A 55,420-nucleotide genomic window follows, 5' to 3' on the forward strand; every position below is an offset into this window, starting at 1 on the left:
GCGGTCGCCGGATGGCGAACAGCAACGCCACGGACAGCGCGGCCAGCAGCAGGGCTCCGGTCACCCCGCCTGGCAACCGGTCTGGGCGGCGGGCGCCGGGTTCGCCGCCTGGTGGCGAGCTGGCCGGCCTGGTGGCTGGTGCTGGTGACACCACGGCGGCGGCCACCCCGAGCACGGTGACGGGCACGACGGCCGGCACGGCCAGCAGGCCCACCGTCCCGGAGATCCCGGCGATCACCGGGCCGCAGGCGAGCTGCGCGGCCGCCCGCACCGCCAGCGCCTCGGCCAGCCCGGGCGGTACGCCCCGCCGGCGCAGCGCGTCCCGCCAGCCGGGGGCGAGCAGCAGCAGTCCGCCGGTGGCGCACACCGAGAGCGCGAACCCGGGGTCCCCGGCCAGCTCCGGGTCGACCAGCACCAGCACGGTGACCGCGGCGGCCAGGGCGGGCAGCGCGGCCCGGGACCGCCCGGTGGCGAGCGCGGCCAACCCGATCGCCCCCATCGCCGCGGCCCGCACCACGCTCGGCGAGGGCCGGACCAGGATCACGAACCCGACCAGGGCCAGTACGCACAGCGCGGCGGCCGTCCGCGGACCGGCCCGGGCCCAGCGGGCGAGCAGCAGCACCGCCCCGACGACGATGGCCACGTTGAACCCCCCAAACGTCGGTCCGACCCATGACTACTTTCCGTCACTTCGGCTGATCATGCTTACAAGCCCCTGACCTGCGGCTTTGCATGATCCTCTGCCTTGCTAATCATGATCAGCAAAAGCTCTCGCTCGGAGCATCACTGCCGTTTGACTGCGGCCCACCCGAGGTGCTGGCACCGGAAGATCAAACCCGGCAACGCAAGATCACCAGACCGGACACGGCCGAGTGATCTTGGGCAAGCAGCGAAGGTCTTAACTATATTAAAGATCATGTCCAAAGTAGAACAGGAGCGGTAGGTCCCTCCCGCACCAGAGGGCTGAAACCTATGTTGATCTTGGGGGACGCCGACGTTCCTCGGAAGGTGATTTTCCACCCGGAAACAGGCTAGCGACCAGAGAACCTCCTGAGACATCATGTTCGCTGGCACGGGAGGGACCGGGATGACAGAACAAGAAGTTCGTTTCGTTAGCGACGAAGTCGAGGCGTACAGGCAGAGCGGCGGTTTGTCGTTTCGGCCACCCCTCATCGAACGGTCCCCCGACCCCGCTGGATTTGAGTACTGGTGGCGGTTGCTAACCTTCCTCTTCCCATTCAAGGATCCCGCGAGCTTTCCCGCACTTCCCAAGCAGTTGCTCGCGCCCCATCGGGACATTCTCGACCGCTACTGCGACGAAGCCGTACACCTGGCCGAAAGTCAGTATTTGAATGGAAATTCGGAAGTTCGGATAACAGTCAAGAACCAAGGTGCTGTAGAAAATATCGAATCCTCTTTTCCTCCGAAGGAGATTGCGCGGGGTTTTCAAGTCACCTTCAGGCAGTTCTACTCCAACAAGGAGCGGGCCGCGTTCGTCAACGTGCGCAACGCGATTGCAGGCGTAGCGAAGACGCAGTGGGATAGCAGCAGCGAGGAGTGGGAGCAGCTTGCACTCTGGGGCAAGGCGCACATACAAGCTGCTCGGCAAGCCCCTCAAGCTGCTGGTTAACAGAAAGATGTTTCCGCAGTCGGACATGATCGCGGGCGATTATCCGCCTTACCCGCAACAGCTCATTTCCGCATACTTCTACGGGGACGGCATCCACTACGACCGCACTCACGCACAGGACTTGTCGGCACTGCGGAAGACCCCATTCGACTACACATGGTCTGAGTACCGGCTAGGTGAGGCGATGTTGGGACTAGCTCATTTGTATATTGGCTTCTCCGGAGTTGTCCGCGCGATCCTCGGAGACGACTAATTACCCCAGGTCAGCCGAGAAGCTGATTACGGGGGTCGGCAAGTACCCGCTTCGCCCAATCAAGCTGAGGGCAACCATCCTTAGTGCATTGTCGACACGTGCCAGGTTGCCACGGCTTCTCAGTGCGACTGTGCATGTCCATGGTTCGGCTTGCCGCCCACACAAGCTCGGAGAAGGTCACCGGTTCGTCCATCGGCATGATCTACGCCTTCCGGGTGGTCATGGTTGGTCCCGCCCAAGAGGGCGGAGTCCATGCGTCGCGCTCCCCCTGGGCGGCTTCCATGGCGAACCTGCGTTTGCCGAACAAGGAACCTCGCCACACCAGCAACCTTAGAGACCTTTAGTACCTAGGGCAATGTTGGTCTTGAAGGGGGGTAGTCAGCATGATCCGATGGAAGGTGCCGAACGAAGGAACCTCCACATGCCCATACCAACCGGCGGCTACCGCGAGGTAGCCGAAGACTTGGCCACGCGCATCAAGAGCGGGGAGTACCCGCGAGGTGAGCGTCTGCCGACCTATAAAGAGCTTGCCGACATTTACAGCGTCAGCGTCACTACGGTCCAGAGGGCAATCATCATCCTTCAGGACCGCGGTTTGGTTGTGGGTCTACAGGGTCGCGGCCTGTGGGTTGCTGAGGAGCTACCGAGCTAACCTCATTTTTGAACAGCTTCTCTTGAGGGTTCTTCAGCTCCAGCGGGTGAGAAAGAAACTCTCTGTATGGAAGAGGCTTACGTGTAGCCTGTCGAAGAACCGCCTTCCATACCGGCGTGAACGTAGAATAGATGAGTGCGTTGAAGTTCTCTGCCTCATTGTTTACTTCAGTAGCGTACGCCTGATACTGCTGCTCGTAGAACGCAAATGCTGCCATGGCCTTTTCTATGTCGAAAACCGCAGCACTGTTGAAGCACCTACTTAAAGCCTCCATGCAGTTCCGGGCGGCGATTTGGATTTCAACAGGGGCGAACGACTCAAGCTCTGCGAAAGTATCCCGGACAACCTCTTGCCGCTTTAGCGTTTCCGGTAGGTCAAATTGGATGCTCGGCTTCTCACCGGTCGCCGCCTTTCGCTCAACCGCCTCTTTGGCCAGGTTGAGCATCTTTAGCACTCTGGAAGAGTATGCCCAAACGGCTTTCTTGAATGCCGCAGTCACTTCCCGCCTCTTCGCCATCTCGGCGAAGATACGCTCCCGTAGAAAGGAATCACGAGAAGAGCGGCGACCAAGGGTCGCGCCCAAGTAGACACCGACGAGCGGCCCAATCGCGGCCAGAATGCTTGGCAGGTGCTTCAGAAAGGCAGCCATCTAGTCATCCTCGTCCGGGTCAGTATCCGCGTCCGGCTCCGTCTCGTCCGGCTCAGTCTCCGCCTTGGCCGGTGGAACCGAACGATCCCTTTTTAGGATGTCCCAACCCTCTTGGTCAGTGGGAAGGACTTCGTAGCCGTCAGGCCATTTGAACGCCTTAGTTGCTGGCCGCTCGACCGCGACGGCGTCAGTTAGGATGAGCTTAATAGGTAAGACATCAGTGAAGTCGGCACCATCACTAAACGTCGCAGCCATGAAGTAGCCCAGGCCGCGGAACTCTGCCTGCGTAAAGTCGGACAATTTCACAAAATGCGCCTGCCGAAAGTTCGCAAACAAGTCAGCCTTGAACCGAGAGAACTCCGCGTTTCCGTCAAACGTGGCTCGCGGCGCATTGAACGAGGCGGTTACGTGACATGATTGGAAATCTGATTCACCGACCAGGATCGCGCCAGATAGGTTTAAGGTCCCTATACGACACCCGCCAAGGTCGAATTCAACGAGGGTCGCACCTCTCAAGTTGAGGTCCATCGCCCCCCAATAGACATCGTTCAAAAAGACATTCTCGGCGATTGTTGAGTAGTACCAGAAATGCCGGTTCAGCAAGTCTTGCGCAGCCCTCCTGACCTCCAATTCCTCAACCAAGGTAGAGTCCTGCGGAAAGACCACGCCGAGCAGCACGGCGACGGCGATCCAGCCGTAGCGGCGGACCGGGGCGGCCGGGCGGCCGAGCAGGCCGCACAGGTGCAGGCCGGTGAGGAGGGCCAGGCCGGCGGCGACGGCGGCCAGCGTGGCGCTCGCCGCCACGGTCGTGTGCAGGCCGGCCAGGGCGGCGAGCCAGGCGGCCACGGCCAGCCCGGCCAGTCTCAGGTCGGGCACGTCGCCGGCCGTCGCGCCGCCGCCTCCGGCCTCCGGTCCGCCTGGACTGCCGAGGTCCCGCGCCGGTCTGGAGATGTGCCGGTCGCTCACACCGTCACCAGGTCCTTGAGCTGCTCGTACCGGGCATCGCCGATGCCGTCGACCTGGCGCAGGTCCGAGACCGAGCGGAACCCGCCGTGCTGGTCGCGGTGGTCGAGGATCCGCTGGGCGAGCACCGGGCCCACGCCGGGCAGCGCGTCGAGCTGGGCGAGGGTGGCGGTGTTCAGGTTCACCGGGCCGCTTCCCGGCGCCGCGCCGCCGGCCGCCGGTCCGCCCCCACCGGCCGCCGGGGCGGCCTGGCCCGGTGGGGCGGTGACGCCGACCAGGATCAGCTCGCCATCGGTGACCTTGCGGGCCGGGTTGAGCAGGGCGACGTCGACGCCGGGCAGCGCGCCGCCGGCCGCCTCGATGGCGTCGGCCACCCGCGCGCCGGCCGGGAGGCGGACGAGGCCGGGGCGGCGGACCTTGCCGGCCAGCGCGACCACCACCTGACCGGCGGAGGCGGTGGGCGCGGGCGCGGAGGTCTCCGGTGTGCCGACCGCGGCGACCGGACGGACCGGCTCTGCCTGTGGCCGGGAGCGCCAGGCCCAGACTCCGGCGACCAGGACCACCACGGCGGCCACGACCGCGAGGGCCCGGACACCCCGCCGGCCGGGGTCGAAAGCGCCCGGGCCGGGCAGCCTGGACGCCAGGGAAGGCCGCCGGCCATCGGCCTCGTCGGCCGCGACCGGCGGGACCTCGTCACCGGGGCCTGACCGTAGCTGACCGATGTCGACCGGCCTCGCCACCGGCCACCGCTCGCCGGCTTCGGGGTCCGGCTCAAAGCGATCAGACTCAGGCGCGAGGCGGGATGCACGCTCGGGAACCGGTCCCCGGACCGCTCCGAGTGGCTGAGGATCAGCGGAGGAGGAGCTTCGCCCGGGCCACGGCGGGTCTGGCTCGACGTCCGGACCGGGCCGGGAGCCGGCTTCCGGCATGGCGCCACCGCGCGGCGGGGCGAGACCGTCCACCGGCTCGAACAGCCGGGACAGCCGCCGCCGTACCGTCGTCTCCTCGTCTTCTGGCACGGCTGGAAGCTACGGCGGTACCCGGCAGCCGAGCCCGGCACCAGCGCTCGCCTGTGGACGACGAGCTGCCCTGTGGACGAACCGCCTGATCATTCCGGACTGTGCTAGCGGGCCGGTGACAGCTCCCGGTCGGAGCGGCGGACAGCACCGGTGACCACAGCGGGCCGTCGAAGTCGCGGTGCAGGTCGCGGGTAACGCGGTCAAGGCGGCCCGGGTAGAGCCGCGAGAACTCGGCTGAGCGCCAGCCTCGCTGAAGCGGCATGCGGCATCGGTATGCGGCCAAGGCGAGCAGAACTGAGGCTCAGACCGCCTGAACGGCTACGGGAACGCCCGGCCCCCGGCACGTCGGGGCGCTGTCAGCACTCGTCCGGTTCCGCATCCCGCGCTTGGTGCGGCCGGTGGACGCTGATCCACGCTTCCACGTCCTCGACCAACCACACGGCTCCCCCGGCCAGCCGATCGAAGGGCTCGGGAAAATCTGCCCGGCTGGTGATCTGCACGACTCGGGCGCGGGACACCTGGAGGCGTTCCTGTAGCTCGGCGCTGCCGTACAGCCTGCGGACCATGCATCGACGCTATGCAACCCGAAACTGTCATACATGACAGCTGTCATACTTGACACTGATGGGTGCGACAGGGAAGGTCTTACTTGAGCCCGCAGGGAAAGCAGTCGGGCGGGGCTCCCAGTAAGCGGTCCGGCTACCCGATCAGGGATCGGTGGCCGGACCTGCCCGTCTCTGGAGGTGGTCATGATCGAGCGGGAAGCACCCCGGTCCGAGTGGGTCCCCGAACTGGCGAAGCGGATCATCCGGCGGCATTGGATCCTGGGCCACTGCGAGCGGTGCCAGGGGCAGGCCGGAACGTGCGGGTCGCTGCGGTGGGCTCGGGACCGGATCAAGGCGCGCCGAATGGCCGGCGACCTGCCCGGCTCACCGCCGTGAGCGACCTGCTAGCGGGCCGGGGACAGCTCCCGGGCGAAGCGGCGTACGGCGTCGGTGACCGCCGCCGGGTTGTCGAAGTTGGCCAGGTGAGCGGCGCCCGGGATCAGCTCGATCCGGGTTCCGGGACGGGCCCGGGCGAACTCCCGCTCCCCGGAGCGGAACAACCGGTCCCGCTCCCCGTTGAGGATGAGCACCGGTGCGCGCACCGCCGCCAGGCTCGACGCGTCGAACCGGCCATGACGTCGCGCCAGGCGACCGGGAGGGTGTGGAAGGCGTACCCGTCGGCGATGGTGGCGTCGACGACCTCGGGCGGGTAAAGGCGGCGCAGCAGCCGGTCGTTCCAGCGGGTGAGCCGGGCGGCCGGCAGCCGGGCGACCAGCGACGCCACCAGCCGGTACGGGACGGCCAGCGGCCCGGTGGTGGCCACGCTCGCGCCCATCAGCACCAGCCCGGCCAGCAGGTCGGGGTGCCGGCGGGCGAAGTGCAGCGAGACGTAACCGCCGAGGGAGTGCCCCACCACCAGGGCCGGGCCGGCGTCGAGGTCGCGTACCGCCTCCGCCACGATGTCGGCGGCCCGGTCGAGGTTCCAGGGTTCGGCCGCGCGGCGGCCGTGCCCGGGCAGGTCGACGGCCGCGACCGGGAACTCGGCGGCGAGGGCGGGCAGTTGCGGCTGCCACTGGCCGCGGGCGAAGCGGGTCCCGTGCACCAGGACGATCGCGGGATGATCCACAATGCTCAGTCTGCCTCCGGGTCCAGCCCGAGCGCCGCCCGGCCTCCGTCCACCGGCAGGGTGACCCCGTTGACGAAGGCCGCCCCCGCCGACAGCAGGAAGGCGACCACCTCGGCGACCTCTCCGGTACACCCGATCCGGCCCACCGGGTGCAGTCGGACCAGTTCCGCCTCGACCCGGTCCGCCTCGACCGGGTCCAAGCCGGCCAGGAAGGCGGCGTGCCGCTCGGTGTGGATCGAGCCGAGCGCGACCGCGTTGGTGCGGATCCCCCGGCCGCCGTAGTCCACAGCGAGGGCCCGGGTCAGCCCCTCGACGGCGGCCTTGGCGGTGGCGTACGGCAGGGCGCCCGGCACCGCCCGGCGGGCCTGGTGGGAGGAGACGTTGACGATGGCACCACCGGCGCCGGCGGTCAGGAACCGGCGTACGGCGGTGCCGGCGCCGACCACGGCGGGGCGCAGGTTGGCGGCGATCAGGTCGAACACCTCCCCCGCCGGTGCGCGGTGCAGGGCGGCGTCCTGGAACACGGCGGCGTTGTTGACCCAGCCGGCCAGCGGAGCGGCCGCCTCGGCGGCATCGGCGGCCCGCCCGGTGACCTGCTCGTCGGCGGCGTCGCCGGCCACGGGGCGCAGCCGGTCGGCGGCCGGGTGCCCGGCCAGCCAGTCCAGCGCGGCCTCGTCCCGCTCGACGACGACCACCGTGCCACCGTCGGCCGCGAGCCGCTCGACGATGGCCCGCCCGACACCGCGGCCGCCCCCGGTGACGACGTAGGACCGGGCGATCATCCGACCACCCGAGGCCCGGCAATCTTGGCGAGTTGTCGTTCGGCAGGAACGGAAGGTCCCCAAGATCGGACCAGCCGGGTCCCGCCGACCATGACACCGGCCACGGCAGCAAACGCGGTCATGGGCGTCGGTGGAGGACGACGCAGGCCAGGCCGGGGCCGGCGTGCGCGGCGATGACCGCGCCGGCCTCGGTGACGTACGTGTCGTGCAGCCGGTCGCCCAGCCGCTCGGTCAGCGCGGCCACCAACTGGTCGGCGCGTTGGGGCGCGGCGAGGTGGTGCACGGCGAGGTCGACCTCGGCGTCGCCGGCCGCCTCGACCGCCAGGTCGACCAGGCGCGCGACGCCCCGGCTGGCGGTGCGGACCTTGTCCCGCACCACGATCGAGCCGTCCGGCATGTGCATGATCGGCTTGACCGAGAGGGCGGTGCCGAGCAGCGCCTCGGCCGCGTTGATCCGGCCGCCCCGGCGCAGGAACTCCAGGGTGTCGACGTAGAAGAAGATGGTGGTGCGGTCGACGGCGTCGAGCGCCGCTTGGCGTACCCCGGACAGGTCCGCGTCCCCGGCGGCGGCCGAGGCGGCGGCGAGCACCGGGAAACCCAGGCCCATGCCGGCGGAGCGGCTGTCGACCACGGTGACCAGGTCGTCGCCGACCTCGGCGGCGGCCAGTCGGGCCGCCTCCACGGTGCCGGAGAGTTCGGCGGAGAGGTGCACCGAGACGACCCCGTCGGCGCCGCTGGCGAGCAGCTGCCGGTAGACCTGCGCGAACTGTTCCGGGGCCGGTCGGGAGGTGCTCACGGTGACCCGCCGTCCGCTCAGTACGCGGGTGGCGTCCGCCGGGAAGGTCTCGACGCCTTCCAGCCCTTCGGCGCCGTTGAGCACGACGGTCAGTGGGACGACGGTGAGCCGGTACGCGCGGACCAGCTCGGGTGGCAGGTAGGCGGTGGAGTCGGTGACGACCGCGACGGGCATGCCCGGCACGCTAGCCGATGTCACGGCGGCGCGCCGGGGCCGAACGGCTCAGACCGCGTCGGTCAGCGCGGGCTGGGTGATCAGCCCGACGTTGTGCGCCCGCAGGTGCCAGCCCCGGACGTCGTCGTGCCGCAGCTCGGTCCAGTGGCAGTTGGCCAGCGACCCGACGCTGCGCAGCACCGCGTGGTCCCAGCCGAGCAGATGGCCGACGCCCTGCCGGGCGCCGCCGCCGTGCGTGGTCACCACCACGGTGCCGCCGGCGGCGAGGTCGGCCGCCTCCTGGAACGCGGCGCCGAGCCGCTTGCCCAGGTCGTCGAGGCTCTCGATGCCCGCGCCGGGGTCGGGGTCACCGGCCCGCCAGCGGGCGTACTCGTCGGGGAAGCGCTCGGCGACCTCGGTGAGGGCGAGGCCCTGCCACTGGCCGAAGTGCCGCTCGCGCAGCCGGGCGTCGGAGCGGACCGGAAGGCCGGTCAGCGCGGCGAGCGCGGCGGCGGTGTCGGCGGCCCGGCGCAGGTCACTGGCGACGATCGCGTCCGGACGCAGCGCGGCCAGCACCGGCGCGGCGACCCGGGCCTGCTCCCGGCCGAGGTCGTTGAGCGGCACGTCGGTCTGCCCCTGGACCCGGCCGGCGGCGTTCCAGTCGGTGTTGCCGTGCCGCCAGATGATCAGGCGGGTCATTCGGCGGTGGCGCTGCCGGCGGCCGAGTCGGCGAGGTCCCGGTCCACGAACGGGATCTGCGGGCAGTCCTTCCAGAGCCGGTCGAGGGCGTAGAACTCGCGCTCCTCGGTGTGCTGCACGTGGACCACGATGTCGACGTAGTCGAGCAGCACCCAGCGGCCGCCCCGCTCGCCCTCGCGGCGAATCGGCTTGGCCTTCTCCGGCAGCTCCAGCAGGCGCTCCTCGATGGCGTCGACGATGGCGAGCACCTGACGCTCGTTCGGAGCCGCGGCCAGCACGAACGCGTCGGTGATCGCGAGCTGGTCGCCCACGTCGATGATGACGATGTCCTGCGCCTTCTTGTCGGCCGCGGCCTGGGCAGCGGCCATCGCCAGCTCGTGCGCGCGTTCGGAAACTGTCACCGTTCTCCTTCGATCAACCGTGCGACCCTCCAAGCCTCTCACACCCGGCGGGGCGACGACTTGTCAGTTCTGGTCGATTACGCGGACAAAGGCTCACCTTCCGGGCGGAATCACCGCAGGTAGAGCCGCCGTTTGGCGATGTACTGCACCACACCGTCCGGGATCAGGTACCAGACCGGCTCGCCCCGGGCCACCCGGGCCCGGCAGTCGGTCGAGGAGATCGCCATGGCCGGCACCTGCACCAGGCTGACCGAGTCGGCGGGCAGGTGCTTGTCGGAGAGCTCGAAGCCGGGACGGGTCACCCCGATGAAGTGGGCCAGCTCCAGGACCTCGTCCAGATCCTTCCAGGACAGGATGCGTTCCAGGGCGTCCGCGCCGGTGATGAAGAAGAGCTGCACCTTCGGGCCGTACTCGGCGTGCAGGTCGCGCAGCGTGTCGACCGTGTAGGTGGGGCCACCCCGGTCGATGTCGACCCGGCTGACCTGGAAGCGGGGGTTGGAGGCGGTCGCGATCACCGTCATGAGGTAGCGGTCCTCGGGCGAGCTGACCGGTTCGTCCGCCTTCTGCCACGGCTGCCCGGTCGGGACGAAGACCACCTCGTCCAGGCCGAACCGGTCCGCCACCTCGCTGGCCGCCACGAGGTGCCCGTGGTGGATCGGGTCGAAGGTGCCGCCCATGATGCCGATCCGCCGGATGTCTTCCTCCACCCCGCGATCGTAGGCCGGGGCCCGGCGAGCGTCCGCCGGGGCCGCCGGGCCGTCCCACGGACCGCGCCGGGCAGGGCACTCCCCGCCCGGCGCGGTCACCCGCGTCAGGCGCCCGCGGCGGCCACCGCCGTCCGGGCGACCAGGGCGCGGCGCAGGTCGTCGTCCAGGTCGACGACCCGCCGGCGCAGCCCCGGCGTGAGGTCGTCGCGGGCCAGCAGCGCCGCGGCCAGTTCCCGGGTGGGCTGGGCCACGGCGTAGCGGGGGAAGGCCAGGGTGGCGACCCGGTCCGCCGTCCAGGGGGTACGCAGCCGCGCAGCGGCCGGCATGTCGGCGAAGTACCGCTCGACGTAGCCGGCGGTCAGCTCGGGCTGCTCGGGCTGCCAGAAGCCCTCCGCGGTCGCCTCGACGAGGCGGTTGGAGAGCTCGGTGTTGCGGGTGACGATCTCCCAGGCGGCCCGCTTGGCGTCGGCGTCGGGCAGCGCGGCCCGGCAGCTCGCGGCCCGCTCCGCCCCGGTGGCGCTGCGGTCGGCCGCCGCCTCGGCGGCGATCTCGGGCTCCCCGGCCGCGCCGAGCACCACCAGCCGGTGCAGCAGCGCCCAGCGCAGGTCGGCGTCGACCGCGAGCCCCTCCGGCACGCTCTGGCCGGCCAGCCAGCCGGCGAGCAGCCCGGTGTCGGTGGTGGCGTTGATCAGCCCCCGGGCCGCGGCGAGTTGCAGCGAGCCACCGGCCGGGGCGCCGGCCAGCAGGGTGGCGCAGGCCCCGGCGACGCGGAGCAGGGCCGCGTCCCGGGACAGCGGGTCCAGGTAACGGTCGACCAGGTTGCGGCTGAGGCTGAGCACGTCCTCCGCGATGATCACCCCGGTCTCGGCCGGCAGCGCCGCCGCGATCAGTGCGACCACCGAGGTCACCGGCCGTTCGCCGTCGGTGGCGGCGTCCAGCGCCTCGCCCCAGAGCAGCGCCCGGGCCAGCGGGTCGGCCAGCCCCGGGAGCACCATCGGCACCGCGTCCGCCGAGGCGGGGTCGAGCCGGATCTTGGCGAACGTGAGGTCACCGGCGTTGGGCAGCAGCAGGCCGGTGGCCGGCTGCCCGACCAGCTCGGCCAGCACGGTGCGGCCCTGGTCGGCGGCCGGGTCGAGGTCGACCTCGAAGCGGTGCACCGGGGCGTCGGGCGTGTGGCGGGCCACGCCGACGCGGTGCGGGCGCAGCACCGGGTACGCCTCCGGCGCGGTCTGCACCAGCGCCGCCTCGGCCCAGCGGCCGTCGGCGTCCACCGCGGTCTCCATCCGCAGCGTGTTGACCTGGGGGCGGCGCAGCCAGCGCTCGGCCCAGTCGGCCAGGTCCCGCCCGCTGGCGGCGCTGAGGCTCTCCAGCAGGTCGGCGAGGGTGGCATTGCCGAACCGGTGCTTGGCGAAGTGCGCGTTCAGGCCGGCCAGGAAGGGCTCGTCGCCCACCCAGGCGACCAGCTGGCGCAGCACGCTGGCGCCCTTGGCGTAGGAGATGCCGTCGAAGTTGAGCAGCGCCCGGGCGGCGTCGGCCACCTCCTCGGGGGCCACCGGGTGGGTGGAGGGGCGCTGGTCGGCCGCGTAGCCCCAGGCCTTGCGGCGCATGGCGAAGGTGGTCCACGCCTGGGTGAAGCGGGTGGCCTCGGCGGTGACCCGGGTGCCCAGGTATTCCGCGAAGGACTCGTTCAGCCAGAGGTCGTCCCACCAGCGCATGGTGACCAGGTCGCCGAACCACATGTGCGCCATCTCGTGCGCGATCGTCGTGGCCCGCAGCTCCCGCTGGGTGTCGGTGACCGCGGAGCGGAAGACGTAGTCGTCGCGCAGGGTCACCAGGCCCGGGTTCTCCATGGCGCCGGCGTTGAACTCGGGGACGAACGCCTGGTCGTACTTGCCGAACGGGTAGCGCTCGGCGAAGAGCTGGTGGAACCGGTCGAAGCACTGCTTGGTGACGGTGAAGATCTCGTCGGCGTCGGCGTCCAGGTGCGCCGCGAGGGACTTCCGGCAGTAGAGGGCGAGCGGGATCCCGTCGTGCTCGTCCTGCCGGACGTGCCAGGGGCCGGCGATCAGCGTGACGAAGTAGGTCGCCAGCGGCGCGGTGGGCGCGAACTCCCAGCGCCCCGGCGCCGGCTGGTCGGCGACCTGGCCGTTGGCGGCCACCGTCCACTCCGGCGGTGCGGTGACCGAGAGGTTCACCGGGGCCTTGAGGTCGGGCTGGTCGAACGCGGCGAAGATGCGCTGCACGTCGTCGAGAAAGGACATTGCGTAGAGGTAGGTCTCGCCGTCGGCCGGGTCGACGAAGCGGTGCACCCCCTCCCCGGTGTTGGAGTAGGCCATCTCGGCGCTGACGGTCAGCGTGTTGGTCGCGGCCAGCCCGGTCAGCGGCAGGCGGTTGTCGGTCAGCAGGGCCGGGTCGAGGTCCTGGTCGTTGAGGCGCGCCCCGAGGAGTCGCAGGGGTTTGACCTCGGCGAAGGTGTCGGCGCCGGGGGTCGCCCGGAACCGGATGGTGACGGTGGAACGGAACCGCTCGGCGTCGCCGGTCAGGTCGAGGTCCACCTGGTAGGACTCGACGGTAATCAACGCGCCACGCGCGGTCGCCTCTACACGGGTCAGGCTCGGCATCCGCTTATCCTGCCCGATGGGGTCCGAGCGGGCTCCCCCCGTTACGCATGGCGATGGAGGAACAACGATGGGTCAGCACCCCAAGGGCGATTTCGACCTGTCTCGGGCGGTCTGGCAGCGGGCCGAGGGCGACACGTCCGACAGCGCGGTCGAGGTGGCCTTCGTCGGCGACCTGATTGGGATGCGCAACTCGGCCGAGCCGGACGGGCCGGTGCTGGTCTTCACCCAGGACGAGTGGGACGCCTTCGTGGCGGGCGCGCAGGACGGCGAGTTCGACCTGGACTGAGCCCGGGCGCTCAGTCACCGTCGCCCCAGCCGAGCCCGCCGGGCCCGGGCGCGTGGTGGAAGCCGGGATGGCCGGCCACGTCCGCGCACCGCTCGCCGTCGGGGCCGACCGCCCCGCAGAAGAGCCGCTCCGCGCGGTGCCAGGCGTCGGCCGGGGAGAGCGCCGCCGCACCCAGTGCCAGCTCCGGGCGGAGCAGGCCGAGCGCCTCGGCGTACGCGACGGCCAACTCGCGCGCGGTGGCCGGGTCGGCCGCCTCGAAGCCGAGGTGCACGGTGAAGTGCCGGGCCGGCCGGGCCCCGGGGCGCCGGGGCGGCGCGATCAGGGGCTCCTGCCGGTCGCTCCGCCGCAGCCCGGGCACCGCCCGCCGGTGCCGCCAGTGTGCCGCTCTGTTGTCGCGCATCCGTCCTCCCCGTCGCCGATGGCTCCGCCGGGATCGCGCCGGCGGGGCGGGACCGGCCGCCACCGGCCCCGTCCCGAAGACAACCAGCTTTTCCGCGCCCTGGGAGGGGCCAGCTTCCGCGCTCGACGCCGGCCCCCTCCCCTCGGCGCCCCGGCGCCGCGAGGCCGGGGGCCGGGTCACCGCCGAGGCGGGGGGCCGAGGATTCGCCAGCGCCGGCCCGGGTAGGTAGCGCAGCGACCGTCCAGGGCCGCCGAGCCGCGTCTAGGAGCAGCCGATGAGCACCATCCCCAGCGACCGCAGCCCGGAGAGCACGCTGGCGTTCCTCCGCGAGGGCTACCGGTTCTTCGGCGCGCGGTGCGAGCGCCTCGGCACCGACATCTTCCAGACCCGGCTGCTGCTGGAATCGACGATCTGCCTGCGCGGCCGCCCGGCCGCCGAGCTGTTCTACGACAACGAGCGCTTCGTCCGGCGCGGCGCCATGCCGATGCGCGCACAGCGCACCCTGACCGGGGTCGGCGGCGTCCAGGGCCTCGACGGCGCGGCGCACCGGCACCGCAAGGCGATGTTCATGTCGATCATGACGCCGGCGGCGATCCGCCACCTCGGGCAGCTCTTCGACGACGAGTGGCGGGCCCGGATCCCGGCCTGGGCGGAGTCCGGGCCGGTGGTGCTCTACGACGAGGTGGCCCGGATGCTCACCCGGGCGATCTGGGCCTGGGCCGGGGTGCCGCTGGCCGACGCCGACGTGCCCCGCCGGACGGCCGAGATGCACGCCATGATCGAGGCGCCGGCCGCGGTCGGACCCGGGCACTGGCGGGGCCTGTTCGGCCGCCGCCGGGCCGAACGGTGGGCGGGCGACCTGATCGAGCGGGTGCGCTCCGGCGCGCTGCCCGCGCCCGAGGGCAGCGCGCTGCGGGTCATCGCCGAGCACCGGGACGAACAGGGCACCCTGCTGCCCCGCCGGATCGCCGCGGTGGAACTGCTGAACGTGCTCCGCCCGACGGTCGCCGTGGACCGCTTCGTGGTCTTCGCCGCGCTGGCGCTGCACGACCACCCGCACTGGCGGGACCGGGTCCGCGGCGACGACGCCGCCGCCGAGAGCTTCGTGCAGGAGGTACGGCGCTACTACCCGTTCTTCCCGGCCGCCGCGGCGCGGGTCCGGCGCTCGTTCGAGTGGCAGGGGTACGCCTTCCCGCAGGGCCGGCGGGTGCTGCTCGACCTCTACGGCACCAACCACCACCCGGAGCTCTGGCCGGAGCCGGAGCAGTTCCGGCCGGAGCGGTTCGACGGCTGGCAGGGTGACCCGTTCCGCCTGATCCCGCAGGGCGGCGGCGATCATTACACCGGCCACCGCTGCCCGGGTGAGTGGATCGCGATCGAACTGATGAAGCGGGCGGTCGGCAACCTCACCGCGGCGATGAGCTACCGGGTGCCGCCGCAGGATCTGGCCGTGGATCTCGGCCGGATGCCCGCCCTGCCGCCCAGCGGTCTGGTCGTCGACGGCGTACGCCGGACCGCGTGATCACCGCACCATCTCGAACCCGAGGTCGGTGATCTGCCCCGAGTCGGCACAGCGGGTCTTCCGGAGCGCCACCGGACCGAGGTCGGGACTGTCGAAGAGGCGTACGCCGCCGCCGAGCAGCACCGGCACGAGGTGCACGACCAGCTCGTCGAGGAGCCCGGCCCGGATGCACTGCCGCGCCACATCCGCTCCGAACACGCCCACGTCCCGGTCGCCGGCCGCTTCCCGGGCGAGGTCGGCGGCCTTCCCGACGTCACCGGAGAGGAAGGTGACCCCGTCGACGGGCTCGGCCGGCCGGTGGGTCAGCACGAAGACCGGCCCGGACCAGGCCCCGCCGTAGATCGCGCGGGCCCCCGTGCCGGGTCGGTTGCCGAGTTCCAAGCCGCGCCGGCCGGAGAGGATCGCGCCGGTGCGGCGCATGGTCTCCGCCCCGAGCGGACCGGCGGGGCCGTAACCGAACATCCACTCCGCCGAGTCGTCCTGCGGGGCGATGAACCCGTCCAGCGACATGGTGACGTGCCAGATCATCCGCGCCATCGCGCCTCCTCGCGCCGCCTGCCCCTGACGGGCGGGGCCGGCGCCAGTCTCACCCGGGGGTGTGACAGGCGGTCACTCCGCGACCACGAGCGCCTGCGGGGCGGCCTGCTTCATCCGGGTGCGCAGCCACTTGAGCTGCATCGCGGTCTCCTGCTCGCAGGCCTTGACCACACCGAGCAGTTCCTCGTCCCGGGCCCCGTACGCGGCCTGCCCGACCACCGTCCAGCAGATGTCGCACTCGGCGGCCATCAGGTAGAGGTCCTGGAGGTCGCGGAGCAGCCCGATCGGCCCGGTCCGGGTGCCGGCGAACAGCTCGGAGTGCAGCCGGTCCGGCTCGGCCGGGGCCTCCTCGGCGTACCGGCGGGCGAAGGGGGCCAGCTTCTCCGCGTGTGCGCGGCACTGGGTGGCCAGCTTCTCGCAGGTGTGGAAGACGTCCGGCTCGTCCCCGTGCGCCTTCCCCACCTCGGTGAACGCGTCGCCGAGGCGCTCCTGGGCCTTGTGCAGCAGGCCGAGATAGTGGGCCAGGTGCATGTCATTCTCCCCTCGACGGCGCCTCGGCGGCCGGCCCGCCGACCGTGGCCGGGATTCCGGAGCCCTCGGGCGGGGCGGAGCCGCCCACCGTCGGCGCGGGCGAGGGCCGGCCGCCCGAGTCGGCCTCCTTCACCACCCGCACCGCCGCCACCTTGAAGATCGGCTGCTTGGAGACCGGGTCCCAGGCCGTGATGGTCAGCTCGTTGGCCGCCCGGTCGTGCCGCCCCGCGCCCGGTTCGGCCCCGTCGGCCGCGTCCCAGTAGCCGTAGTGGAAGGGGAGGAAGACCACGCCGGGGCGTACCCCGCAGATCCGGGCCCGGGCGCGGACGACACCGCGCGGCGACTCGATCCGCACCAGGTCCCCCTCGCCGACGCCGAGCCCCTCGGCGTCGGCCGGGTTGAGCTCCACCCACGACTCGGGGGCGGCGTGCACGAGCTGGGCGGCCCGGCCGGTCTTGGTCCGGGTGTGGAACTGGTAGACGGTCCGCCCGGTGGTGAGCAGCAGCGGGAACTCCCCGCTCGCCACCTCCGGCGACGGCTGGTACGGCGTGGCGAGCAGGAACGCGCGACCGCCGGGTTGCTTGGCCCGGTATTCCCCGGGAAGCATCTCGGCCCCGGTGGCCAGGTCGTGCCCGTACGACTCGCAGTAGTCCGGGTCGGTGTTGAACACCCCGTCGGTGTAGAGCCGCTCGGTGCCGTCCGGGTGCTCCTCGGTGCACGGCCACTGGATGCCGCCGGACCGCAGCTTCTCGTAGGTGATCCCGGTGTAGTCGCAGGGCCGGCCGCGCGAGCACTCCTTCCACGCCTCGAACACCTCCTCCGGCCCGGTCCAGGTGATCAGCTGCCCGCCGTCCTTGTTGCGGAAGTCCATCCGGCGCGCGTAGTCGAGGAAGATGTCGAGGTCGGGGCGGGCCTCGCCGGGCGGCTCGACCGCCTTCTCGGAGATGTGCACGGTCCGGTCCACGCTGGTGAACGTGCCGGTCTTCTCCCCCCAGGTGGCGGCCGGCAGCACCACGTCGGCCAGCTCGGCGGTCTCGGTCAGGAAGAGGTCCTGCACCACCACGAACAGCTCCGGCTTCGCCAGGATGCGGCGGATCCGGGCCAGGTCGGGCAGGGAGACCGCCGGGTTGGTGGCCGAGATCCAGAGCAGCTTGATCGAGCCCTGCTCGGCGTACCGGAAGATCTGCATGGCGTGGGTCGGCGGCGCCCAGTGCGGGATGGTGTCGACCTCGACGTTCCACAGCCGGGCCAGGTCGGCGATGTGCTCCTCATTGGCCCAGTTGCGCAGGCCGGGCAGGTCGCCGTCGGCGCCGCACTCGCGGTTGTTCTGCGCGGTGGGCTGCCCGTTCATCTGGTAGAGCCCGGCGCCGGGGCGCCCGAGCATGCCGCGGATCAGGTGCAGGTTGTTCACCTGGCAGGAGGCCGCGGTGGCCTGGTTGGACTGGTAGAAGCCCTGGAGCACGGTGGAGAGCAGCCGCTCCGAGTGCCCCAGCAGCTCGGCGGCGCGCTCGATGTCCGCGGCGCGCAGGTCACAGATCTCGGCCACCTTCGCCACCGGGTAGTCCTCCACCACCTGGCACAGCTCCGCGAAGCCGAGGGTGTGCGCCTCGACGTACGCCTCGTCGTACCAGCCGCGGTGGATCAGCTCCCGGAGCAGGCCGTTGAGCAGCGCCAGGTTGGTGCCGTTGCGCAGCGCCAGGTGCACGTCGGCCTCCCGGGCCACCGGGGTGGCGCGCGGGTCGACGGCGAGCATGGCCGGCGGGTTCGGCCCGCGCCGCCGGTCCAGCATCCGCATCCAGAGCACCGTCTGGGTCTCCGCGACGTTGTGCCCCCAGAGCGCGATCGCGTCGCAGTGGTCCACATCGGTGTACGACCCGGGCTGCCCGTCGGTGCCGAACGACGCCTTGAGCGCCGCCGCCGCGGTGGCGGTGCAGAGCCGGGTGTTGCCGTCCATGTGCGGAGTGCCCAGCCCGGCCTTCCCGATCACGCCGAGCGTGTAGTACTCCTCCAGGAAGAGCTGCCCGCTGGTGTAGAAGCCGAAGTGGCCCCAGCCGCCCGGGCCGTCCAGCAGCTCCTTCGACCGGGCCACGATCCGGCCCATGGCGGTGTCCCAGTCGGTCTCGACCAGCCGGTCCCCCTCCCGGACCAGCGGCCGGCGCAGCCGGTCCGGGCTGTGATTGGCCTGCCAGCCGTAGAGGTCCTTCGGGTCGACGCGGCCGTGGTTGATGCGGTCGCCGGAGCGGCCGCGGACACCGACGATCCGGTCGTCCATGACGGCGATGTCCATGGCGTCGCCGTTGGAGTGCAGGATCGAGGCGCTCGGCACCCACCGCTGCACGTCGGCCTCTTTGTGCCCGTCGGCCAAGAAGGTGTCCACTCGCACCGGCCAGCGGTCCCCCGGCCCGTACGGCGTGCGCGGCCCCCATGGGTCGGCGATCCGGTCCACCATCGCTCATCCCTCCTTCGGCGCCGCCCAGAGCGGCATCGGCCGGCCGGTCGCCCGGTTGAACAGCAGGTCCACCACGGTGACCAGCAACACCGCGGCGAACGCGACGACGAGCTGGCCCGGGGTGTGCAGCAGCCCGAGGCTCACGATCAGTGTGGTCGCGCCGGCCGGCGGGTGCGCGGCCTTCAGCAGCACCAGAACCGCGGCGGTGACGGCGAGCGAGCCGGCGGCCGCCACGATCCGCGCCCCGGACACCCCCTCCTGGAGCGCGGACGGATGGTCGGTGAGGCCGGTGGCCAGCAGGAGCGCGTACCCGGCGAGCAGCGCCACCAGGTGCCCGACGACGGTGCTGCGGGGCGAGGACTCCGGCCGGCCGGGCTGCTCGACGTGCAGCATGATCGCCGGCCCGAGGCTGGGGAACAGCCACGGCTGCCGGGTCAGCAGGGCGACCGCGCCGGCCACCACCACGGCGACCGCGCTGCCGGCGAAGGCTCGGGCGGCCGGCCGGGCCGGCGTCTCATCGATCTCGGCGGGCATGTGGGTGCTGTACCCCCGCCCCGCGATTTCGAATCGACGCGCGGCCCGGCGTTCCCGCGCCCGGTCAGGCCGCCTGTGGGTGCAGCACGGTCCGGAGGCAGCCGTCCTCCTTCTTGTGGAAGATCTCGTAGCCCCGGGCGCCTTCCTCCAGCGACATCGGGTGGGTGGCCAGGTAGCCCGGATCGATCTCGCCGATCGCGATCCGGTCCAGCAGCATCGGGATGTAGCGCTGGGCGTGCATCTGCCCCATCCGCAGCACCAGCGCCTTGTTCATGGCCGCGCCGAGCGGGAACTTGTCCACGAGGCCCCCGTACACCCCGACGATGCTCACCGTGCCGCCCTTGCGGCACGCCATGATCGCCTGCCGGACCGAGGTGGGCCGGTCGGTCTGCAGCCGGGCGCTCTGCTTCGCCTTGTCATACGCGTAGGTCGGCCCGACGTCGTGCGACTCCATGCCGACCGCCTCGATGCAGGCGTCCGGCCCGCGCCCGGCGGTCATCTCGCGCAGCGCCTCCAGCACGTCGGTCTCCGCGTAGTTGATCGTCTCGACGCCGAGTCGCTGCGTCGCGGCGGCCAGCCGCTCCGGCAGCCGGTCGATGACGACGACCCGCTCGGCGCCGAGGATCTGCGCGGACCGGGCGGCCATCTGCCCCACCCCGCCAGCGCCCCAGACGGCGACCACCTCGCCGCCCTTGAGGCCGCAGAAGTCGGCCGCCATCCAGCCGGTCGGCATGGCGTCGGAGGCGAACACCACCGAGTCGTCCGGCACCCCGTCGGGCACGGTGAACGCGCCGACGTCGCCGAACGGCACCCGGATGTACTCGGCGTGGCTGCCCGAGTAGCCGCCGGCCGCGTGCGAGTAGCCGAGGATGCCGGCCGGCGAGTGGCCCCACAGCTTCTCGGTGAAGACCGGCTGCGGGTTGGAGTTGTCGCAGAGCGAGTACTGCTCGGTGCGGCAGTACCAGCAGCCGCCGCAGGCCACCACCGAGCCGACGACCACCCGGTCGCCGACCTTGATCCGCCGCACGTCGGGGCCGGTCTGCACCACCTCGCCCATGAACTCGTGGCCGAGGATGTCCCCCTCGCGCATCGCCGGCAGGTAGCCGTTGATCAGGTGCAGGTCGGAGCCGCAGACGCTGCTGGCCCGCACCTTGACGATGATGTCCCCGCCCGACCGGATGGTCGGCAACGGCACGTCGCGTACGGCCAGCCGGCCGACGCCCTCCCAGCACAGCGCCCTCACGGCCGGCCTCCCGCCATCAGCTTCTCCCGGATCCGGTCGGTCGCCTGCTCCTGCTTCGGGTTGCGCCCCGACGGGTCGTGCCGGGTGTCCAGCACCTGACCGGTCTCGATCAGCGACTTGATCCGGCGCAGGGCGCTGCGCAGCGCGACGTCCGGGTCGTGGCCGCCGGCCAGGCCGAGCGCCCGGCGGATCGGGCCGGACCGCCAGCGCAGCTCGGCGCGGATCTCGGTGCCCCGGTCCTGCGGTGCGGGCGCCAGCTCGACCCGCCCCTGCTCGGTCACCGGCCCGTCGGTGACCCGCCAGCTCAGCCGGCCCGGGCCGTCGACGGTGACCTCGGCCCGCCACTCGGTGCCGCCGCCGGCCGGGTCTCTCGCCACGCAGCGCCACCGGTTGTCGTCGAGCTGTTCCAGGGTCGCCCACTCGGCGAGCCCCCGGTCCAGCCGTTCCCGGTCGGTCCAGAACCCGATGACCGCCTCCATGGGCCGGTCCACGGTGATTCCCCGGTGGACGACGTACCAGCCGTCCGCCCGGTCGGGTTGATGCCGGCGCCGGCGCCGAGCCACCACCCGGCCGATCCCGAGCGCGGTCACCGTGGCTGCGCCGGCCAGCGCCCACCTTGTCGCGTTGCTGCTCATCACGTCTCCTCCACCGGGGCGTCTCGGACCGCCCGCATCCCGGAGCGCTACCCGGCCCGGCGGCGTCGAAACGGCGAAACGGTTTGATCACCGAAATTTCGGGCACGCTGCCGGCCACCCTGCCAGACCGGAGAGGGGCACGCGGTGGACTTTGACCCGACCGAACCCGGCCGGTACCTTCCGGCCGGCGACCACGAGGCCTTCGCGCGCCTCGACCCCGCCGCGGCGTCCGCGCCGGACCGGCTCCCGCTGGCGTACGTCCTGCCGCTGCGCGCGGCCGACGACGCCGGCCTCAGCGAGCTGACCGGATACCTGCGCGAGCTGAGCCGGTGGGTGGACGTGACCGTCGTCGACGGGTCGCCGCCGGACCTGTTCGCCCGGCACGCCGCCGCCTGGCGGGGCCTGGCCCGGCACGTCCCGCCCGATCCCGCGCTGCAAGGGTGCAACGGCACGGCGCTCGGCGTGCTGACCGGGGTCGCGCTGGCTCGCCACGAGCACGTGGTGATCGCCGACGACGACGTCCGGTACGACCTCGCCGGGCTGCGCGCCGTGCACGGGCTGCTCGACCGGGTGGACCTGGTCCGGCCGCAGCACCATTTCGACCCGCTGCCCTGGCCCGCCTGGTGGGACACCGGCCGGACGCTGCTCCACCGGGCGCTCGGCGGGGACCGGCCGGGCACCCTGGCGGTGCGCCGGAGCACCTTCCTGGCCATGGGCGGCTACGACCCGGACGTGCTCTTCGGCAACCTGGAGCTGGTCCGGACGGTCCGCGCGTACGGCGGCGCCACGGCCGCCCCCGCCTGGCTGTACGTGCGCCGGCTCCCGCCGACCGCCGCGCGGTTCCGCAGGCAGCGGGTCCGACAGGCGTACGACGACCTGGCCCGGCCGGGATGGCTGCTGGCCGCGCTGGCGGTGCTGCCGGCCGCGGCGGCCGCGCTCGCCGCCCGCCGGCCGGGGCTGTTGCTGCGCGCCGGGGTGGCGACGGTGGCCGTGGCCGAGCTGGGCCGGCGACGGGCCGGCGGCACCCGGGTCTTCCCGGCGCACACCGCGCTCGCGGCGCCGCTCTGGCTGCTGGACCGCGGGGTCTGCGCCTGGCTCGCCGTGGGCCGGCTGCTGCGCGGCGGGATGCCCGGCGCGGATGGCCGGGTCCGGGTGGCCGCGCACTCCACCCGGGCGCTGCGCCGGCAGCTCGCCGAGCGCCGCCCCGACGACCTGGTGCTCTGGGTGGAGGCCGGCGTTGCGCCGAGCCCGGTCGGAGCGGACCGGCTGGCGCGTTGAGCCGGAGACCCCGCACGCGACAGCTCGCGGCCACTCCCCGCCGTGTTGTCGGGAGTGGCCGCGAGCTGCGGCGTACGGGTGTCGTGGTCAGTACCGCGCCTGGTCGCGGGACTGCTGCGCGGTGTCCTTGACGTCCTGCGCAGCGGACCTGGTGTCGTCCTTGACCGCGTGCACGGCGTCCTGCGCGGTGGCCTTCACCGACTCGGTGGCCTGCTGCGCCGGCTCGCGCAGCTCCTCCTTCAGTTCGCCGGCGACCTCGGTCAGCTTCTCCTTGACCACGCCGCCGTGCTCGGCCGCCTTCTCCTTGACCTGCGCGGCGACCTGCTGCTCGCGGCGGGTGGCCGGGATCAGCGAGGAGACCAGCATGCCGACGCCGAAGGCGATCACGCCGGCGGCGACCGGGTTGCCCTCGGACTTCTCTCGCAGCACCTGCGGCGCCCGCTGGGCGGCGTCGCCGACCGTCGAGGCGGCGGCGTGCGCCTTGTCGCCGACGGTGGACGCCGTCGAGGAGGCGTGGTCGCCCACCGAGTGGGCGGCGTGGCCGGTGCTGTGGCCGAGGTCCGATGCGGTTCCCATCACCTTGTCCTTCACGTTGGTCAGCGCGCTGCGGACGCGCTGCTTGCGGTCGTCGACGATGCGGCTCGGGCTGACCTTGTACGCCAGGGCGTCCACGTCCGAGCTCAGGTTGGTGCGAGTGGCTTCGATCTCCCGGCGGATCTGGTCGGGGTCGGTGCTCATCGGGTGACTCCCTCCGGGTGCGGCTTGAGCGCGTCGGGGATGCGCTGGACGCTGTCGTTGGTCTGCTTGAGGCCGCGGATCCGCTCGGCGTTCTTCTTCGCCATCGAGTAGAGGACCCCGGCGATCACGGCCCAGACCACGGCCACGATCAGCGCGGCCAGGCCCGAATCCATCACGTTGTCCAGGAACTGCCACAGCGCGATGGACACGAACAGCGCCACCATGTAGCCGCCGAAGCCGGCGCCACCGAAGAGGCCGGCGGCCTTGCCCGCCTTCTTCCCCTCCTGGCGGATCTCGGCCTTGGCCAGTTCGACCTCCTGGCGCATCAGCGTGGAGAGGTCGGTGGTGACCTGACGCATCAGCTCACCGATCGAGCTGCCGCGGACCTCGTCCGCGGTGTGCGGCGCGCCCGCCGCCTGATAGCCGGAGTCCAGTCCGGACCCCTGCGTCGGCATGCTCATGCCGTCGCCTCCCTTCTGCCGGTCCGGCCGGTCACGGACGGTTCAGGCCGCTGGACGGCACACCCGGCAGAGGGTCGGTCCGGCTCGGCGGGGGCAGCGGCTGGCCGGTGCCGCCCTCCGGGTCGGCCCAGGTGTTCGGGGCGCCGCCGGCCGGGTAGGTCGCGCCCGGCGCGGAGTAGCCCGGGTCCGGCTCGGCGTACGTGCCGGGGGTCGGGTCGAGGTAGCCGCCCGGCGGCACCTGCTCCGGCACGGCCCGGGAGGTCGGGATGACCGCCGTCCGGTCCGGGTCGTACGCCGGCCGGACACCGTCGGCGTCGTCGCCGATCGCCGCGATGTTCCGGGTCAGCCGGCCGGCGACCACGCCGAGCAGGGCGGCGCCGAGCAGGAAGGTGCCCGGGTTGCGGCGGGCGTAGGTCTTCACCTCGTTGAGCAGGTCGCCCGGCTCGCGTTGCTCCAGCCAGCCGGCCACGCCGTGCACCCGGTCGGCGGCCTGGTGGGCCAACTCGGTGACCGGGCCGGCGCTGCCGCCGTTCTGCGCCATCGAGCGCATCTCCTCGGCCAGCGACCGCAGCCCGCTCGCCGCGCGCTGCTGCTGCTGGCTGGTCTGGGCGGTGACCTGGTTCCGGGCCTCGCCGTAGAGGTTGCGGGCCTGGCGCTTGGCCTCGCCGACGACCTCCTGGCCCTGTTCCTTGGCGGTCTGGGCGACCGCGCCGCCCGCATTGGCGGCCTCGTTGCCGACCTGGCGGGCCTGGTCACGGACCCCGCCGCCGTTGGTCGACTCGTACGTGCCGGACGTGGATGAGAGATCGTAGGTCATGATGTTCCTTCCGCTCGGAATTCGTAGCGGTTGTGCTCGGGGGATCACGCCGACGTTGCTGTCGGCGTGTCGAATTCCCTACCCCCGGTTGCCGGGTCCATGCCTGATTCGTCATTTCTCTGCGGAAGCGCACCGCGGCGGTCACACAATGGAGGGTCGACCCGCCCGGGCGGCGGTGAGCTCCACGGAGGTGACACCGATGGCACGTGACGCGCGCGGACGCGCCGCGGCCCGACACCGGTCGATGATCCAGAAGGTCGCCCTCGCGGTGGCCGCCCTCTTCCTGCTGATCGGCGTGCTCGGCTTCGTCCCCGGCTTCACCACCCACTACGGCGACCTGCGGTTCGCGGGCCACCACTCGGAGGCGAAGCTGATCGGCCTGTTCCAGGTGTCGATCCTGCACAACGTCCTGCACCTGCTCTTCGGCCTGGCCGGCCTGGTGCTGGCCCGTCGGATCGCCGGCGCGCGGCTGTTCCTGGCCGGCGGCGGCGTGGCCTACCTGGGCCTTTGGCTGTACGGCTTCGGCATCGACCGGAAGACCGCGGCCAATTTCGTGCCGTTCAACGACGCCGACAACTGGCTGCACCTGTTCCTCGGCTTCGGCATGCTCGCCCTGGGCCTGCTGCTCAACAACAAGGTGGGCACCGGCGGGCGGCCGGACAGCCCCTTCGACCGGCCCTGACCAGCACCGTCACCCGTTCGGGGAGCGTCGCCGGCGACACACCGGGCCCGCGTTTGCCAGATCACCGCCGGGGGCACCAGGACCACCACGGGGAGTGACCCCGGCGGGACGAGGAGGTCCGGCGATGCCACGCTGGTTGCGGGAGAACGCGCTCACGGTCGCCATGCTCGGCGCTTTCGTGATCTTCCTGGTGTTGCAGAGCGTGTTCGGCTGGCAGGTGCACAACGAGGAGTTGGCCGAGTACGGCGCCGCGCCGCTGAGTTGGTGGGCGTACCTGGGCACCGGGCACTTCGCCGAGGCGGTGTTCGAGAACTGGGAGTCGGAGTTCCTCCAGATGGGCGGCTACGTGCTGCTCACCGCGTACCTGGTGCAGAAGGGCTCGGCCGAGTCGAAGCCAGAGGGCCAGACGGACCGGCCCGAGGACGACCCGCGGCACGGGACCCCGGACTCCCCCTGGCCGGTGCGCGCCGGCGGCCTGCCGCTGGTGATCTACCGCAACAGCCTCTCCATCGCGCTGCTGATGATCTTCGGCGGTTCGTTCCTCGGGCACCTGTTCGGCGGCGTGGCCGCCTACAACGAGGAGCAGGCGCTGCAGAGCGGGGCCGCCCCGATCAGCGCCGTGCAGTTCCTCGGCACCAGCGACTTCTGGTTCCAGTCGATGCAGAACTGGCAGAGCGAGTTCCTCGCCGTGGGCGTGCTGATCCTGCTCAGCATCGTGCTGCGCCAGCACGCCAGCCCCGAGTCCAAGCCGGTCACCGCGGCCCACGCCGAGACCGGCGCGTGAGGGTGGCTCAGGCGGCGACCGGCAGGCGCTTGGCGAAGCAGACGCTGTACGGGTTGTCGACGTACTCGCCGTAGACCGGGATGGGCTGGTAGCCGCAGGACCGGTAGAGGCCGATGGCGGCCGGGAGGTAGGTGCCGGTCTCCAGGCAGAGGGTGGTGTGCCCCTGCCGGAAGGCCAACTCCTCCAGGGCGGCCAGCAACTGCCGGGCGATTCCCCGCCCCCGGTACGCCGGCCGGACGTACATCCGCTTCAGCTCGCCGGTGCCGGCGTCGAGGGCCTGGAGTCCGCCGCAGGCGACCGCCCGCCCGCCGTCGACCACCGCCAGGTAGCGGATGTCGTCATGGGTGATCGTCGCCTGCCCGTCCAGGCCGCCGTCGGCCTCGCGCAGTTCGCGCTGCTGGGCGGCGACCAGGGCGGCGATCTCGGGATCGGTGGCGGGACGGGATTCGATCAGCATTCCGACACGGTAGGTCGACCGGATTTCGCGGAGGTTTCCGGCCAACGTCCCGAACACGGATAGAGCGGAACTAATCCCAGTCCTCGTCGTCGGCGTCGTCCTGCGGGGCCGCCGCCGCCACCTCGTCCTCCGGGCGCACCCGGCGCGCCTTGCGGGCGGCCAGCCGCTCGGCGGCGGAGGCGCGGGTCACCTTGTCCTCCAGCCGGACGTCGGTGCCCCGGTTGCCCGGGACGAAGTCGACGCCGGCGTAGAGGGTGGGCTGCCAGTCGAACTCCCGGTCGCCGATCCGGACCAGGTCGCCCGCCTGGGCGCCGGCCTTCGCCAGCTTCTCCTCCACGCCGAGGCGGGCCAGCCGGTCGGCCAGGAAGCCCACGGCCTCGTCGTTGTCGAAGTTCGTCTGCTTGACCCAGCGCTCCGGACGGTTGCCCCGGACGGTGAAGGAGCCGTCCTCCTCCGCCTCGATGGTGAAGCCGGCGTCGTCGACCGCCTTCGGGCGGATCACGATCCGGGTCGGCTCGGCCGGCGGCGCGGCCCGGCGGGCCTGGTCGACCAGCTCGGCCATCGCGTACGTCAGCTCCCGCAGCCCCTCCCGGGTGGCGGTGGAGACGTCGAACACCCGGAAGCCACGGGCCTCCAGGTCGGGCCGGACGATGTCGGCGAGGTCCCGCCCGTCCGGCACGTCGACCTTGTTCAGCGCGACCAGGCGGGGACGGTCGGCCAGGCCGCCGTACTGGGTCAGCTCGGACTCGATGGCGTCGATGTCGGCGAGCGGGTCCCGGCCCGGCTCCAGCGTCGCGGTGTCGACCACGTGCACCAGCACGGCGCAGCGCTCGACGTGGCGGAGGAACTCCAGGCCCAGCCCCCGGCCGGTGGCCGCGCCCGGGATCAGCCCCGGCACGTCGGCGACGGTGAAGGTGTGGTTGTCCACCCGGACGACGCCCAGGTTGGGCACCAGCGTGGTGAACGGGTAGTCGGCGATCTTCGGCTTGGCGGCGGAGATCACCGAGATCAGCGATGACTTGCCGGCGGAGGGGAAACCCACCAGGCCGACGTCGGCGACGCTCTTCAGCTCCAGCACCACGTCGAGCTTGTCGCCGGGCTCGCCCAGCTCGGCGAAACCGGGGGCCTTGCGCCGGGCGTTCGCGAGCGAGGCGTTGCCCCGGCCGCCGCGCCCGCCCCGGGCCGCCTCGAAGGTGGTGCCCACGCCGACCAGGTCGGCCAGCACCTCGCCGTCGAGGGTCTGCACCACGGTGCCGTTCGGCACCTTGATGATCAGGTCGTGGCCGTTGGCCCCGTCCCGGTTCGAGCCCGAACCGCCCTTGCCGTTCTCGGCCTTCAGGTGCGGGCGGAAGTGGAAGTCGAGCAGCGTGGTCACCTGCGGGTCGACCACCAGCGAAACGCTGCCGCCGTGCCCGCCGTTGCCGCCGTCAGGGCCGCCGAAGGGCTTGAACTTCTCCCGGTGGATCGAGACACAGCCGTGCCCGCCGTCGCCGGCCTGCATGTGCAGGACGACCCGGTCAACGAACGTCGTCACGACGCCAATCCTTCCAGCGGGGCACACCCCGCACCTGAAAAAGCGAAGCGGGCCGGGACACGAGGTCCACGGCCCGCAACGCCTGAGAACTACTGCTGCGGCACGATGCTGACGGTCTTGCGCCCGCGCTTGGTGCCGAACTGGACCGAGCCGGCGGCCAGCGCGAACAGCGTGTCGTCGCCGCCACGGCCGACCAGGTCACCGGGGTGGAACTTGGTGCCACGCTGACGGATGAGGATCTCACCCGCGCTGACGACCTGACCACCGAAGCGCTTCACGCCGAGCCGCTGGGCCGCGGAGTCGCGACCGTTACGCGAGCTGGACGCACCCTTTTTGTGAGCCATTGGAGGACGACCTACTTCCCGCTGGAGATGCCGGTCACCTTGACCTGGGTCAGCGGCTGGCGGTGACCCTGGCGCTTGTGGTAGCCGGTCTTGTTCTTGAACTTGTGGATCCGGATCTTCGGGCCCTTGGTGTGCGCGGCGATCTCGCCGGACACCGCGACCTTGGCGAGCTTCGTCGCGTCGGTCACCAGGTCGTCACCGTCGACGAGGAGCACCGCGGTGAGCTTCACCGCGTCGCCGGGGGCACCGGCGAGCTTCTCGACCTCGATCACGTCGCCCTCGGCGACCTTGTACTGCTTGCCGCCGGTCTTGACGATCGCGTACATCGGAGGCGGACTCCCTGTCGTTGAGGCTGCTGGCGGTAGTTCCCACGGCGTCTCGCCGGGAGCCGTGACACCGGCAGCGCGGGCACGCGGGAACTCGGCACACCAAAGTGCGCCGCAGGCAAGCGTACGCCATACCCGGCCCGCCGCCCAAACCGGGCCGCCGGTCAGGCCGGACAGAGTTCGTCGAGCCGCCCCTGGAGCCGGTCGAACTCCGCCTCGTCGATCGACTGCACGTCGGTGCCGAGCCCGCCCACCTCGGTGGCCAGGTCCGCCAACAGCGTACGAAGGCGCGGGTCGGCGGCCCGCCCGGACTGCTCCCGCAGCGCGTCCCGCCAGCCGGCGAGAGCGGTCTCCGCGTCGTGTCGGGCGGCGTCCGCGGCCTTCCGGTCGCCGCGCCCGGTGGCGCGCAGCATCTCGGCCAGCTTGAACACGTACGTCTGCACGGCGGCGGAGCCGGCCTGCTTGGCGCGGGCGCAGACGCCGGCGTCGCCGGTGGCCGTCGGAGCGGGGGTGGCGGCCGTGGGCGGTGGGGCCGGTGAGGCGAAGCCCACCGCGAAGGGGTCCTCGCCCCGGTCGGCGCAGCCCGCGCCGGCCAGCAGGACCCCGGTCAGCGCGGTGACCGCGAACACACGACGCATGTCTCCTCCCTCCGGAGCCGGCCGTCCCGACCGGTGGTCGACGGAGACGGCAGGGCCCCTGCCCCGGACTCTGTTGCCGGGGCAGGGGCCCTGTCAAACGCCGTGCAGGTCAGCGGCTCACGGCCGGGTACGCCGCCGGGCGCCGCCGCGCCGGGACCGCCGCCGGGAGCTGCCGGTCTCGGCGCCCTCCTCGGCCTCCCCGTCACCGATGGCGTCGGGGTCGTCCGCGGCGGCCAGCCGGGCCGAGTCGCCCTCCTGGCTGTCCGCGACCGCCGGAGCGGCCGCCGTCTGGGCCTCGAACCGGGACAGGTCGTAGCCCTGGGTGTCGTAGTAGTCGTCCTCCGCGCTGTCGACCACCTCGGCGACGACCTTCTCCGGCGCGGCCAGGGTCGGCTGCTCCGCGGCCTCCGCGGCGGGCTTCTCCGGGGCGGCCTTGCGGCCCCGGCGCCGGCCCTTCTCCTCGGTGGCGGGGGCGGTGACGGCCGAGGCGACCGCCTTGACCTTCTCCCCCGCGCCGCCGCGCGGCTTCTCCGGCACCGGCTCGGTGTGGATGATGACGCCCCGGCCCTTGCAGCACTCGCAGGTCTCGCTGAACGCCTCCAGCAGGCCCGCGCCGATCCGCTTGCGGGTCATCTGCACCAGGCCGAGCGAGGTGATCTCGGTGACCTGGTGCTTGGTGCGGTCCCGGCCGAGGCACTCGGTGAGCCGGCGCAGCACCAGCTCCCGGTTCGACTCCAGCACCATGTCGATGAAGTCGATCACCACGATGCCGCCGAGGTCGCGCAGCCGGAGCTGGCGCACGATCTCCTCGGCCGCCTCCAGGTTGTTCCGGGTGACCGTCTCCTCCAGGTTGCCCCCGGAGCCGGTGTACTTGCCGGTGTTCACGTCGATGACGGTCATCGCCTCGGTCCGGTCGATCACCAGCGAGCCGCCGGAGGGGAGGAAGACCTTCCGGTCCAGCCCCTTGAGGATCTGCTCGTCGATCCGGTACTCGGCGAAGACGTCCGTGGTGCCGGCGTGCCGGCGCAGCCGGGCCACCAGGTCCGGCGAAACGTGCGACAGGTAGGACTCGACCAGGTCGTACGCCGGCTCGCCCTCGATGACCAGCTCGCGGAAGTCCTCGTTGAACAGGTCCCGGACCACCCGGATGACCAGGTCGGGCTCCTCGTAGAGCAGCACCGGGGCGCCGCCCTCGGCCGACTTGGCCTGGATCTCCTCCCACTGCGCCTGGAGCCGCTTGACGTCCCGGGCCAGCTCGTCCTCGCTGGCGCCCTCGGCGGCGGTCCGGACGATCACGCCGGCGCCGTCCGGCACCAGCTTCTTGAGGATGTCCCGCAGCCGCTTGCGCTCGGTGTCCGGCAGCTTCCGGCTGATGCCGGAGGCGTTGCCGTGCGGCACGTAGACCAGGTGCCGGCCGGAGAGCGCGATGTGGCTGGTCAGCCGGGCGCCCTTGTGCCCGATCGGGTCCTTGGTGACCTGCACCAGCACCGAGTCGCCGGACCGGAGCGCCTGCTCGATCGAGCGGGCCCGGCCCTCCAGGCCGGTGGTGTCCCAGTTGACCTCGCCGGCGTAGAGCACGGCGTTGCGGCCGCGCCCGATGTCGACGAAGGCCGCCTCCATGCTGGGCAGGACGTTCTGCACCTTGCCCAGGTAGACGTTGCCGGCCATGGTGCCGGACGAGTTGCGGGTCACGTAGTGCTCGACCAGCACGCCGTCCTCGAGGACCGCGATCTGGGTCCGGTCGCCCCGCTGGCGCACGGCCATCACCCGGTCGACCGCCTCCCGGCGGGCCAGGAACTCCGACTCGCTGAGGATCGGCGGGCGGGTACGCCGCTGCTCGCGGCCGTCCCGGCGGCGCTGCCGCTTGGCCTCCAGCCGGGTCGAACCGGAGACGCCCTGCACCTCGTCGACGGCCTTGCGCGGCTCGCGGATCTTGACGACGGTGGGCACGCCGTCCTCGGCGGCGGTTTCCGCCTCGCCCGCGCCCCGGCGGCGGCGCCGACGGCGACGACGGGTCAGCCCCTCGCCCTCGGCCTCCTCCTCGTCCTCGGTCTCCTCGGCCTCGGCTTCGGCGGCCTCGGCGCGGACGGCCTCCTCGGCCTCCTCGTCCTCGGCCTCCTCGGCGCCCCGACCGCGGCCGCGGCCCCGGCGGCCGCGACGACGACGGCGACGCATGGCCGCCTCGTCCTCGTCCTCCTCCGCCTCGGCGATCTCGTCGGCCTCGACGGCCGGCTCCTCCTCGACCTCGACCTCGACCTCCACCGGCTCGAGCTCGCGGCGGCCGCGCCGGCGACGCCGGCCGGTCTCCGCCGGCTCCTCGACCGGCTCCTCGGCGGCCGGGTAGGTGACCCGGACGACCGGGGCCTCCTCGGGCTGGGGAGGCATGAACAGGACGGTCGGCGCGGAGAGCGCGGCCCGGCGCCGGCGGCTGGTCGGTGCGGGCTCCTCGGCCGGCTCCTCGACGGGGCCCGGCACGGCCGCGCCCGGCGAGACCTCACCGGCCCGGTCCTCCGGACCACCGGCGCGGGCCAGGCCGGCCTGGTCGGCGCGCCGGTCATCCGGGCTCGGCTCGTCCTCGGCGTCCTCGCCGACCGCGTCCTGGTCCTGGTCCTCGGGCTCGCCCTCGGCGGGCGAGGCGGGCTCCGGGGCGGCGGGCGGTTCGGCGTCGGCCTGCGGCGCGGCGACCGCGTGCGGCTCGACGGCCTCGGCGGGCGCCTCGGTCGGCGACTGGTCGGTGGCGGCCTCGGCCGGCGGCGGGGTGCTCTTGCGGCGGCGGGTACGGGTCACCTTGACCGGCGGCACCACCTCGTCGGAGGCGGCCTCCACCCCGGCCACGGCCACCGGCTCCTCGACCGCCTTGGCGGGGGTCGCCTTGCGCCGCCGCCGGGTCTTCGGGGCGGACTCCTGCTCCCCGGCGATCGGGGCGAACACCTCGGCCTGCTGCGACTCGCCGCTGCCGGTCGCCGCGGTCGACGCCTCGACCGGCGCGTCGGCCTGCTCCGGCTGGTTCAGCGGCGCGGCCTTGCGCCGGCTGGCCCGCTTGCGGGCCGGCTTGGTCTCGGCGGTGCTGTCGGTGCTGCTGGTGGCGGTTGCCTCGGCCGGCTCTGCGCCGGACCGTTCGCCGCCCTCGGGCTCGTTCTCGAGCATGGACGTTCTCCAGTTCTGGCTGCCCCGGGCGCGGGTGAGCGCTGCCACGCAGGGTCGCCGCAAAAGGTGTTTCCGCCGGGCGCGCAGGTGCGCGACCGCCGAAGTCTGCCTGCCAGAACACTGACCGACGGTCAGCGTTCTCCGATGGCTGCCCCGTCGCGATCCGCGTCCAACGGATCGACGATCTCGCCCTGCGCGGTCAGCGTGCCCTGCGCCAGCCGAATCACCTTCGGGGAGACCGGCGGCTCCAGGTCGGCCACCACGCGGAGGCCGGAAAGGACGTCATCGGGTCGCACGGACGGGGTGACCTGCCGCACGACCAGTTCGAGTATCGCACACGGTACGGCCGTCGCCCCGGAAGGCGTCTCGGACGGCGGCAGCGTATCGATGGCGATGACGGCGGCGCGGGCGTCGAAGGTGCGCCGCCCCTGCTTGGTCATCCGCTCGACCTGGATCTCCTCGGCCGCGGTGAACGCGCTCACCGCCCGCTCCAGCACGGCCGGGTCGACCTCGGGCAGCTCGATCCGCCAGCGGGACGCCTCGATCCGGTCGGCCAGGCTGCCGCTGGTGGCCTCCACGGCGTCCAGCACGTCCAGCCCGGGCGACAGGGCGGCGTCCAGGGCCGCCCGCAGCTGCGCCGGGTCGACCGGCTCGCGCAGGCCGATCTCCAGGTACTCCGCCTCGCTGGCCACGCCCGTGGGCGCGGCGGAGGCGTAGGAGATCTTCGGGTGCGGGGTGAAACCCTGGGAGAAGGCGATCGGTACGCCGGCCCGGCGCAGCGCGCGCTCGAAGGCCCGGGCGAAGTCCCGGTGCGAGGTGAACCGCAGCGGTCCACGCTTGGCATACCGGATCCGGACCCGCTGGACGACCGGCGCCTGGCCGCCCTCGGGTTGAGGCTTTCTGGCGATCGTGAACTCCTCGGCTGTGCCTGCGTGTCCGTCCCATCCTGGCGCAGCGGCCGGCACGGCCCGCAGCCGGGGCCGCGCGAGCGGCCGGACGAACCGGTCGGAACCGGTCGGCGAGGGATCCCCGCCCCGCCGGAGACGACCGTGGCCGGCCGGTGACGCGCAGGTCACCCGGCCGGCCACCGATGGTTCAGGACCGGTTCCCGCCCTGCGGCGGGTACGTCCCCGGCGGCGGCGGAACGTGACCGGGCGGCGGAGCGTACGGGTTGGCCCCCGGCGGGACCGGGCCACCCGGCGGGGCGTGGTAGCCGGCCGGGACGGGTGGGATGCCGTAACCGCCCCCGGCGCCCTGGTCGAGCAGTTCGTTTGGTAGCGCGGCCACCCGGGCCGCCTCGCGGCGGTAGCGGCGCCGGTTCCAGATCAGGAAGACCACCAGTGCCACCAGCACCAGCAGCACCACCGCGATGCCGATGCCGATGACCATGACCTGCTGGTCGGTGGGGCCGCCCCGGTCGCCGTACTCGGTGACGTCGAAGTCGTCGTCCTCGGCGGCCTGCGGAGGGGCCGGGCTGGCCGCGGCGCGGGCGAGGAGCGGGTTCGTCGAGACCGACGGCACCGTCGCGGTCAGCGCCGCCACCGGGTCGACGCGGCCGAAGCCGTACTGCGGGTCGCGGCCGGGCGGGCCGGCGTCCCGGGCGGTGCGGATGATCCGGTTGATCACGTTGGGTGCGGAGAGGTCCGGGTACTTCGACCGGATCAGCGCCGCGATGCCGGAGACGATCGCGGTGGCGTCCGAGGTGCCGTCGCCCCAGCCGTAGCCGTGGTCGGGGCCGGCGTTGTAGATGCCGTCGGCGGGGGCGGCCACCACGGCCTCGGGCCCCTGGGTGGAGCCGGACCAGAAGCGCCCGCCCTTCGTGGTGCCGGTCACCGCGATGACCCCGGGGACGTTCGCCGGATTGATCACCTCGCTGTGCCCCTTGGCGGTGTTGCCGGCCCCGGCGACCACGACCACGTCCCGGTCGAGGGCGTACCTGATCGCGGCCTCCTCGTCGTCAGACGCCACTCCCATGGCACCGTAGGACAGGTTGACGACCTTGGCGCCGCCGTCGACAGCCATCCGGATGCCCTGGGCCGACGCCGCCTCGCTGATCTCCCCCTTGCCCGGCTTCGTCTTGATCGGCAGGATCCGCACGCCGGGCGCGATGCCGGTCACCCCGTCCGGGCCGGCGTTCTTCGCCGCGATGATGCCGGCCATGTGGGTGCCGTGACCATCGGAGTCGGAGCGTCCGTCGCCGGGCGCGCCGTAACTGCGGCCGCCGGGGAGCACCTGGCCGGCCAACTCCGGGTGGGTGGCGTCGACACCGCTGTCCACCACGGCGACGGTCACCCCGCGCCCGGTGGAGAGCCGGTGCACCTGGTCGATCCGCAGCTCGTCCAGGTACCACTGCTCGGCCCGTCGCGGCGCGGCGGCCGCCGGTTGGGCGACCCCCAGCACCATGAGCCCGGCCACCAGGCCGGCCGCGACCGGGCGGAGCGCGCCCACGTGCAACCTCATCCGTCCGTCCTCAGCGCAGGATGCCCGGGGACGCGGCGTCACCGCTGCCCCACGGATCGTCGTCCTCAGTCAACCACGACGAGTGCTCGGTGCCGCTGCCGCCGTGCCCGGCGCCGCCGTGCCCGCCGCCCATCATCCCGCCGCCCATCATGCCGGCGCCGCCGCGCAGGCCACCCGCGCCCGCGCCGGTCGCGTTGCGCAGCGCGCTGGCCGCGCTGGTCATCGGGGGCACCTTGCCGTTGCCGCCGCCGACCATGCCGGGGATGCCGCCCATGCCGACCCCGCCGGCCGCGCCGAGACCGCCGCCGCCGATGCCGCCGGCCGAGCCGAGGCCGGCCCCGCCGCCGCCGAAGCCGCCGCCGGCGCCGCCGAGCCCTGCGGAGTTGACACCGAGACCGCCGGCGCCGCCGCCGATGGTGCTGGGCCCGCCGGCGCCGGCGAGGCCGCTGCCGTAGTCGTGGCCACCGGTCCCGGTGCCCGGGTAGCCGGCGCCGGTGGACGGCGGGGTGTAGGTGCCGCCACCGCCACCGGCACCGCCGCCGAAGTCCGGGCCGCCGGTGGTGGGCGGGGGCGTCAGGGATCCGCCGCCGCCACCGAAGGAGCCCCCGCCGCCGCCGACGCCGGTGCTGCCGAGGGAGGGCGCGCCGCCACCGAAGCCGCCGCCCGCGCCACCGCCACCGCCGCCGCCGGGCAGGCGGGACGGCGGCTTGCGGTCGTCGGGGCGGTAGTCGTCAACGTCGCCCTTCGGGTTCGGCACGATCAGCTTGGGCCGCTCCGTCTCCACCGCGGCGGGCAGCGGCGACATCGCCGAGTTGGCCGCCTGCTGGTTGTCCCGGTACCAGTTGTCCAGGTGCGACTTGGTGTCCCACCAGCCGCCGCGCTCCTGGTCGGCGGCCTTGCCGTCGACCTTCATGGTCGCCTCGAGGTCGTCGGCCTTGTCGCGGAACGCGCCGTCGGCGTACGAGGCGGGGTTGCTCTGGTAGTCCTTGCGCAGCGCGGCGAGGAAGCCCGAGGCGCTCTCGCCGTCGCGGGCGTCGTCGAGCTCGGTGCCGTTGGGCAGGCTCCACTCGTTCCAGCCGAAGTCGTCCATGAGCGGGATCGGGATGCTGGCCACCGACTTGCGGATGTCACCCTCGATCCGCGACAGTGCCCCGCTGACGTTGCTGGCGTGGGTGATGAGCTCCTCGATCTCCTTGCCGATCTCGCCCAGGTGCTCGCGGTAGGCGTCGCCGCCGCTGCCCTTCCAGCCGGCGAGCAGGCCGGGCAGGCCGCCGCTGTGCGGGCGCTCCTGGCCGGGCGCGATCGGGCCGACGAAGGACCGCCCGACGAGCGCGTCGCGCAGGTAGCCCAGCCCGGTGGAGAGGCTGTTCCACCCCACGCCGACCGAGCCGACCGTCTCCGGGTCCGCCGACAGCGTCACCTCGCGGACGCACCGCTCCCAGGTTCCTCCAGCCATGACCGTCTCCCCCTCAGGCCGTGTACGGGTAGGTGGGCTGCTGACCCGAGGCCGGCGGCGGGGCGGCGGACTCCAGCATCCGCTCGATCTCCTTGCCGTTGGCGGCGTTGCGGGCCTCGGTGTCGCGGAACGCCTTGGCGATGTCCTCGGTGCCCTGCTTCAGGCTGGCCAGCTTGGTGGAGAGCGCCTTGAGGTGGGCCTCCATGTTCGCCGTCGACTTCGTCAGCGCCTGCCACTGCATGCGGGCGTCCTCGTACGCGCCGAACGGCGTGCCGTTGGGCACGGTCTGGGCGTTGTTGCTGTCGCCCTTCATCCGCTCCTTGATGCGTTCCATCTCGTAGCCGATGGTGTCGTCGACGTACTGCTTGAGGCGCTCGACGTACTCCGCCGCGGCGTCCAGGTCCTCGACGCTGACGTGCAGATCGCCGGTGTCCGGCGGCCTGATGTCACCCATGCTGCTGCCCTCCCCGCTGCCGGCCCACGGCCGGTCCAATACGGACGCAGCGTATCGAGTGACGGCCAGTCGAGGCACCCCCACCCCGCGTCACGGGACATCGACGGGCGAGGAGTCCCGGAATGTGACGGAGCGCGGGAACCCCGTGGGGATCCCGCGCTCCGCTGTGCGTCGGTGGTGCTACTGCTGGGCGCCGGTCGGCAGCTTCAGCCCGTTGACCGGGGTCAACGGCAGCAGCTTCTTTCCGGTCGGTCCGATCTGGATCTCGGTGTCCATGGCCGGGCAGACGCCGCAGTCGAAGCAGGGCGTCCAGCGGCAGTCGTCCTGCTCGTACTCGGTGAGGGAGTCCTGCCAGTCCTGCCAGAGCCAGTCCTTGTCCAGGCCCGAGTCGAGGTGGTCCCAGGGCAGGACCTCCAGCTCGTCGCGCTCCCGGGTGGTGAACCAGTCCAGGTCCACCCCGAAGGCCGGCAGCACCTCGGTCGCCGCGTCCACCCAGCGCCGGTAGGAGAAGTGCTCGCTCCAGCCGTCGAACCGGCCGCCGTTCTCCCACACCTTGCGGATCACCGCGCCGACCCGGCGGTCGCCCCGGGACAGCAGGCCCTCGATCAACGACGGCTCGCCGTCGTGGTAGCGGAAGCCGATCGCCCGGCCCAGCGAGCGGTCGCTGTTGATGGCCTGCTTGAGCAGCCGGAGCCGCCCGTCGATGACCTCCGGCCGTTCCATGGCGGCCCACTGGAACGGGGTGTGCGGCTTCGGCACGAAGCCACCGATCGAGACGGTGCAGCGGATGTCCTTGGACCCGGTCGCCGCCCGGCCGGCCCGGATGACCTCGTGCGCCATGTCGGCGATCTCGAGGACGTCCTCGTCGGTCTCGGTGGGGAGGCCGCACATGAAGTAGAGCTTCACCTGCCGCCAGCCGTTGGTGTACGCGGTGACCACGGTGCGGATCAGGTCGTCCTTCGACACCATCTTGTTGATGACCTTGCGGATCCGCTCCGACCCGCCCTCAGGGGCGAAGGTCAGGCCGGTCCGCCGGCCGTTGCGGGACAGCTCCTGGGCCAGGTCGATGTTGAAGGCGTCCACCCGGGTCGACGGCAGCGAGAGCGAGACGTTGGTGCCCTCGTACTGCTCGGCCAGGCCGGAGCACATGTCGCCGATCTCGGAGTGGTCGGCCGACGACAGCGACAGCAGGCCCACCTCGTGGAAGCCGGAGAACTCCAGCCCCTGCTGCACCATCTGGCCGACCGTGGTGATCGAGCGCTCCCGCACCGGGCGGGTGATCATGCCGGCCTGGCAGAACCGGCAGCCCCGGGTGCAGCCGCGGAAGATCTCCACCGCGTAGCGCTCGTGGACCGTCTCGGCCAGCGGCACGAGGGGCTTCTTCGGGTACGGCCACGCGTCCAGATCCATGGTCGTGCGCTTGTGCACCCGGAACGGCACGTCGGGGCGGTTCGGCACGACCCGCTGGATCCGGCCGTCCGGCAGGTAGTCCACGTCGTAGAACCGCGGCACGTAGATGCTCTCGGTGCGGGCCAGCCGCAGCAGCAGCTCGTCCCGGCCGCCCGGGCAGCCCTCGGCCTTCCAGTCGCGGACGATCGCGGTGATCTCCAGCACCGCCTCCTCGCCGTCGCCGAGCACGGCGGCGTCGATGAAGTCGGCGATCGGCTCCGGGTTGAACGCGGCGTGCCCGCCGGCCACGATCACCGGGTCGGCCTCGGTGCGGTCGGCGGCGAGCAGCGGGATGCCGGCCAGGTCGATCGCGGTGAGCAGGTTGGTGTAGCCCAGCTCGGTGGAGAAGGAGACGCCGAACACGTCGAAGTCGCGCACCGCCCGGTGCGCGTCGACGGTGAACTGCGGCACGCCGTGGGCGCGCATCAGCTTCTCCAGGTCCGGCCAGACCGCGTACGTCCGCTCGGCGAGCACGTCGGGCAGCTCGTTGAGCACCTCGTAGAGGATCTGCACGCCCTGGTTGGGCAGGCCCACCTCGTACGCGTCGGGGTACATCAGCGCCCACCGGACGGTCGCCGCGTCCCAGTCCTTGACCACCGCGCCCAGCTCGCCACCGACGTACTGGATGGGCTTGGTCACCTGGGGCAGCAGCGGCTCCAGCCGTGGCCAGACTGAATTGGCCGCGACCGGGCGCGGCGTCGTCGACGGGGCACTCATGATGCCCAAGCGTACGCGGTGCTCCCCCGCCTACCACGCCGCACCGCTACCCCCGCCCGCCCACGCCGACCAGCGCCGAAGCCTCCCCCCGCGCGTCGATCAAGAGGTTTGCGTCGAGATCCGCGACGATCCCGACGCAAACTCCTTGATCGACACGGGCAGGGCCGGGGCGGCCGGGCGCCGGTGGATTCGTCGGGGGTGGCGGGGCGGTACTAACCTCGCTACGGGCGCGAGAGGAGATTGCCGCGATGTCGCAGCCGCAGCCGGGGGCGGACCGGCCGGCCGACGGGGGCACCCCGGCCACCGGCCGGAACGGGGAGCCGGCGGTCACCGGGCCGTCGGCCGACGTTCCACCGCAGGCCGATTCCGCGCACCCGACCAGCACGGACGCGTCGTCCGCGCCGGAGTCCGCGACGCCGGACGCCGAGACCCGGCCCACCGCGCCGGACCCGCAGCCCGCCGCGCGGGCCGAACCGGCCGAGCCCGTCCCAGCGGCGGAGGCCGCCCCGCCGGGCGAGCCCGCCGCGCAGCCCGAAAACGCCGCCCAGGCCGAGTCCGACGCCCGGCCGACACCTGCCGCGCAGGCCGAACCCGGCGCGCAAGCCGAAGCCGAGCCCGCCGCGCGGCCGGAACCTGCCACCCAGGCCGAACCCGAACGGCCGGCAGAACCTGACACACGGCCCGAGCCCACCCCGCCGGCCGAACCCGACGCCCAGGCACGCAACACCGAAGACGAGCGCGATCCGCAGGCTGAGCCCGAGGCCCAGGCGAAGCCGGATGCCGAAGCGGCCGCCCCAGCGCGGCCCGAGCCCACGGACGCCACCGACTCCGACCCCACCCCGGTCTCGCCGGCGCATCCCGCGCGCGGTTCGGCCGCCGTTCCCGGTCCCGCCCGCGCCGCCGGCTCCGCGCCGGTCGCGCCCCGCCCCGACCCCACCCGGGTGGAGCAGCGGCCGAATCCCACCCGGGTCGAGAACCAGTCGAACCCCACCCGTGTCGAGGCCCCGGCCGAGCCGCCCGCGCCCCGCTGGAGCGGCTCGGCCGCGGTCCCGCCCCCGCCGCCGCGCAAGCCCGCCTGGGGCGAGTCGGTCGAGCCCACGCCGGTGCCGCCGGCGGACTCGCCGGAGCACCAGGTCCCGGTCGACCCGTGGGCGGGCGTGGACACCACCGGTTGGGACCTGCACTCCGCCGACTTCCCGGCGCTGCCGCCGACGCTCCCCTACACGGCGCCCTACCCGGTGCCGCACCCCGCCCCGGCGCACCCCGCCCCACCGGTCGCCGCGGCGCCGCCGCTCAGCCCGCCGCCGGCCGCCCGCCCCCCGGTCCTCCCGGCCCCGCCGCCGGCCGTCCCCCGGCCGGTGTCGCCGCCGAAGCAGCGCCGCGGGAAGACCCCGCCGCCGGCGACCGCGCCGCCGGGGTGGCAACCGCCCAAGGGGTACGTGGCCGTGCCGGTCCGCCGCCGGCGCCGCTGGCCGTGGGTGCTGCTGCTCAGCGTCGCCTGCTGCTGCGGCGTGCCGCTCTGGTGGGCCCAGCCGCTCTCCGCCCAGTACCCGGCGAGCGCGAGCCTGCCCGACCAGCTCGGCTCGATGCGGCTGCGCCAGGACCAGCGCAGCCGAGCCACCGCCGAGGAACTGAAGACGCAGGTACGCCAGGCGCACCTGCTCGCCGAGGACACCTTCGCCGGGATCTACACCACGACCGACGGCAAGCGGGTCACCCTCTTCGGCGGCACCGGGTTCCGGCTGAGCCCCGAGTCCGACGCGCAGGCCGAGCTGGCGCGCCTCACCGACCGGTACGCTCTCGAGCCCTCGGTGCCGGTGGAGACGGGCGTCCGGGGCCGCTACGAGCGCTGCGCGGTCGGCCGGGCCGACGGCGACACGGTGGTGGTGTGCACCTCCGTCGACCATGGCAGCCTGGCCACCGGCGTCTTCACCCGGCTGTCCGTCGAGGACAGTGGCCGGCTACTGGACGACCTGCGGCAGAAGGTGGTCACCCCCCAGCAGTCCTGAGTCGTCGGTCACCGTTCGCAACGTATCGAACACGTAAAGGTTCCGTTTTCCTCCCGGGCCGGATCGGTCCGAGGGGTGACAATCGGGACATGTCGCGGCGTTGGCTCTTCGCTGACCAGCTGGGGCCGCACTTCCTCGACGAGCGGAAGCAGCCGGTTCTCCTCATCGAGTCCAAGGCCGTCTTCCGGCGCCGGGTCTACCACCGGCAGAAGGCCCACCTGATCCTCTCCGCGCTCCGGCACCGCGCCGCCGAACTGGGCGACCAGGCGATCTTCCTGCGCGCCGAGACGTACGGGCAGGCGCTGAAGCAGGTCCGCGAGCCGCTGGAGGTCTGCCACCCCACCTCGCGGCGGGCGCTGGCGTTCGTCCGGAACCTGGACCGGGTCACCGTGCTGCCGGCCCGGGGCTACGTGACCAGCCTGGCGGACTTCGCCGACTGGGCCGACGGCCGGCGGGGCGCGCTGCGGATGGAGGCGTTCTACCGGTTCGCCCGGGAGCACCACGGGGTGCTGCTGGACCGCCGCGACCCGGTCGGCGGCCGGTGGAGCTTCGACACCGAGTACCGCGAGCCGCCGCCGAAGGCCGGCCGGCTCGACCTGCCCGCCCCGGCGATGCCGAAGGAGGACGACATCGACGCGGAGGTCCGGGCCGACCTGGACCGCTGGGAGCGGGAGGGCATCCGGTTCGCCGGCCGGGACGGGCCGCGCCGCTTCCCGGCCACCCACGGGGAGGCCACGGCCCGGCTGCGGCACTTCCTCCGGCACCGGCTCGCCGCGTTCGGCCGCTACGAGGACGCCATGCTCTCCACCGACCCGTGGCTGGCGCACAGCGTGCTGTCGTCCTCGTTCAACCTGGGCCTGCTGGACCCGGTGGAGGCGGTCCGGGGCGCCGAGCAGGCGTACCGACGGCAGGGCGCGCCGCTGCCCGCGGTGGAGAGCTTCGTCCGGCAGGTGATGGGCTGGCGGGACTACAGCTGGCACACCTACTGGTACTTCGAGCAGGGCTGGCGCGACAGCAACGAGCCGGCCGCCCGCCGCTCCCTGCCGGACTGGTGGCGTGACCTGGACGCGGACGCGGTCGACGCGCGCTGCCTCAACGACGTGCTCACCGGCGTCCGCGACCGGGCCTGGGTGCACCACGTCCCGCGGCTCATGGTGCTCGGCAACTACGCCCTCCAGCGCGGCTGGCGCCCGGCGGAGCTGGCCGAGTGGTACCGCACCCGGTTCGTGGACGGCTACGAGTGGGTGATGACCGGCAACGTGGCCGGCATGAGCCAGTACGCCGACCTGGGCCGGATGACCACCAGGCCGTACGTCGCCGGGGGCGCGTACATCAACCGGATGAGCGACTACTGCGGCGGCTGCCGATACGACCCGCGTCAGCGGCTCGGCGCGGACGCCTGCCCGTTCACCGCCGGGCACTGGGCGTTCCTGGCGCGCAACCGCAGCCGGATCCCGGCGAACGCGCGGATGGCGCGGACCATGAAGCAGCTGGCCCGCCTCAGCGACCTGGACGCGGTGGTCGCCCAGGAGCAGCTGCGCGGCAGCGGCCCGCCGTGACGCCTCAGGCGGCCGGGTCGGTGGTGGGCTCGGCGCGCTTCGGCGCGTAGCGCGGCACGTACTCCTGGCCGGTGAGCTTCTGGATCTCGACCATCAGCTCGTCGGTCATCTCCCGCAGCGACGTCCGGTCGTCCGACCGGCCGGTGAAGTCCAGCGGCTTGCCGAACCGGATGCTGATCTCCGCCCGGCCCGGCCGGGGCACCCGGGTGCCGATGGGCTGCGCCTTGTCGGTGCCGGTCACGCCCACCGGGATGATCGGCACTCCGGCGGCGACCGCCAACCGGGCCGCGCCGGTCCGCCCCCGGTAGAGCCGCCCGTCGGGGGAACGGGTCCCCTCGGGGTAGATGGCCACCAGGTCGCCGGCCTTGAGCACCGGGATGGCGGCGTCGAACGCGGACAGCGCCGCCCGGCCGCCGGCCCGTTCGACGGGGATGGCGCCCAGCCCGGTCAGCACGAACTTGGAGAACACGCCCTTCACGCCGGTGCCGTTGAAGTACTCCGACTTGGCCCAGAAGGCCAGGTGCCGAGGCACCACCGTGCCGAGCAGCAGCTCGTCGGCCACGGAGAGGTGGTTGCCCGCGAAGATCGCGCCGCCGGTCGCCGGGATGTGCTCCAACCCCTCCACGTGCGGCCGGAAGGCCAACCGGAGCGTGGGCGCCACGGTGAGCTTGCCGATGGTGTAGAGCAGGGGCACGGGTCCTCCGGCGGTCGTACGTGAGCAGGCGCTGTCACGGTAGCGGACGGGTCCGCATCCGGCGGATCGGGTGGTCAGCCGTTTGCGAGGTGGTCCGGCGGCGCGGACGCCGCCGGACCCGCCGTCAGGAACTCATACCCGCCGGACGGCCACCGTCACCCGCTCACCCTCTCCGACCTCGCCGGCGAAGCCGTCGACGCCCTCGGCGAAGTCGACCGTGTCGGCCAGCACCTCCCGGGCCACGAACTCGGTGTACGCGGCGACCGCCGCGCGGACCTCCTCCGAGGCGGAGACGGCCACCACGATCCGGTCCGAGACGTCCAGGTCGGCGTCGCGGCGGGCCTGCTGCATTACCCGGACCACGTCGCGGGCCAGCCCCTCGGCGGCCAGCTCCGGGGTGACCTCGGTGTCCAGCACGACCACGCCCTCGCCGCCGGGCAGCGGCGCGGAGTGCTCGGCGTCGGCCGCGACCAGGCGCAGCTCGTACTCGCCCTCGGCCAGGGTGATCCCGGCGGCGACCGGGGCGCCGTCGACCAGCTCCCACTCCCCCGCCTTGACCGCCTTGATCACCTGCTGGACCGCCTTGCCCACCCGCGGACCGAGCGCCCGGGGCACGACGGTCAGCACCTGCTGGCAGTAGGCGGACACCTCGTCGGTGAACTCCACCGCCTTCACGTTGACCTCGTCGGCGACCAGGTCGGCGAAGGGCCGCAGCTGGGCCGCGACCGGGGAGGCCACGGTCAGCTTCGACAGCGGCAGCCGGACCCGCAGCCCCTTGGCCTTGCGCAGCGACAGCGCCGCCGAGGCGACCGCCCGGACGTTGTCCATGGCGGCCACCAGCTCGTGGTCGACCGGGAACTCCTCGGCCGACGGCCAGTCGGTCAGGTGCACCGACCGCTCGCCGGTGAGCCCGCGCCAGATCTCCTCGGCGGTCAGCGGCGCCATCGGCGCCACCACCCGGCAGAGCGTCTCCAGCACCGTCCAGAGCGTGTCGAACGCGTCCGCGTCGCCCGCCCAGAACCGATCCCGGGAGCGGCGCACGTACCAGTTGGTCAGCGCGTCCAGGTAGGACCGGACGGTGGCGCAGGCGCCCGAGATGTCGTACGCGTCGAGCTGCCCCTGGACCGTCGACACCAGCTCGTTCGTCTTCGCCAGCACGTACCGGTCGAGCAGGTGCGTCGAGTCGGTACGCCGCTTCGCGGTGTAGGAGTCGGCGTTGGCGTAGAGCGAGAAGAAGTACCAGACGTTCCAGAGCGGCAGCAGCACCTGACGCACGGCGTCCCGGATGAGCGTCTCGGTCACCGCCATGTCGCCGCCGCGCAGCACCGGCGAGGACATCAGCATCCAGCGCATCGCGTCCGACCCGTACGAATCGAAGACGTGGTAGACGTCCGGGTAGTTGCGCAGGCTCTTGGACATCTTGCGCCCGTCGGAGCCGAGCAGGATGCCGTGGCTGAGGCAGTTGCGGAACGCCGGCCGGTCGAACAGCGCGGTGGCCAGCACGTGCATGGTGTAGAACCAGCCGCGGGTCTGTCCGATGTACTCGACGATGAAGTCACCCGGGTAGTGGTGCTCGAACCACTCGCGGTTCTCGAACGGGTAGTGCACCTGGGCGAACGGCATCGAGCCGGACTCGAACCAGCAGTCCAGCACCTCCGGCACCCGGCGCATCATCGACTTCCCGGTCGGGTCGTCCGGGTTGGGGCGGACCAGGTCGTCCACCGCCGGCCGGTGCAGGTCGGTCAGGCGTACGCCGAAGTCGCGCTCCAGGTCGGCCAGCGAGCCGTACACGTCCATCCGCGGGTAGTTCGGGTCGTCGGACTTCCACACCGGGATCGGCGAGCCCCAGAACCGGTTCCGGCTGATCGACCAGTCGCGGGCGTTGGCCAGCCACTTGCCGAACGAGCCGTCCTTGATGTGCCCCGGTGTCCAGTTGATCTGCTGGTTCAGCTCGACCATCCGGTCCTTGAACCGGGTGACCGCGACGAACCAGGAGGAGACCGCCTTGTAGACCAGCGGGGTGTCGCACCGCCAGCAGTGCGGGTACGAGTGGGTGTAGGTGTCCTGCCGGAGCACCACCCCCCGCTCCTTCAGCTCGCGGATCACCGGCTTGTTCACGTCGAAGACCTGCTCGCCCTGGTAGGGCGGGACCAGCCCGGTGAACCGGGTGTGGTCGTCGACCGTGACGATGGTCGGGATGCCGGCCGCGTTGCAGGTGTTCTGGTCGTCCTCGCCGAAGGCCGGGGCCAGGTGGACGATCCCGGTGCCGTCCTCGGTGGTGACGAACTCCGCGCCGAGCACCTGGTAGGCGTTCTCGCCGGCCTGGTCGATCAGGAAGTCGTAGAGCGGGGTGTAGCGGCGCCCGACCAGGTCCCGGCCGTAGACCGTGCCGACCTGCTCGTATCCCTCCAGCTCCTTGGCGTACGCGCCCAGCCGCGCCGCGCCGACGACGTGGCGCTGCCCGTCGCGCTCCAGCACGGCGTACTCGATGTCGGGGCCGACGGCGAGCGCCAGGTTCGACGGCAGGGTCCACGGCGTGGTGGTCCAGACGCCGAGCCGCACCGGGCCGCGCACCGGCTCGGGAGCCGACTCGTCCGCGGTCAGCTCGAACCAGACGGTCAGCGTCGGGTCGTGCCGGTCCTTGTAGACGTCGTCCATCCGGGTCTCGGTGTTCGACAGCGGGGTCTCGCACCGCCAGCAGTAGGCCAGCACCCGGAAGCCCTCGTAGACCAGACCCTTGTCGTGCAGGGTCCGGAAGGCCCACATGACGCTCTCCATGTAGTCCAGGTCGAGCGTCTTGTAGTCGTTGGCGAAGTCGACCCAGCGGGCCTGCCGGGTGACGTACCGCTCCCAGTCCTGGGTGAACTCCAGCACCGAGGTGCGGCAGGCCTCGTTGAACCGGGCCACGCCGAGGTCGAGGATCTCCGCCTTGGTGGTGATCCCGAGCTGCTTCTCGGCCACCACCTCGGCCGGCAGGCCGTGGCAGTCCCAGCCGAACCTGCGCTCGACGTGCCGGCCGCGCATGGTCTGGTAGCGCGGCACCAGGTCCTTGACGTACCCCGTGAAGAGGTGGCCGTAGTGCGGCAGGCCGTTGGCGAAGGGCGGGCCGTCGTAGAAGACGAACTCGTTCTTCCCGTCCGCACCGGCGGGGCGGGCCTCGACCGACGCCTCGAAGGTCTTGTCGGCCGTCCAGTGCTCCAGGACCCGGCGCTCGACCGCGGGCAGGTCCGGGCTCGCCGGGACGCCGGCGGCGGTCGGGTCGTGCAACGGATAGGCCATCGGGGGTCGCTCTCCTCAGCAGCTCACGTCGTGTGGGTCTGCGAGGACGAGCCTTTTCCGGTACGCCGTGACCGGCGCCCCGGGCCGGGCCCGCGGTACCACCCCGCTTGGCGGCCGAGGTGCGACCGCCCGCTCGTTGGCCGGCTGTGACGGGCCGGTCCCGTCCGGTTCTACTGGGCCGGTCTCCCGGCTGTTCTTCCGGAGGCTCGCCGGTGATGGCCGGGTCGTCGCCTGTGTGTCGTCAAGCGTACTCGACCGGGCGGGCACTCCGCCGCCGAGTATCGGCCTGGGTCGACCCGGGCGCGCGGACCGGGCGGCCCGGCTGCGCGGCTAGGCTGCCCGGGTGATCCGGATCGAGTTGGACGAGCCCACGCTGACCCGTACCCGGATCGCCACCAGCCCGCTCTGGGAGGCCAAGTGCAGCCTCTACCTCCTGCAGCGCTACCGGGACGAGGCGCCCTGGCCATACACCGGCTGGGCCCGGCACGCCTGGCGGGTGCTCGCCGGGCAGCCCGCGACGGCGCCAACACGTCTCTACACCCGGACCGGCCCGTGGTACCCCGACTTCCTCGGTCCGGTGCCGCCCGGCGCCAGCCCGACCATCGAGGAGGAGCTGGCCGCGCTACGGGCCACCCCGGCCGAGGTGATCGCCGAGCAGGTGCCCCGCTACCACGACCCCGACGACCTGCCGGACTGGCTGCGCCCGTTCGTCACCGACCGGCAGGCCGCGCTGGACCGGTTGGCCGAGGGCATCCAGGCGTACTGGGACGCGGCGATCGCGCCCTGGTGGCCGGCGATGCGGGCGGCGCTCGACGAGGAGGTGCTGCACCGCGCCCGGGCCCTCGCCGCCGACGGCCCGGACGCGCTCCTCGCCGACCTGCACGAGCGGGTCCGCTGGGAACGGCCGGTGCTCAGCCTGGTCAAGCCGTCGGAGCGGAGCTTCAAGGCGGTCGACCAGCGGCTGCTACTGATCCCGCTGATCTTCTCCCGGGGCGCGCTCACCCACTCCACCGACCACCCCGAGATCATCGCGGTCTCCTACCAGGCCCGGGGCGCGGTCCTGCTGGCGGACCGGCCGGCCGGCGCCGCCGCGCCGGAGACCCCGGGGCCCGACCGGCTGGCGGTGCTCGTCGGCCGGGGCCGGGCCCAGGTGCTGCGGGCGCTGACCCGGCCGGCCACCACCGCCGGGCTGGCCGCCACCCTCGGCCTGGCGCCGAGCACCGTCTCCGAGCACCTCGCCGCACTGCTCACCGCCGGGGTGGCGCACCGCCGCCGGGTGGGCCGCCGGGTCCTGTACGGCCTGGAACCGGCCGGCCTGGCCCTGGTCACCCTGATCGGCGCGGACCCGGCCACCGCGTCCGCCTGAGGATTCGGCGGCTGCCGAATTCGTTTCGCCGGACCGCCCGCCGTCCCTAGATTCGCCGCCATGAGCGAGTACGCGATCGAGGCGGCCGGGCTGCGCCGCACCTACCGCAGCCGAACGGGATGGTTCCGACCCCAGCGCCGGGAGGTGGAGGCGGTCCGCGGCGTCGACCTGACGGTCGGCAACGGGGAGCTGTTCGGCCTGCTCGGACCGAACGGCGCCGGCAAGACCACGACCATCAAGCTGCTGAACACGCTGCTCATCCCCACCGCCGGCACCGCCCGGGTCGGCGGCCACGACGTGGTCACCGAGACCCGGGAGGTACGCCGGCGGATCGGGTACGTCTTCGGCGGCGACCGGGGCCTGTACGACCGGCTCTCCGCCCTGGACAACCTGCGCTACTTCGCCGAGCTGTACGGGGTGCCGGGGCGGGAGCAGAAGCGCCGCATAGCCGAGCTGCTGGCGCTGGTCCACCTCGACGGCCGGGAGCACGAACGGGTGGAGGGCTACTCCCGGGGCATGCGGCAACGGCTGCACATCGCCCGGGGCCTGCTGCACCGGCCGAAGGTGCTCTTCCTCGACGAACCGTCCATCGGGGTGGACCCGGTGGCCGCGCGGGAGCTGCGGCAGACCGTCGCCGACCTGGCCGCCACCGGCACCACCGTGCTGCTGACCACGCACTACATGGCCGAGGCAGACGAGCTGTGCGACCGGATCGCGGTGATCGCCGACGGCGCCATCCAGGCCCTCGGCACGCCGGCCGAGCTGCGGCGGCACGCCGACGGCCGGCAGGTGCTGGAGGTCGAGGCCTACGGGGTGACCGACGCCCAGCTCGCCGCCATCCACGCCCTACCCGGGGTACGCGAGGCGAGTGTGACGGTCACCGGCGCGGCGCAGGTGCTGACCGTGCAGTCCGACGCGGGGGTGGACGTGCAGGCCGACGTGCTGCGCGAGCTGGACGGCGTACGGCTGGGGCGGGTCGCCGCCCGCCAGCCCACCCTCGAGGACGCGTACGTGGCGATCGTCAACCGGGTCGACACCCCGGCCCGCCCGGTCGAGGCGGTGGCCGCGTGAGTCAGCTCCGCATGATCGGAGTGGGGGCGCTGCTGCACACCAAGCAGCTCAGCCGCTCCCCGTTCGAGATCGCCACCGCGCTGATCGTGCCGGTGGTGCAGGCGACCCTGGCGGTGTACCTCTTCCGGGCCGGCGGCGAACCGGGCCGGCTGCTGGAGGCCGCGGTCGGCGCCGGGCTGATGGGGGTCTGGTCGTCGGTGCTCTTCGGGTCCGGCGGCGCCATTCAGAACCAACGCTGGCAGGGCACCCTGGAGATGCTCATGCTCGCGCCCCGCCCGCCCGCCCTGGTGATCTTCCCGATCACCCTGTCCACCGCGGTCACCGGCACCTACGCCATGCTCGCCACCCTGCTCTGGGGCCGGCTGCTCTACGGCGTGCCGCTGACCTTCGCGCACCCGCTGCTCTTCCTGGTCGCGGCCCCCGGCTGCGTGCTCGGCCTGGGCATGTTCGGCCTGCTGCTCGCCAGCACGTTCGTGCTGATGCGCAACGCCAACGCGCTGGCCAACACGCTGGAGTACCCGATCTGGCTGGTCTCCGGGATGCTGGTGCCGCTCACGGCGCTGCCCGGCTGGACCGGCCCGATCGCCGCCGCGCTGCCCACCACGTGGGGCGCGCGGGCCGTGCACGAGGCGGCCGGCGGCGGCCCGGTCTGGCCGTCCCTGGGGATCTGCCTGGCGATCAGCCTCGGTTGCCTGGCCGCCGGCGCCCTGATGATGACCCACGTCGAGCGACGGGCCCGCGCCGCGGCGACCCTCGCGCTGGCCTGAGGAGGACGACGATGCCACTCTTCCGGCTGATCGGCACCGGCGGCGTGATCGCCTACCGGGCCCTGTTCAACTGGACCACCCCGGCGATGTTCATCGGCTCGCTGCTGGTGGGGCCGATCTTCCAGCTGCTCTTCTTCGCATACCTGGGCCGGCAGCTCGGGGTCGCCGACGACCGCTTCTACATCGTCGGCAACGCGGTGCTCGCCGCCTCGCTCTCCTGCGTCTTCGGCGGCACCATGGCGGTCGCCAACGAGCGGCGCTTCGGCACCCTCGGGCACGTGCTGCTCTCCCCGCGCAGCCGCACCGCCGTCTTCCTCGGCCGGGTCCTCCCGTACGCCGGGAACGGGCTGCTCATCGCGGCGAGCACGCTGACCGTCGGCGCGCTCCTGCTCGGTCTGCGGGTGCCGCCGGAGGCCCTGCCGGCGCTGCTGGCCACGCTGGGGGTGGCGGCACTGTCCTGCGGTTTCTTCGGCCTCACCCTCGGCGCGCTGGGGCTGCGGTTCCGGGACGTCTGGGTGGTCTCCAACGTCTCCGTGGCGCTGCTGCTCCTGCTCACCGGCGTGAACGTGCCAGCCGCCGGGCTGCCCGGTTGGATGCGCGTGGTGGGCGAGGGCCTGCCGATCACCCACGCCGCCCGGGCCGCCCGCCAACTGGTGGCCGGCGAGGGCCTGGCGGCGGCCGCGCCGGCACTCGCCGCCGAGGCCGCCGTCGGACTCGGGTACGCGGTCCTGGCCGCGGTTCTCCTCAAGGTCTTCGAGGCCGAGTCCCGCCGCCGCGCCTCCCTCGACACCCTCTGACTGACCGACCCACCCCGCCGGCCCGCCGGTTGATCATGAGGTTAGCGGCACCATCGGAGATCCACATCGCCGTCAACTTCATGATCGACCGGGCGGCGAGGCGGGGTGGGGGTCAGGGGGGGAGCGGGGAGGGTGGTGGTCCAGAGGGAGGCGCCGGTGCGGTCGCGGAGGTGGATGGTCAGGTCGCCTGATTCGCCGTCGATCGACGCCTCACCGATCACGTCGCCGCTCTGCACGCCGTGGGTGAGCAGTGGCCGCCCGGCCGGCCGCCAGGCGAGCGCGCCGGGCGCGCCGAGCAGCGCCCGCCGGCGACGCCGGCCCCGGCGACCACGCCGGCGCGGAGCAGCGTACGTCGGTCGAATTGCGTCATGGATCCTCCCGGTTCAGAAGTCACCAGGCTGGTTTACCGACACCGAACATGACCGGGGGCGCCGACCGAGGTGGCCGGCCCGTCAACGACGGCTGTCGAAACCCGTCACCGCTCCTCCATGACCACCGTCACATCGCCGCACCGTCACACCGCCTCGGGCCCAGATCCGTCCTGTTGGCGTAACGACGAGATGAAGGAGGCGGCGATGAGCCGGATGGACATGACGGCGGTGGCGCCGGAGGCGTACCGGGCGGTGTACGGCCTGGAGAAGTACGTCCAGACGAACGTGGACCACACCGTGCTGGAGCTGGTCAAGCTGCGGGCGTCGATGTTGAACGGCTGCTCGTTCTGCGTGGACATGCACAGCCGGGACGCGCTCAAGGCGGGCGAGTCCAGCCGGCGGCTGTTCGCCGTGGCGGCGTGGCGGGAGGCGCCCTTCTTCGACGAGCGGGAGCGGGCCGCGCTGGCGCTGACCGACGCGGTGACCCGGCTCGGCGAGCACGGCGTGCCGGACGACGTGTGGGACGCCGCCGCGAAGGTCTGGTCGGAGAAGGAACTGGCCGATCTGCTGATCGCGATCGCCACGATCAACGTGTGGAACCGGATCTCGGTGAGCACCCGCACCGAGCCGCCGGCGCAGGTGTGACCCCTCGGCGGCGACGCAGGCGGCCGGTGCGCTCACCGCGCACCGGCCGACTGAGCACACGCCACGGCCCCGGCCCGCATGCGCGGAACCGGGGCCGTCGGAAGCCGGGTCAGCCCAGCTCGGGGAACCAGAGAGCGATCTCGCGCTTGGCGCTGTCCACCGAGTCGGAGGCGTGCACCAGGTTCTCCCGGTTGGAGAGGGAGAAGTCGCCGCGGATGGTGCCGGCCGCGGCCTTGCGGCCGTCGGTGCTGCCGATCATCCCGCGCACCACCTCGATCACCTGGTCGCCGGAGAGCACCAGGGCGACCAGCGGACCGCCGGTCATGAACGCCTTCAGCGGTGGGTAGAACGGCTTGTCCACGTGCTCGGCGTAGTGCTGGTCGGCGAAGTCGCCGTCCATGGTCCGGGTCACCAGCGCGTCGATCCGCAGGCCCTTGCGCTCGAAACGGGCGAGGATCTCCCCCACCAGCCCGCGGCGGACCGCGTCGGGCTTGATCAGTACGAGCGTCCGCTCGTCCGGGCTGCTGCTGGACACGCTGGTTTCCTCCTGTGCGCGGAACCGGGTCGGGCTGGGTACGGTCAGCGTAGCGACCCGGTCCCGGCGCCAGCGCGGCGGCTGCTCCTTCCCTGGGTCGCCGCGGCGGCCTAGCCTGGCCCTGGAACCCCTGGGAGGTCCACTGTGGCGAATGGCGGGAACCGACCCATCGCGCCGGTGCGCAAGCTGATCGGCGTCGTGCTGGGCACCGTGGCCACGTTCGTGATCCTGTTCGGGCTGGGCATGACGAGCTGGGCGATCGTGGCGCTCGGCGTCGCCCTGCTGGTGCTGGCGATCGCCCTCGCCACGGTCCGCGGCGGCGGCCGCACCTGGGTGGTCGGGCTGGGTCACGTGCACAGCGCCTCCGAGCCGCCCACCCAGTACGCCTTCGGCCGCTGCGAGCTGCAACTGGTGATCGACGCGCCCGGCCTGCCGCCCCGCTCCAAGAAGATCATCGAGCCGCGGGTCCCGGTCGCCAAGTGGCCGTCGCTGGGCCAGGCGCTGCCGGTCCGCGTCGCACTGGACGACCAGCGGCACGTCCGCGTCCTCTGGGACGAGGTGCCCACCCACGCCGAGACCGCCGCCGCGGTCGCCGACCTCCCGCCCGAGTACGCCGACCCGGACCCGGTCGACGAGGTGCTGGTCGGGCAGGAGGCCCCGCCGTGGGCCGACCGGGCCCCGGAGGACGACTTCCGCGACGACTTCCCGCCCGCGCCGGAGCCGCTCCTCGACGACCTCACCGTGCTGCCGGAGGAGCGCGAGCCGGTGGTGCTGCACCAGCGCCCCGGCGGCGGGGTCGTGCTGGAGGGGCAGCTGGTCGAGCCGACCACGGGCGGCCCGCTCCCCCGCCGGGCCCCGGCGCCCCGGCCACCCGCCGAGGAGCGGTTCGAGACCGTCGCGGTGGACCCGATCGACGTCCCGCTGGACGAGCCGGCCGGCGAGGCGCCGCCCACCCCGGAGGAGCTCGACGAGGCCATCTTCGGCCCGGCCGGCGACGAGGAGCCGGCCGAGGTGGCGAGCCCGATCAGCGGGGTCGGCATCACCCTGCTCGTCACCGACCTGGACCGGTCCCTGGACTTCTACGAGGATCTCGGCTTCACCGAGCTGGACCGGGGCGAGGGGAACGCCGTCCTCGCCTCCGGGCCGACCCGCCTGGTGCTGCGCCGGGTGACCGGGGCCGCCCCGATCAGCCGCCGGCTGGTCCACGTCAACCTGGAGGTCGACGACATCCAGGCGGCGTACGAGCGGCTGCGCGGGTCGGGCGTCCGGTTCACGTACGCCCCACGGGTGGTCAACCGGGGCACCAAGCTGGAGGTGTGGGCGGCCGCCTTCCGCGACCCGGACGGGCACGGCGTCGCGCTCACCCAGTGGCGCACCCTCGCCGACGCCTGAGCCCCGCCCGCAGCCGGGGCGGCCGCTCAGCCGAGGATGACCCGCCGCACGTGCAGCGCGTACGCCCACACCAGGGCGAAGATGACGCCGAGCGCGAACAGCGACCAGTGCAGCAGCCCGGAGAGCAGCAGCAGGCCCTGGAGGACCGTGCCGGCGGGCCAGGCCCACGCCCGCTTCATCTGACCCGCCAGCAGCACGCAGGCGACCGCCAGCGCGACGATCGCGGCGATGGCCGCGCCGCTCAGGTCGCCGCCGACCACCCGGATCGGCTGGATGGCCAGCAGCAGCACCAGCGCCTCCAGCGCGAGCGTGCCGGCCCCGAGGCCACGGACCGCCTTGTCGGGGTTGCGCAGCCCGGAGCGCCGCTGCTCCCCGCCCTCGGTCGGAGCGCCCTTGGTCGGGACGCCCTCTGTCGGGGCGCCCTCGCCGGGGCGCTCGTCGACCGGGCCGGTCATCGCTTGAGCAGCCGGCGGGCGTCGGCCACGGTCACCACCGATCCGGTGATCAGCACACCCACCCCGGCCAGCTCGCCCGGCACGTCGGACTCGGCCTCGGCGACGGCCGCCTCGATGGCGTCCGGCATCTCCTCGGCCACCTGCACCCGGTCCGGCCCGAAGACCTCCCGGGCCAGCGCGGCCAGCTCGTCGACGGGCATCGCCCGGGGCGAGCTGTTCTCGGCGACCACGATCGAGTCGAGCACCGGCTCCAGCAGCTCCAGCAGGCTGGCCGCGTCCTTGTCGCCGAGCACGGCCAGCACGCCGACCAGCTTGCTGAACGCGAACTCCTCCTGGAGCGCGGTGACGGTGGCGGCCATCCCGTGCGGGTTGTGCGCGCCGTCGAGCAGGACCGTCGGGGCGGTACGCACCTTCTCCAGCCGCCCCGGCGAGCTGGTCGCGGCGAAGCCCTCCCGGACCGCCTCGATGTCGAGCTGCCGCCGCGCGCCCGCGCCGAGGAACGCCTCCACCGCGGCCAGCGCCACGGCGGCGTTCTGGGCCTGGTGGGCGCCGTGCAGCGGGATGAAGATCTCCTCGTACACCCCGCCGAGGCCCTGGATGGTGAGCACCTGGCCGCCGACGGCGACCGCGCGGCGCAGCACGCCGAACTCGGCGCCCTCCCGGGCGACGGTGGCGCCCACCTCGGCGCAGCGTTCCAGGATCGGCCGGGCGGCCTCCTCCTCCTGGGCCGCCGCGATCACGGTGGCGCCGGAGTGGATGATGCCCGCCTTGTGCAGCGCGATGTCCTCGATGGTGTCGCCGAGCCACTCGGTGTGGTCCAGCCCGATCGGGGTGATCACGGCGACCCCGGCCTGGATGACGTTGGTGGCGTCCTCGGCGCCGCCGAGCCCCACCTCCACCACGGCGACGTCCACCGGGGCGTCGGCGAAGGTGGCGAAGGCCAGCGCGGTGGTGAGGTCGAAGTAGGTCAGCGGCTCGGCCGAGCGCTGGTCGATCAGCTCCGCCAGCGGCGCCACCTCGCGGTACATGGCCACGAAGCGGTCCTCGCTGACCGGCTCGCCGTCCAGGCTGATCCGCTCCCGCACGGTCTCCAGGTGCGGGCTGGTGTAACGGCCGGTGTGCAGCCCGAACGCCCGCAGCACCGAGTCGATCATCCGGGCCGTCGAGGTCTTGCCGTTGGTGCCGGTCAGGTGGATCGACGGGTACGCCCGCTGCGGGCTGCCGAGCAGGTCGAGCAGGCTCTCGATCTTCTCCAGCTCGAAGTGCATGCGGGTGAAGCCGCGCGCGTTGAGCGCGGCCTCCACCTCGGCGAATTCGGTGCGGTCGGTCACGCGGACAACCCCTCCAGGGCGGCGTTGATCCGGACCAGATCCGCCTCGGCCACCGCCAGCCGCTCGCGGATCTTGGCGACCACCGGCTCGGGCGCCTTGCCGACGAACGCCGGATTGTCCAGCTTCGCCCGCGCCTGCGCGGCCTCCTTCTCGGCGGCCGCGCGGTCCTTGGTCAGTCGGGCCCGCTCGGCGGCCACGTCGATCGAACCCCGGGTGTCGAGCGCGACGCTGACCTCGCCCGGCATGGCGAGGGTGGCGCTGGCCTGGAAGTCGT

54 protein-coding genes and 3 pseudogenes (2 of these 57 only partly in view) are annotated in these 55,420 nt (G+C 72.8%); 16 read left to right on the forward strand and 41 right to left on the reverse strand.

Annotation, left to right across the window (positions count from 1 at the left end):
• Positions 1-646 (reverse strand): annotated as a pseudogene (locus AB0F68_RS22445) (ComEC/Rec2 family competence protein); its annotated part reaches 208 nt to the left of the window's first position; the annotation flags it as partial.
• 441 nt (positions 647-1,087) lie between these two features.
• Here AB0F68_RS22445 and AB0F68_RS22450 point away from each other — a divergent pair.
• Together AB0F68_RS22450 and AB0F68_RS22455 are read left to right on the forward strand one after the other, a co-directional pair.
• Positions 1,088-1,630 (forward strand): hypothetical protein, encoded by a 543-nt coding sequence (locus AB0F68_RS22450; RefSeq protein ID WP_357341498.1) that lies wholly within the window; start codon positions 1,088-1,090, stop codon positions 1,628-1,630.
• 674 nt (positions 1,631-2,304) lie between these two features.
• Entirely contained in the window at positions 2,305-2,535 is a 231-nt protein-coding gene (locus AB0F68_RS22455) for a winged helix-turn-helix domain-containing protein (protein WP_357341552.1), read from the forward strand.
• Here AB0F68_RS22455 and AB0F68_RS22460 read toward each other — a convergent pair.
• The 4 genes and pseudogenes from AB0F68_RS22460 to AB0F68_RS22475 form a co-directional block, all read right to left on the reverse strand.
• Positions 2,459-3,184: a hypothetical protein gene (locus AB0F68_RS22460; protein WP_357341499.1), complete on the reverse strand. Its 726-nt coding sequence runs from the start codon at positions 3,182-3,184 to the stop codon at positions 2,459-2,461. The genes AB0F68_RS22455 and AB0F68_RS22460 overlap by 77 nt on opposite strands.
• Entirely contained in the window at positions 3,185-4,150 is a 966-nt protein-coding gene (locus AB0F68_RS22465; protein WP_357341500.1) for a hypothetical protein, read from the reverse strand.
• Positions 4,147-4,857, reverse strand: a pseudogene (locus tag AB0F68_RS22470) (ComEA family DNA-binding protein); the annotation flags it as partial. The gene AB0F68_RS22465 and the pseudogene AB0F68_RS22470, both read right to left, overlap by 4 nt.
• Before the next feature lie 665 nt (positions 4,858-5,522).
• A complete protein-coding gene (locus tag AB0F68_RS22475) occupies positions 5,523-5,732 on the reverse strand; it encodes a DNA-binding protein (RefSeq protein ID WP_357341501.1) in 210 nt (69 codons plus the stop codon).
• A gap of 183 nt (positions 5,733-5,915) precedes the next feature.
• Here AB0F68_RS22475 and AB0F68_RS22480 point away from each other — a divergent pair, with 183 nt between their 5' ends.
• Complete coding sequence (locus AB0F68_RS22480; protein WP_357341502.1) at positions 5,916-6,107, forward strand: hypothetical protein; 192 nt, start codon at positions 5,916-5,918, stop codon at positions 6,105-6,107.
• Positions 6,108-6,115: 8 nt separating this feature from the next.
• Here AB0F68_RS22480 and AB0F68_RS22485 read toward each other — a convergent pair whose 3' ends face one another.
• From AB0F68_RS22485 to pepN, 8 genes are all read right to left on the reverse strand, one after another.
• Complete coding sequence (locus AB0F68_RS22485) at positions 6,116-6,271, reverse strand: hypothetical protein (RefSeq protein ID WP_357341503.1); 156 nt, start codon at positions 6,269-6,271, stop codon at positions 6,116-6,118.
• Positions 6,211-6,837: an alpha/beta hydrolase gene (locus AB0F68_RS22490; RefSeq protein WP_357341504.1), complete on the reverse strand. Its 627-nt coding sequence runs from the start codon at positions 6,835-6,837 to the stop codon at positions 6,211-6,213. Before AB0F68_RS22490 ends, AB0F68_RS22485 begins: the two co-directional genes overlap by 61 nt.
• 5 nt (positions 6,838-6,842) lie before the next feature.
• Positions 6,843-7,619 carry an SDR family oxidoreductase gene (locus tag AB0F68_RS22495; RefSeq protein WP_357341505.1) on the reverse strand — a complete coding sequence of 259 codons (777 nt, stop codon included), beginning with the start codon at positions 7,617-7,619 and terminating at the stop codon, positions 6,843-6,845.
• 118 nt (positions 7,620-7,737) lie between these two features.
• Positions 7,738-8,589: a DegV family protein gene (locus AB0F68_RS22500; protein WP_357341506.1), complete on the reverse strand. Its 852-nt coding sequence runs from the start codon at positions 8,587-8,589 to the stop codon at positions 7,738-7,740.
• A gap of 48 nt (positions 8,590-8,637) precedes the next feature.
• Positions 8,638-9,267 (reverse strand): histidine phosphatase family protein, encoded by a 630-nt coding sequence (locus tag AB0F68_RS22505; RefSeq protein ID WP_212833141.1) that lies wholly within the window; start codon positions 9,265-9,267, stop codon positions 8,638-8,640.
• Positions 9,264-9,668, reverse strand: a complete 405-nt coding sequence (gene rsfS, locus AB0F68_RS22510) for a ribosome silencing factor (protein ID WP_357341507.1) — start codon at positions 9,666-9,668, stop codon at positions 9,264-9,266. Before rsfS ends, AB0F68_RS22505 begins: the two co-directional genes overlap by 4 nt.
• Before the next feature lie 110 nt (positions 9,669-9,778).
• Complete coding sequence (gene nadD / locus AB0F68_RS22515; RefSeq protein WP_357341508.1) at positions 9,779-10,375, reverse strand: nicotinate-nucleotide adenylyltransferase; 597 nt, start codon at positions 10,373-10,375, stop codon at positions 9,779-9,781.
• Between the two features lie 104 nt (positions 10,376-10,479).
• Positions 10,480-12,996, reverse strand: a complete 2,517-nt coding sequence (gene pepN / locus AB0F68_RS22520) for an aminopeptidase N (RefSeq protein ID WP_357341509.1) — start codon at positions 12,994-12,996, stop codon at positions 10,480-10,482.
• 67 nt (positions 12,997-13,063) lie between these two features.
• Here pepN and AB0F68_RS22525 point away from each other — a divergent pair, with 67 nt between their 5' ends.
• Positions 13,064-13,282, forward strand: coding sequence for a DUF397 domain-containing protein (locus tag AB0F68_RS22525; protein ID WP_091269900.1), 219 nt, complete (start codon positions 13,064-13,066; stop codon positions 13,280-13,282).
• 10 nt (positions 13,283-13,292) lie between these two features.
• On the opposite strand, the gene AB0F68_RS22530 is transcribed toward AB0F68_RS22525, so the two are convergent.
• Positions 13,293-13,682, reverse strand: a complete 390-nt coding sequence (locus AB0F68_RS22530; RefSeq protein WP_357341510.1) for a hypothetical protein — start codon at positions 13,680-13,682, stop codon at positions 13,293-13,295.
• A 274-nt stretch (positions 13,683-13,956) separates the two neighbouring features.
• Between AB0F68_RS22530 and AB0F68_RS22535 the strand changes: the two genes are divergently transcribed.
• A complete protein-coding gene (locus tag AB0F68_RS22535; RefSeq protein ID WP_357341511.1) occupies positions 13,957-15,204 on the forward strand; it encodes a cytochrome P450 in 1,248 nt (415 codons plus the stop codon).
• Here the strand turns inward: AB0F68_RS22535 and AB0F68_RS22540 are convergent, their stop codons facing one another.
• From AB0F68_RS22540 to AB0F68_RS22565, 6 genes are all read right to left on the reverse strand, one after another.
• On the reverse strand, positions 15,205-15,741 hold the full coding sequence (locus AB0F68_RS22540) for a dihydrofolate reductase family protein (protein WP_357341512.1): 537 nt from the start codon (positions 15,739-15,741) through the stop codon (positions 15,205-15,207).
• A gap of 72 nt (positions 15,742-15,813) precedes the next feature.
• Complete coding sequence (locus AB0F68_RS22545; RefSeq protein ID WP_357341513.1) at positions 15,814-16,272, reverse strand: hypothetical protein; 459 nt, start codon at positions 16,270-16,272, stop codon at positions 15,814-15,816.
• A gap of 1 nt (position 16,273) precedes the next feature.
• Complete coding sequence (locus tag AB0F68_RS22550; protein WP_357341514.1) at positions 16,274-18,721, reverse strand: nitrate reductase; 2,448 nt, start codon at positions 18,719-18,721, stop codon at positions 16,274-16,276.
• Positions 18,722-18,724: 3 nt separating this feature from the next.
• Complete coding sequence (locus AB0F68_RS22555) at positions 18,725-19,255, reverse strand: HPP family protein (RefSeq protein ID WP_357341515.1); 531 nt, start codon at positions 19,253-19,255, stop codon at positions 18,725-18,727.
• Between the two features lie 64 nt (positions 19,256-19,319).
• Complete coding sequence (locus AB0F68_RS22560; RefSeq protein ID WP_357341516.1) at positions 19,320-20,498, reverse strand: zinc-dependent alcohol dehydrogenase; 1,179 nt, start codon at positions 20,496-20,498, stop codon at positions 19,320-19,322.
• Complete coding sequence (locus AB0F68_RS22565; protein ID WP_357341517.1) at positions 20,495-21,133, reverse strand: cyclase; 639 nt, start codon at positions 21,131-21,133, stop codon at positions 20,495-20,497. The genes AB0F68_RS22560 and AB0F68_RS22565 overlap by 4 nt, the downstream gene beginning before the upstream one ends.
• 144 nt (positions 21,134-21,277) lie before the next feature.
• Between AB0F68_RS22565 and AB0F68_RS22570 the strand changes: the two genes are divergently transcribed.
• The gene (locus tag AB0F68_RS22570; protein WP_357341518.1) at positions 21,278-22,411 is read left to right on the forward strand and encodes a glycosyltransferase family 2 protein; all 1,134 of its coding nucleotides are present in this window, start codon (positions 21,278-21,280) and stop codon (positions 22,409-22,411) included.
• An 87-nt stretch (positions 22,412-22,498) separates the two neighbouring features.
• On the opposite strand, the gene AB0F68_RS22575 is transcribed toward AB0F68_RS22570, so the two are convergent.
• From AB0F68_RS22575 to AB0F68_RS22585, 3 genes are read right to left on the reverse strand one after another with little or no spacing between them, the layout of a single operon-like run.
• The gene (locus tag AB0F68_RS22575) at positions 22,499-23,149 is read right to left on the reverse strand and encodes a DUF3618 domain-containing protein (protein WP_357341519.1); all 651 of its coding nucleotides are present in this window, start codon (positions 23,147-23,149) and stop codon (positions 22,499-22,501) included.
• Complete coding sequence (locus AB0F68_RS22580) at positions 23,146-23,610, reverse strand: phage holin family protein (protein WP_357341520.1); 465 nt, start codon at positions 23,608-23,610, stop codon at positions 23,146-23,148. The genes AB0F68_RS22575 and AB0F68_RS22580 overlap by 4 nt, the downstream gene beginning before the upstream one ends.
• A 31-nt stretch (positions 23,611-23,641) precedes the next feature.
• Positions 23,642-24,427, reverse strand: coding sequence for a hypothetical protein (locus AB0F68_RS22585; protein ID WP_357341521.1), 786 nt, complete (start codon positions 24,425-24,427; stop codon positions 23,642-23,644).
• Between the two features lie 199 nt (positions 24,428-24,626).
• On the opposite strand from AB0F68_RS22585, the gene AB0F68_RS22590 reads away from it, so the two are divergent.
• Both AB0F68_RS22590 and AB0F68_RS22595 read left to right on the forward strand, forming a co-directional pair.
• Positions 24,627-25,109 (forward strand): DUF4383 domain-containing protein, encoded by a 483-nt coding sequence (locus AB0F68_RS22590; protein WP_357341522.1) that lies wholly within the window; start codon positions 24,627-24,629, stop codon positions 25,107-25,109.
• A gap of 124 nt (positions 25,110-25,233) precedes the next feature.
• Entirely contained in the window at positions 25,234-25,893 is a 660-nt protein-coding gene (locus AB0F68_RS22595; RefSeq protein ID WP_357341523.1) for a DUF6766 family protein, read from the forward strand.
• Between the two features lie 7 nt (positions 25,894-25,900).
• On the opposite strand, the gene AB0F68_RS22600 is transcribed toward AB0F68_RS22595, so the two are convergent.
• From AB0F68_RS22600 to AB0F68_RS22650, 11 genes are all read right to left on the reverse strand, one after another.
• A complete protein-coding gene (locus AB0F68_RS22600) occupies positions 25,901-26,350 on the reverse strand; it encodes a GNAT family N-acetyltransferase (protein WP_357341524.1) in 450 nt (149 codons plus the stop codon).
• Positions 26,351-26,420: 70 nt separating this feature from the next.
• Entirely contained in the window at positions 26,421-27,884 is a 1,464-nt protein-coding gene (gene obgE / locus AB0F68_RS22605; protein WP_357341525.1) for a GTPase ObgE, read from the reverse strand.
• Between the two features lie 89 nt (positions 27,885-27,973).
• Positions 27,974-28,228 carry a 50S ribosomal protein L27 gene (gene rpmA / locus AB0F68_RS22610; RefSeq protein WP_013288010.1) on the reverse strand — a complete coding sequence of 85 codons (255 nt, stop codon included), beginning with the start codon at positions 28,226-28,228 and terminating at the stop codon, positions 27,974-27,976.
• 11 nt (positions 28,229-28,239) lie between these two features.
• Positions 28,240-28,554 carry a 50S ribosomal protein L21 gene (gene rplU / locus AB0F68_RS22615; protein ID WP_151462559.1) on the reverse strand — a complete coding sequence of 105 codons (315 nt, stop codon included), beginning with the start codon at positions 28,552-28,554 and terminating at the stop codon, positions 28,240-28,242.
• Positions 28,555-28,718: 164 nt separating this feature from the next.
• On the reverse strand, positions 28,719-29,192 hold the full coding sequence (locus AB0F68_RS22620; protein WP_357341526.1) for a hypothetical protein: 474 nt from the start codon (positions 29,190-29,192) through the stop codon (positions 28,719-28,721).
• Between the two features lie 117 nt (positions 29,193-29,309).
• A complete protein-coding gene (locus tag AB0F68_RS22625) occupies positions 29,310-32,339 on the reverse strand; it encodes an Rne/Rng family ribonuclease (protein ID WP_357341527.1) in 3,030 nt (1,009 codons plus the stop codon).
• 131 nt (positions 32,340-32,470) lie between these two features.
• Positions 32,471-33,190, reverse strand: coding sequence for a TIGR03936 family radical SAM-associated protein (locus tag AB0F68_RS22630; RefSeq protein ID WP_357341553.1), 720 nt, complete (start codon positions 33,188-33,190; stop codon positions 32,471-32,473).
• A 244-nt stretch (positions 33,191-33,434) separates the two neighbouring features.
• A complete protein-coding gene (gene mycP, locus AB0F68_RS22635) occupies positions 33,435-34,799 on the reverse strand; it encodes a type VII secretion-associated serine protease mycosin (protein ID WP_357341528.1) in 1,365 nt (454 codons plus the stop codon).
• 10 nt (positions 34,800-34,809) lie between these two features.
• Positions 34,810-36,255, reverse strand: a complete 1,446-nt coding sequence (locus tag AB0F68_RS22640) for a hypothetical protein (protein WP_357341529.1) — start codon at positions 36,253-36,255, stop codon at positions 34,810-34,812.
• Positions 36,256-36,268: 13 nt separating this feature from the next.
• Positions 36,269-36,709 (reverse strand): hypothetical protein, encoded by a 441-nt coding sequence (locus AB0F68_RS22645; protein WP_357341530.1) that lies wholly within the window; start codon positions 36,707-36,709, stop codon positions 36,269-36,271.
• 180 nt (positions 36,710-36,889) lie between these two features.
• A complete protein-coding gene (locus AB0F68_RS22650; protein ID WP_357341531.1) occupies positions 36,890-38,875 on the reverse strand; it encodes a TIGR03960 family B12-binding radical SAM protein in 1,986 nt (661 codons plus the stop codon).
• A gap of 248 nt (positions 38,876-39,123) precedes the next feature.
• Here AB0F68_RS22650 and AB0F68_RS22655 point away from each other — a divergent pair, with 248 nt between their 5' ends.
• Together AB0F68_RS22655 and AB0F68_RS22660 are read left to right on the forward strand one after the other, a co-directional pair.
• Positions 39,124-40,884: a hypothetical protein gene (locus AB0F68_RS22655; RefSeq protein ID WP_357341532.1), complete on the forward strand. Its 1,761-nt coding sequence runs from the start codon at positions 39,124-39,126 to the stop codon at positions 40,882-40,884.
• Between the two features lie 89 nt (positions 40,885-40,973).
• Positions 40,974-42,443, forward strand: coding sequence for a cryptochrome/photolyase family protein (locus AB0F68_RS22660; protein ID WP_357341533.1), 1,470 nt, complete (start codon positions 40,974-40,976; stop codon positions 42,441-42,443).
• Between the two features lie 4 nt (positions 42,444-42,447).
• Here the strand turns inward: AB0F68_RS22660 and AB0F68_RS22665 are convergent, their stop codons facing one another.
• Positions 42,448-43,137 (reverse strand): lysophospholipid acyltransferase family protein, encoded by a 690-nt coding sequence (locus AB0F68_RS22665; RefSeq protein WP_357341534.1) that lies wholly within the window; start codon positions 43,135-43,137, stop codon positions 42,448-42,450.
• Between the two features lie 132 nt (positions 43,138-43,269).
• Positions 43,270-46,416: an isoleucine--tRNA ligase gene (gene ileS / locus AB0F68_RS22670; protein WP_357341535.1), complete on the reverse strand. Its 3,147-nt coding sequence runs from the start codon at positions 46,414-46,416 to the stop codon at positions 43,270-43,272.
• A gap of 343 nt (positions 46,417-46,759) precedes the next feature.
• Between ileS and AB0F68_RS22675 the strand changes: the two genes are divergently transcribed.
• The 4 genes from AB0F68_RS22675 to AB0F68_RS22690 are packed head-to-tail and all read left to right on the forward strand — an operon-like array spanning position 46,760 to position 50,417.
• Positions 46,760-47,782, forward strand: coding sequence for an ArsR family transcriptional regulator (locus AB0F68_RS22675; RefSeq protein ID WP_357341536.1), 1,023 nt, complete (start codon positions 46,760-46,762; stop codon positions 47,780-47,782).
• Positions 47,783-47,842: 60 nt separating this feature from the next.
• Entirely contained in the window at positions 47,843-48,853 is a 1,011-nt protein-coding gene (locus AB0F68_RS22680) for an ABC transporter ATP-binding protein (RefSeq protein WP_357341537.1), read from the forward strand.
• Positions 48,850-49,620, forward strand: coding sequence for an ABC transporter permease (locus AB0F68_RS22685; RefSeq protein ID WP_357341538.1), 771 nt, complete (start codon positions 48,850-48,852; stop codon positions 49,618-49,620). Before AB0F68_RS22680 ends, AB0F68_RS22685 begins: the two co-directional genes overlap by 4 nt.
• Positions 49,621-49,631: 11 nt before the next feature.
• Entirely contained in the window at positions 49,632-50,417 is a 786-nt protein-coding gene (locus AB0F68_RS22690) for an ABC transporter permease (protein ID WP_357341539.1), read from the forward strand.
• Between the two features lie 200 nt (positions 50,418-50,617).
• Here the strand turns inward: AB0F68_RS22690 and AB0F68_RS22695 are convergent.
• Positions 50,618-50,787 (reverse strand): annotated as a pseudogene (locus AB0F68_RS22695) (alkaline phosphatase); the annotation flags it as partial.
• Positions 50,788-50,992: 205 nt separating this feature from the next.
• Here AB0F68_RS22695 and AB0F68_RS22700 point away from each other — a divergent pair.
• Positions 50,993-51,433 carry a carboxymuconolactone decarboxylase family protein gene (locus AB0F68_RS22700; protein WP_357341540.1) on the forward strand — a complete coding sequence of 147 codons (441 nt, stop codon included), beginning with the start codon at positions 50,993-50,995 and terminating at the stop codon, positions 51,431-51,433.
• Between the two features lie 109 nt (positions 51,434-51,542).
• Here the strand turns inward: AB0F68_RS22700 and ndk are convergent, their stop codons facing one another.
• Complete coding sequence (gene ndk, locus AB0F68_RS22705; RefSeq protein ID WP_355638731.1) at positions 51,543-51,968, reverse strand: nucleoside-diphosphate kinase; 426 nt, start codon at positions 51,966-51,968, stop codon at positions 51,543-51,545.
• A gap of 144 nt (positions 51,969-52,112) precedes the next feature.
• On the opposite strand from ndk, the gene AB0F68_RS22710 reads away from it, so the two are divergent.
• Positions 52,113-53,360, forward strand: a complete 1,248-nt coding sequence (locus AB0F68_RS22710) for a VOC family protein (protein WP_357341541.1) — start codon at positions 52,113-52,115, stop codon at positions 53,358-53,360.
• Positions 53,361-53,386: 26 nt separating this feature from the next.
• On the opposite strand, the gene AB0F68_RS22715 is transcribed toward AB0F68_RS22710, so the two are convergent.
• The 3 genes in view from AB0F68_RS22715 to AB0F68_RS22725 are tightly spaced (each overlapping or abutting the next) and all read right to left on the reverse strand, a layout consistent with a single transcriptional unit that may run on beyond the window.
• The gene (locus AB0F68_RS22715) at positions 53,387-53,815 is read right to left on the reverse strand and encodes a DUF4233 domain-containing protein (RefSeq protein ID WP_357341542.1); all 429 of its coding nucleotides are present in this window, start codon (positions 53,813-53,815) and stop codon (positions 53,387-53,389) included.
• Positions 53,812-55,146: a folylpolyglutamate synthase/dihydrofolate synthase family protein gene (locus AB0F68_RS22720; protein ID WP_357341543.1), complete on the reverse strand. Its 1,335-nt coding sequence runs from the start codon at positions 55,144-55,146 to the stop codon at positions 53,812-53,814. Before AB0F68_RS22720 ends, AB0F68_RS22715 begins: the two co-directional genes overlap by 4 nt.
• On the reverse strand, positions 55,143-55,420 hold the 3' end of the coding sequence (locus AB0F68_RS22725) for a valine--tRNA ligase (protein ID WP_357341544.1). 2,341 nt of this gene lie beyond the right edge of the window; only the last 278 of its 2,619 coding nucleotides appear in the window; its start codon lies beyond the right edge, outside the window; its stop codon occupies positions 55,143-55,145. The genes AB0F68_RS22720 and AB0F68_RS22725 overlap by 4 nt, the downstream gene beginning before the upstream one ends.

This window comes from Micromonospora sp. NPDC023966 (genome assembly GCF_040639095.1).
Taxonomy (GTDB): Bacteria; Actinomycetota; Actinomycetes; order Mycobacteriales; family Micromonosporaceae; genus Micromonospora.

Bases quoted from the DNA above. Each gene is read 5' to 3' on its own strand.
- AB0F68_RS22640 (WP_357341529.1), bottom strand. From the start codon at position 36,255: ATGGCTGGAGGAACCTGGGAGCGGTGCGTCCGCGAGGTGACGCTGTCG.
- AB0F68_RS22680 (WP_357341537.1), top strand. From the start codon at position 47,843: ATGAGCGAGTACGCGATCGAGGCGGCCGGGCTGCGCCGCACCTACCGC.
- AB0F68_RS22475 (WP_357341501.1), bottom strand. From the start codon at position 5,732: ATGGTCCGCAGGCTGTACGGCAGCGCCGAGCTACAGGAACGCCTCCAG.
- pepN (WP_357341509.1), bottom strand. From the start codon at position 12,996: ATGCCGAGCCTGACCCGTGTAGAGGCGACCGCGCGTGGCGCGTTGATT.
- AB0F68_RS22600 (WP_357341524.1), bottom strand. From the start codon at position 26,350: ATGCTGATCGAATCCCGTCCCGCCACCGATCCCGAGATCGCCGCCCTG.
- AB0F68_RS22550 (WP_357341514.1), bottom strand. From the start codon at position 18,721: ATGGTGGACCGGATCGCCGACCCATGGGGGCCGCGCACGCCGTACGGG.
- rplU (WP_151462559.1), bottom strand. From the start codon at position 28,554: ATGTACGCGATCGTCAAGACCGGCGGCAAGCAGTACAAGGTCGCCGAG.
- AB0F68_RS22645 (WP_357341530.1), bottom strand. From the start codon at position 36,709: ATGGGTGACATCAGGCCGCCGGACACCGGCGATCTGCACGTCAGCGTC.
- ileS (WP_357341535.1), bottom strand. From the start codon at position 46,416: ATGGCCTATCCGTTGCACGACCCGACCGCCGCCGGCGTCCCGGCGAGC.
- AB0F68_RS22565 (WP_357341517.1), bottom strand. From the start codon at position 21,133: ATGAGCAGCAACGCGACAAGGTGGGCGCTGGCCGGCGCAGCCACGGTG.
- AB0F68_RS22700 (WP_357341540.1), top strand. From the start codon at position 50,993: ATGAGCCGGATGGACATGACGGCGGTGGCGCCGGAGGCGTACCGGGCG.
- AB0F68_RS22580 (WP_357341520.1), bottom strand. From the start codon at position 23,610: ATGAGCATGCCGACGCAGGGGTCCGGACTGGACTCCGGCTATCAGGCG.
- AB0F68_RS22620 (WP_357341526.1), bottom strand. From the start codon at position 29,192: ATGCGTCGTGTGTTCGCGGTCACCGCGCTGACCGGGGTCCTGCTGGCC.
- AB0F68_RS22530 (WP_357341510.1), bottom strand. From the start codon at position 13,682: ATGCGCGACAACAGAGCGGCACACTGGCGGCACCGGCGGGCGGTGCCC.
- AB0F68_RS22575 (WP_357341519.1), bottom strand. From the start codon at position 23,149: ATGAGCACCGACCCCGACCAGATCCGCCGGGAGATCGAAGCCACTCGC.
- AB0F68_RS22540 (WP_357341512.1), bottom strand. From the start codon at position 15,741: ATGGCGCGGATGATCTGGCACGTCACCATGTCGCTGGACGGGTTCATC.
- AB0F68_RS22690 (WP_357341539.1), top strand. From the start codon at position 49,632: ATGCCACTCTTCCGGCTGATCGGCACCGGCGGCGTGATCGCCTACCGG.
- AB0F68_RS22625 (WP_357341527.1), bottom strand. From the start codon at position 32,339: ATGCTCGAGAACGAGCCCGAGGGCGGCGAACGGTCCGGCGCAGAGCCG.
- AB0F68_RS22535 (WP_357341511.1), top strand. From the start codon at position 13,957: ATGAGCACCATCCCCAGCGACCGCAGCCCGGAGAGCACGCTGGCGTTC.
- mycP (WP_357341528.1), bottom strand. From the start codon at position 34,799: ATGAGGTTGCACGTGGGCGCGCTCCGCCCGGTCGCGGCCGGCCTGGTG.
- AB0F68_RS22715 (WP_357341542.1), bottom strand. From the start codon at position 53,815: ATGACCGGCCCGGTCGACGAGCGCCCCGGCGAGGGCGCCCCGACAGAG.
- AB0F68_RS22495 (WP_357341505.1), bottom strand. From the start codon at position 7,619: ATGATCGCCCGGTCCTACGTCGTCACCGGGGGCGGCCGCGGTGTCGGG.
- AB0F68_RS22555 (WP_357341515.1), bottom strand. From the start codon at position 19,255: ATGCCCGCCGAGATCGATGAGACGCCGGCCCGGCCGGCCGCCCGAGCC.
- AB0F68_RS22480 (WP_357341502.1), top strand. From the start codon at position 5,916: ATGATCGAGCGGGAAGCACCCCGGTCCGAGTGGGTCCCCGAACTGGCG.
- AB0F68_RS22460 (WP_357341499.1), bottom strand. From the start codon at position 3,184: ATGGCTGCCTTTCTGAAGCACCTGCCAAGCATTCTGGCCGCGATTGGG.
- AB0F68_RS22595 (WP_357341523.1), top strand. From the start codon at position 25,234: ATGCCACGCTGGTTGCGGGAGAACGCGCTCACGGTCGCCATGCTCGGC.
- AB0F68_RS22545 (WP_357341513.1), bottom strand. From the start codon at position 16,272: ATGCACCTGGCCCACTATCTCGGCCTGCTGCACAAGGCCCAGGAGCGC.
- AB0F68_RS22505 (WP_212833141.1), bottom strand. From the start codon at position 9,267: ATGACCCGCCTGATCATCTGGCGGCACGGCAACACCGACTGGAACGCC.
- AB0F68_RS22500 (WP_357341506.1), bottom strand. From the start codon at position 8,589: ATGCCCGTCGCGGTCGTCACCGACTCCACCGCCTACCTGCCACCCGAG.
- AB0F68_RS22525 (WP_091269900.1), top strand. From the start codon at position 13,064: ATGGGTCAGCACCCCAAGGGCGATTTCGACCTGTCTCGGGCGGTCTGG.
- AB0F68_RS22455 (WP_357341552.1), top strand. From the start codon at position 2,305: ATGCCCATACCAACCGGCGGCTACCGCGAGGTAGCCGAAGACTTGGCC.
- AB0F68_RS22650 (WP_357341531.1), bottom strand. From the start codon at position 38,875: ATGAGTGCCCCGTCGACGACGCCGCGCCCGGTCGCGGCCAATTCAGTC.
- AB0F68_RS22655 (WP_357341532.1), top strand. From the start codon at position 39,124: ATGTCGCAGCCGCAGCCGGGGGCGGACCGGCCGGCCGACGGGGGCACC.
- AB0F68_RS22660 (WP_357341533.1), top strand. From the start codon at position 40,974: ATGTCGCGGCGTTGGCTCTTCGCTGACCAGCTGGGGCCGCACTTCCTC.
- AB0F68_RS22590 (WP_357341522.1), top strand. From the start codon at position 24,627: ATGGCACGTGACGCGCGCGGACGCGCCGCGGCCCGACACCGGTCGATG.
- rpmA (WP_013288010.1), bottom strand. From the start codon at position 28,228: ATGGCTCACAAAAAGGGTGCGTCCAGCTCGCGTAACGGTCGCGACTCC.
- AB0F68_RS22585 (WP_357341521.1), bottom strand. From the start codon at position 24,427: ATGACCTACGATCTCTCATCCACGTCCGGCACGTACGAGTCGACCAAC.
- AB0F68_RS22450 (WP_357341498.1), top strand. From the start codon at position 1,088: ATGACAGAACAAGAAGTTCGTTTCGTTAGCGACGAAGTCGAGGCGTAC.